The organism is Caballeronia sp. LZ035 (assembly GCF_031451175.1).
In the GTDB taxonomy this organism is placed as follows: Bacteria; Pseudomonadota; Gammaproteobacteria; order Burkholderiales; family Burkholderiaceae; genus Caballeronia.
Genome location: NZ_JARUXS010000001.1, coordinates 156,914 through 214,584 on the forward strand (window position 1 = coordinate 156,914; position 57,671 = coordinate 214,584).

50 protein-coding genes (2 of these 50 running past the window's edge) are annotated in these 57,671 nt (G+C 62.8%); 9 read left to right on the top strand and 41 right to left on the bottom strand.

From position 1 onward, the window contains the following. Positions 1-327, bottom strand: the 5' end (the start) of a protein-coding gene (gene flhF / locus QCE88_RS00775; protein ID WP_309898325.1) for a flagellar biosynthesis protein FlhF. 1,458 nt of this gene lie to the left of the window's left edge; the window shows 327 of its 1,785 coding nt (coding positions 1-327); the start codon lies at positions 325-327; the stop codon falls past the left edge of the window. 323 nt (positions 328-650) lie between these two features. On the opposite strand from flhF, the gene QCE88_RS00780 reads away from it, so the two are divergent. From QCE88_RS00780 to QCE88_RS00790, 3 genes are all read left to right on the top strand, one after another. Beyond that, positions 651-2,375, top strand: coding sequence for a thiamine pyrophosphate-binding protein (locus tag QCE88_RS00780; protein ID WP_309898327.1), 1,725 nt, complete (start codon positions 651-653; stop codon positions 2,373-2,375). Positions 2,376-2,453: 78 nt separating this feature from the next. Further along, positions 2,454-2,717: a PepSY domain-containing protein gene (locus tag QCE88_RS00785; RefSeq protein ID WP_309898329.1), complete on the top strand. Its 264-nt coding sequence runs from the start codon at positions 2,454-2,456 to the stop codon at positions 2,715-2,717. A gap of 17 nt (positions 2,718-2,734) precedes the next feature. Continuing rightward, positions 2,735-3,280, top strand: a complete 546-nt coding sequence (locus tag QCE88_RS00790; protein ID WP_309898331.1) for a cytochrome b/b6 domain-containing protein — start codon at positions 2,735-2,737, stop codon at positions 3,278-3,280. A gap of 51 nt (positions 3,281-3,331) precedes the next feature. On the opposite strand, the gene QCE88_RS00795 is transcribed toward QCE88_RS00790, so the two are convergent. Both QCE88_RS00795 and putA read right to left on the bottom strand, forming a co-directional pair. Continuing rightward, complete coding sequence (locus QCE88_RS00795; RefSeq protein ID WP_309898333.1) at positions 3,332-4,477, bottom strand: branched-chain amino acid ABC transporter substrate-binding protein; 1,146 nt, start codon at positions 4,475-4,477, stop codon at positions 3,332-3,334. Positions 4,478-4,577: 100 nt separating this feature from the next. Next, complete coding sequence (gene putA / locus QCE88_RS00800) at positions 4,578-8,513, bottom strand: trifunctional transcriptional regulator/proline dehydrogenase/L-glutamate gamma-semialdehyde dehydrogenase (protein WP_309898335.1); 3,936 nt, start codon at positions 8,511-8,513, stop codon at positions 4,578-4,580. A gap of 311 nt (positions 8,514-8,824) precedes the next feature. Between putA and QCE88_RS00805 the strand changes: the two genes are divergently transcribed. Beyond that, positions 8,825-8,980 carry a hypothetical protein gene (locus QCE88_RS00805; protein WP_309898344.1) on the top strand — a complete coding sequence of 52 codons (156 nt, stop codon included), beginning with the start codon at positions 8,825-8,827 and terminating at the stop codon, positions 8,978-8,980. A 38-nt stretch (positions 8,981-9,018) separates the two neighbouring features. On the opposite strand, the gene QCE88_RS00810 is transcribed toward QCE88_RS00805, so the two are convergent. Next, positions 9,019-11,259, bottom strand: coding sequence for a primosomal protein N' (locus tag QCE88_RS00810; protein ID WP_309898346.1), 2,241 nt, complete (start codon positions 11,257-11,259; stop codon positions 9,019-9,021). 468 nt (positions 11,260-11,727) lie between these two features. After that, on the bottom strand, positions 11,728-12,825 hold the full coding sequence (hemE, locus tag QCE88_RS00815; protein WP_309898348.1) for a uroporphyrinogen decarboxylase: 1,098 nt from the start codon (positions 12,823-12,825) through the stop codon (positions 11,728-11,730). A 224-nt stretch (positions 12,826-13,049) separates the two neighbouring features. Between hemE and QCE88_RS00820 the strand changes: the two genes are divergently transcribed. Next, the gene (locus tag QCE88_RS00820; RefSeq protein ID WP_309898350.1) at positions 13,050-13,913 is read left to right on the top strand and encodes a transporter substrate-binding domain-containing protein; all 864 of its coding nucleotides are present in this window, start codon (positions 13,050-13,052) and stop codon (positions 13,911-13,913) included. A 4-nt stretch (positions 13,914-13,917) separates the two neighbouring features. On the opposite strand, the gene QCE88_RS00825 is transcribed toward QCE88_RS00820, so the two are convergent. The 27 genes from QCE88_RS00825 to QCE88_RS00955 form a co-directional block, all read right to left on the bottom strand. Further along, positions 13,918-14,865, bottom strand: coding sequence for an alpha/beta hydrolase (locus QCE88_RS00825; protein WP_309898352.1), 948 nt, complete (start codon positions 14,863-14,865; stop codon positions 13,918-13,920). Positions 14,866-15,500: 635 nt separating this feature from the next. Further along, positions 15,501-17,231 carry an AMP-binding protein gene (locus QCE88_RS00830; RefSeq protein ID WP_309898354.1) on the bottom strand — a complete coding sequence of 577 codons (1,731 nt, stop codon included), beginning with the start codon at positions 17,229-17,231 and terminating at the stop codon, positions 15,501-15,503. 312 nt (positions 17,232-17,543) lie between these two features. Beyond that, the gene (locus QCE88_RS00835; protein ID WP_309810880.1) at positions 17,544-17,969 is read right to left on the bottom strand and encodes a F0F1 ATP synthase subunit epsilon; all 426 of its coding nucleotides are present in this window, start codon (positions 17,967-17,969) and stop codon (positions 17,544-17,546) included. A gap of 79 nt (positions 17,970-18,048) precedes the next feature. Then, a complete protein-coding gene (gene atpD / locus QCE88_RS00840; protein ID WP_309898356.1) occupies positions 18,049-19,443 on the bottom strand; it encodes a F0F1 ATP synthase subunit beta in 1,395 nt (464 codons plus the stop codon). Positions 19,444-19,481: 38 nt separating this feature from the next. Beyond that, a complete protein-coding gene (gene atpG / locus QCE88_RS00845; RefSeq protein WP_309898358.1) occupies positions 19,482-20,366 on the bottom strand; it encodes a F0F1 ATP synthase subunit gamma in 885 nt (294 codons plus the stop codon). Positions 20,367-20,430: 64 nt separating this feature from the next. Further along, positions 20,431-21,972, bottom strand: a complete 1,542-nt coding sequence (gene atpA, locus QCE88_RS00850) for a F0F1 ATP synthase subunit alpha (RefSeq protein ID WP_309829633.1) — start codon at positions 21,970-21,972, stop codon at positions 20,431-20,433. Between the two features lie 70 nt (positions 21,973-22,042). Then, complete coding sequence (locus QCE88_RS00855) at positions 22,043-22,585, bottom strand: F0F1 ATP synthase subunit delta (RefSeq protein ID WP_309810895.1); 543 nt, start codon at positions 22,583-22,585, stop codon at positions 22,043-22,045. A gap of 2 nt (positions 22,586-22,587) precedes the next feature. Next, positions 22,588-23,058, bottom strand: a complete 471-nt coding sequence (locus QCE88_RS00860; RefSeq protein WP_309829637.1) for a F0F1 ATP synthase subunit B — start codon at positions 23,056-23,058, stop codon at positions 22,588-22,590. Positions 23,059-23,190: 132 nt separating this feature from the next. After that, entirely contained in the window at positions 23,191-23,460 is a 270-nt protein-coding gene (atpE, locus tag QCE88_RS00865) for a F0F1 ATP synthase subunit C (RefSeq protein WP_007180033.1), read from the bottom strand. 106 nt (positions 23,461-23,566) lie between these two features. Further along, complete coding sequence (gene atpB / locus QCE88_RS00870; protein WP_309898361.1) at positions 23,567-24,418, bottom strand: F0F1 ATP synthase subunit A; 852 nt, start codon at positions 24,416-24,418, stop codon at positions 23,567-23,569. Between the two features lie 176 nt (positions 24,419-24,594). Then, positions 24,595-25,128 carry an ATP synthase subunit I gene (locus QCE88_RS00875; protein ID WP_309898363.1) on the bottom strand — a complete coding sequence of 178 codons (534 nt, stop codon included), beginning with the start codon at positions 25,126-25,128 and terminating at the stop codon, positions 24,595-24,597. Positions 25,129-25,351: 223 nt separating this feature from the next. Further along, entirely contained in the window at positions 25,352-26,488 is a 1,137-nt protein-coding gene (locus QCE88_RS00880; protein WP_309898365.1) for an SLC13 family permease, read from the bottom strand. A gap of 12 nt (positions 26,489-26,500) precedes the next feature. Next, a complete protein-coding gene (locus QCE88_RS00885; protein WP_309898367.1) occupies positions 26,501-27,403 on the bottom strand; it encodes a ParB/RepB/Spo0J family partition protein in 903 nt (300 codons plus the stop codon). A gap of 46 nt (positions 27,404-27,449) precedes the next feature. Next, positions 27,450-28,229: a ParA family protein gene (locus tag QCE88_RS00890; protein ID WP_309898369.1), complete on the bottom strand. Its 780-nt coding sequence runs from the start codon at positions 28,227-28,229 to the stop codon at positions 27,450-27,452. Positions 28,230-28,304: 75 nt separating this feature from the next. Beyond that, positions 28,305-28,970 carry a 16S rRNA (guanine(527)-N(7))-methyltransferase RsmG gene (rsmG, locus tag QCE88_RS00895; protein WP_309898371.1) on the bottom strand — a complete coding sequence of 222 codons (666 nt, stop codon included), beginning with the start codon at positions 28,968-28,970 and terminating at the stop codon, positions 28,305-28,307. Continuing rightward, complete coding sequence (gene mnmG, locus QCE88_RS00900; protein ID WP_309898374.1) at positions 28,967-30,931, bottom strand: tRNA uridine-5-carboxymethylaminomethyl(34) synthesis enzyme MnmG; 1,965 nt, start codon at positions 30,929-30,931, stop codon at positions 28,967-28,969. Before mnmG ends, rsmG begins: the two co-directional genes overlap by 4 nt. A 157-nt stretch (positions 30,932-31,088) precedes the next feature. Next, complete coding sequence (locus QCE88_RS00905) at positions 31,089-31,832, bottom strand: ABC transporter ATP-binding protein (RefSeq protein ID WP_309898376.1); 744 nt, start codon at positions 31,830-31,832, stop codon at positions 31,089-31,091. A gap of 11 nt (positions 31,833-31,843) precedes the next feature. Beyond that, positions 31,844-33,628: a branched-chain amino acid ABC transporter ATP-binding protein/permease gene (locus tag QCE88_RS00910; RefSeq protein ID WP_309898378.1), complete on the bottom strand. Its 1,785-nt coding sequence runs from the start codon at positions 33,626-33,628 to the stop codon at positions 31,844-31,846. A gap of 4 nt (positions 33,629-33,632) precedes the next feature. Beyond that, complete coding sequence (locus tag QCE88_RS00915; RefSeq protein ID WP_309898380.1) at positions 33,633-34,688, bottom strand: branched-chain amino acid ABC transporter permease; 1,056 nt, start codon at positions 34,686-34,688, stop codon at positions 33,633-33,635. A gap of 142 nt (positions 34,689-34,830) precedes the next feature. Further along, complete coding sequence (locus QCE88_RS00920) at positions 34,831-36,003, bottom strand: ABC transporter substrate-binding protein (protein WP_309898383.1); 1,173 nt, start codon at positions 36,001-36,003, stop codon at positions 34,831-34,833. A gap of 324 nt (positions 36,004-36,327) precedes the next feature. Beyond that, on the bottom strand, positions 36,328-37,494 hold the full coding sequence (locus QCE88_RS00925) for an ABC transporter substrate-binding protein (RefSeq protein ID WP_409017994.1): 1,167 nt from the start codon (positions 37,492-37,494) through the stop codon (positions 36,328-36,330). A 504-nt stretch (positions 37,495-37,998) separates the two neighbouring features. Further along, positions 37,999-38,970 (bottom strand): branched-chain amino acid ABC transporter permease, encoded by a 972-nt coding sequence (locus tag QCE88_RS00930; RefSeq protein ID WP_309903299.1) that lies wholly within the window; start codon positions 38,968-38,970, stop codon positions 37,999-38,001. Beyond that, the gene (locus QCE88_RS00935; protein ID WP_309898385.1) at positions 38,970-39,854 is read right to left on the bottom strand and encodes a branched-chain amino acid ABC transporter permease; all 885 of its coding nucleotides are present in this window, start codon (positions 39,852-39,854) and stop codon (positions 38,970-38,972) included. The genes QCE88_RS00930 and QCE88_RS00935 overlap by 1 nt, the downstream gene beginning before the upstream one ends. Before the next feature lie 95 nt (positions 39,855-39,949). Then, positions 39,950-41,170 carry an ABC transporter substrate-binding protein gene (locus QCE88_RS00940; RefSeq protein WP_309898387.1) on the bottom strand — a complete coding sequence of 407 codons (1,221 nt, stop codon included), beginning with the start codon at positions 41,168-41,170 and terminating at the stop codon, positions 39,950-39,952. Positions 41,171-41,251: 81 nt separating this feature from the next. Then, complete coding sequence (locus QCE88_RS00945; RefSeq protein ID WP_309898389.1) at positions 41,252-42,013, bottom strand: ABC transporter ATP-binding protein; 762 nt, start codon at positions 42,011-42,013, stop codon at positions 41,252-41,254. Beyond that, positions 42,010-42,789 (bottom strand): ABC transporter ATP-binding protein, encoded by a 780-nt coding sequence (locus QCE88_RS00950; RefSeq protein ID WP_309810943.1) that lies wholly within the window; start codon positions 42,787-42,789, stop codon positions 42,010-42,012. The genes QCE88_RS00945 and QCE88_RS00950 overlap by 4 nt, the downstream gene beginning before the upstream one ends. Positions 42,790-43,166: 377 nt before the next feature. Next, on the bottom strand, positions 43,167-44,843 hold the full coding sequence (locus QCE88_RS00955) for a GMC family oxidoreductase N-terminal domain-containing protein (RefSeq protein ID WP_309898391.1): 1,677 nt from the start codon (positions 44,841-44,843) through the stop codon (positions 43,167-43,169). Between the two features lie 137 nt (positions 44,844-44,980). Between QCE88_RS00955 and QCE88_RS00960 the strand changes: the two genes are divergently transcribed. Together QCE88_RS00960 and QCE88_RS00965 are read left to right on the top strand one after the other, a co-directional pair. Then, positions 44,981-45,883, top strand: coding sequence for a LysR family transcriptional regulator (locus QCE88_RS00960; RefSeq protein WP_309898393.1), 903 nt, complete (start codon positions 44,981-44,983; stop codon positions 45,881-45,883). A gap of 113 nt (positions 45,884-45,996) precedes the next feature. Continuing rightward, a complete protein-coding gene (locus tag QCE88_RS00965; RefSeq protein ID WP_309898395.1) occupies positions 45,997-46,545 on the top strand; it encodes a class IV adenylate cyclase in 549 nt (182 codons plus the stop codon). Here QCE88_RS00965 and QCE88_RS00970 read toward each other — a convergent pair. Next, a complete protein-coding gene (locus QCE88_RS00970; RefSeq protein ID WP_309829674.1) occupies positions 46,521-47,006 on the bottom strand; it encodes an Lrp/AsnC family transcriptional regulator in 486 nt (161 codons plus the stop codon). The genes QCE88_RS00965 and QCE88_RS00970 overlap by 25 nt on opposite strands. Before the next feature lie 248 nt (positions 47,007-47,254). Beyond that, positions 47,255-47,485 (bottom strand): DUF3717 domain-containing protein, encoded by a 231-nt coding sequence (locus QCE88_RS00975; protein ID WP_309898397.1) that lies wholly within the window; start codon positions 47,483-47,485, stop codon positions 47,255-47,257. 177 nt (positions 47,486-47,662) lie between these two features. On the opposite strand from QCE88_RS00975, the gene QCE88_RS00980 reads away from it, so the two are divergent. Beyond that, positions 47,663-48,349, top strand: coding sequence for a response regulator transcription factor (locus QCE88_RS00980; protein WP_309810954.1), 687 nt, complete (start codon positions 47,663-47,665; stop codon positions 48,347-48,349). Positions 48,350-48,441: 92 nt separating this feature from the next. Then, positions 48,442-49,896 (top strand): sensor histidine kinase N-terminal domain-containing protein, encoded by a 1,455-nt coding sequence (locus QCE88_RS00985; RefSeq protein ID WP_309903302.1) that lies wholly within the window; start codon positions 48,442-48,444, stop codon positions 49,894-49,896. An 83-nt stretch (positions 49,897-49,979) separates the two neighbouring features. Here QCE88_RS00985 and QCE88_RS00990 read toward each other — a convergent pair whose 3' ends face one another. The 7 genes from QCE88_RS00990 to mnmC form a co-directional block, all read right to left on the bottom strand. Continuing rightward, positions 49,980-50,444, bottom strand: a complete 465-nt coding sequence (locus QCE88_RS00990) for an SET domain-containing protein-lysine N-methyltransferase (RefSeq protein ID WP_309898399.1) — start codon at positions 50,442-50,444, stop codon at positions 49,980-49,982. A 182-nt stretch (positions 50,445-50,626) separates the two neighbouring features. Next, on the bottom strand, positions 50,627-51,739 hold the full coding sequence (locus QCE88_RS00995) for an NADH:flavin oxidoreductase/NADH oxidase (RefSeq protein WP_309898401.1): 1,113 nt from the start codon (positions 51,737-51,739) through the stop codon (positions 50,627-50,629). A 91-nt stretch (positions 51,740-51,830) separates the two neighbouring features. Then, positions 51,831-52,562, bottom strand: a complete 732-nt coding sequence (locus QCE88_RS01000; protein ID WP_309898403.1) for a glutamine amidotransferase — start codon at positions 52,560-52,562, stop codon at positions 51,831-51,833. Between the two features lie 150 nt (positions 52,563-52,712). Beyond that, positions 52,713-53,357, bottom strand: a complete 645-nt coding sequence (locus QCE88_RS01005; RefSeq protein ID WP_309903304.1) for a MarR family winged helix-turn-helix transcriptional regulator — start codon at positions 53,355-53,357, stop codon at positions 52,713-52,715. Between the two features lie 796 nt (positions 53,358-54,153). Continuing rightward, positions 54,154-55,266, bottom strand: a complete 1,113-nt coding sequence (locus QCE88_RS01010; RefSeq protein ID WP_309810973.1) for a YbdK family carboxylate-amine ligase — start codon at positions 55,264-55,266, stop codon at positions 54,154-54,156. A 42-nt stretch (positions 55,267-55,308) separates the two neighbouring features. After that, the gene (locus tag QCE88_RS01015) at positions 55,309-56,511 is read right to left on the bottom strand and encodes a cation:proton antiporter (protein WP_309898405.1); all 1,203 of its coding nucleotides are present in this window, start codon (positions 56,509-56,511) and stop codon (positions 55,309-55,311) included. A gap of 786 nt (positions 56,512-57,297) precedes the next feature. Continuing rightward, positions 57,298-57,671: the 3' end of a bifunctional tRNA (5-methylaminomethyl-2-thiouridine)(34)-methyltransferase MnmD/FAD-dependent 5-carboxymethylaminomethyl-2-thiouridine(34) oxidoreductase MnmC gene (mnmC, locus tag QCE88_RS01020; protein WP_309898407.1), read on the bottom strand. 1,468 nt of this gene lie beyond the right edge of the window; the window shows 374 of its 1,842 coding nt (coding positions 1,469-1,842); the start codon falls outside the window, past its right edge; it ends in the stop codon at positions 57,298-57,300.

Below are 57,671 nucleotides of genomic sequence, written 5' to 3' on the forward strand. Positions count from 1 at the left end.
GAAGTCGTCTTCGTCGTCGGCATTTGCGCCGAACACGGAGGAGAACACGTCGCCGTTCACGTAGGGATTCGTGGCTGCCTGCTGTTTCACCGGAATCGCTGCCGCCGCGGCGGCCAGTGCCGCGCGTGACGCGCCGCCCGAACGCACCGCCTGCTCCTTCGCGGCGGGCGAGATCGAAGCGATATCGCTGTCCGCCACCCCGACGATTTCGACCGAACCGTCGTCCAGCGTGCGATTCGACAACACCACGGCATCGGGACCGAGCGTTTCACGAACCTGGCGCAATGCGTCACGGCTGTTCGCGCCGATGAATTTACGAATGTTCAAACTTGCCCCCGATGAGGTGTGATACGGCGATCGTTGCGAGCGAACCGGTCTGCCTGCTTGCCGGTCCCGCTTTTCAGTGAAGCCATTATTGCGAAGTTCCCCTTGGGTCCATCGCTGGATAAAGGGTGGGAAAAAGGGGTATTTCGGCTGATGGACACCTCGGCGCTTCAAGACAGCCCGCCCGCCGCCGGCAAATATTCCCGGACGGCGTGTGGCCGAAGCCGCGCCCGGACGCGTAAGCTGGAGGGCACGTCGCTCACCGTCCGGCTCCTCTCCGGCATCGCACCGAGGCGTTTCCGGACACTTCAAGGAGACTTCATCGCATGACGTCCGCCGCTTCCGCTGCTTCTCCCGCTTCTCCCGCTTCTCCCGCTTCGCCCGAAAGCCAGACGACCGGCGCTCGTCTCGTCGTCGATGCGCTCGTCCATCACGGCGTCGAGCGCGTGTTCTGCGTGCCCGGAGAGAGCTTCCTCGCGGTGCTCGATGCGCTGCACGACGAGACGGCGCAGATCCAGACCATCGTCTGCCGGCACGAGGCCGGCGCGGCGAACATGGCGGAGGCGGTCGGCAAGCTGACGGGACGTCCAGGCGTGGCGATCGTCACGCGCGGGCCGGGCGCGACGCACGCGTCGATCGGCGTACACACCGCGTTTCAGGATTCGACGCCGATGCTGCTGCTCATCGGCCAGTGCGCGCGCGATCACATGGACCGCGAGGCCTTCCAGGAGATCGACTACCGGCGCATGTTCGGGCAGATGGCGAAGTGGGTCGCGCAGGTCGACGACCCGCGCCGCGTGCCGGAATATCTGAGTCACGCGTTTCACGTCGCGACGGCGGGCCGTCCCGGACCGGTCGTGCTCGCGCTGCCGGAAGACATGCTGACGGAGACGCTTGCCGCCATTCCCCCGCTGCCGCGCTACCAGCGCGTGGCGGCCGCGCCCGCGCCGGCCCAGATGGAGCGCCTGCGCGAGTTGCTCGGCAACGCCCGGAAGCCGTTCGTGATCGCGGGCGGCAGCGGCTGGACGGAAGCAGCCACGCAGGACTTCGCGCGCTTCGTCGAGCAATGGCAGTTGCCGGCGGGCTGCGCATTCCGCTATCAGGACACGCTGTCGAACGAGCATCCGAACTACGCCGGCGATGTCGGTCTCGGCATCAACCCGGCGCTCGCCGCGCGCGTGCGCGACGCCGACGTGCTCTTCGTGCTCGGCCCGCGCATGGGCGAATCGACGACGGGCGGTTATGCGCTGCTCGACATCCCGAAGCCGAAACAGACGCTGATCCATGTACATCAGGGCGCGGAGGAACTCGGGCGCGTCTATCACGCGGATTTGCCGATCGTCTCGGGCATGCCGGAAATCGCGGCGATGCTTGCCGCACTGCCGCCGCCGCGTTCCATCGCGTGGGCCGGCGAGGCAGAAGCGGCACACGCCGCGTATCTCGAATGGCGCGAGCCGCGCCCGATGCTCGGCGATGTCCAGCTCGGCGAGATCATGCGCCACCTCGCCCAGACCCTTCCCGCCGACGCCATTCTCACCAACGGCGCCGGCAACTATGCGACGTGGCTGCATCGGCATTATTCGTATCGGCAGTTTCGCTCGCAGGTCGCGCCCACCAGCGGCGCAATGGGCTACGGCGTGCCCGCCGCGATCGCCGCGAAGTCGCTGTATCCGGAGCGCACGGTGATCGCCTTCGCGGGCGACGGCTGCTTCATGATGTCGAGCCACGAGCTGGCGACGGCCATGCAATATGCATTGCCGGTGATTTTCATCGTCGTGAACAACGGCCAGTACGGGACGATCCGCATGCATCAGGAACGGCACTATCCGAACCGCGTGCACGGAACGGGACTGACGAACCCGGACTTCGCCGCCTACGCGCGGGCGTTCGGCGCACACGGCGAATGCGTCGAGACGACCAGCCAGTTCATGCCCGCGTTCGAGCGCGCGCAGCGTTCCGGCCTGCCTGCCGTGATCGAAATCCGCATTCCGGCGGAACAGAGCACGCCCGGCGCGACGCTCGAACACATTCGCCAGCAAGGCAAGCGTTAGCGGACAAACTTTCAGTCTGCTTGCGGTGCGCTCCCGGTGGCGCTAGAGTAGCCCGTCCAAAACCACCGGGAGTAAGTCATGCTGAAGATTCTGGCGTTGTCGTTGGCAATGGGATTGTCGGGTGCGGCGTTCGCGAAGGCGGATTGCACGGCGCATCCAAAAAGCGAATGGATGAAGGAGTCCGACGCGAAGGCGAAGCTCGAGGGCGAAGGCTACAAGATCCGCAAGTTCAAGGTCGATGGCAACTGCTACGAGATCTACGGCCACGACAAGAACGGCAAGAAGGTCGAGATCTATTACGACACGAAGACGCTCGCGGTCGTGAAGTCGGAAGTGGAATAAGCGTCCTGTCTCCGCCCGTGACCAGGCCCACGAAAGTCTGGGACATCTGGGTGCGGCTCACGCACTGGGCCGTCGCGGGCATCGTCCTCTGGAATCTGTTCGGTCCGACCGACTCCACTCACCGGCTGCTCGGATATGGCGCGGCGGGACTGGTTGCCGCACGCTTCGTGTGGGGCTTCATTGGGTCCCGGCACGCGCGCTTCTCGGCTTGGTGGCCCACGCGCACGCATCTCGTCGAGTATCTGCGTTCGCTGGCTGCCGGCCAGCCGATGCACCATCTTTCGCACAATCCGCTCGGCGCGTTGATGGCGCTCACGCTGTGGTGCCTGGTTCTCGCGCTCGCGCTATCCGGCTGGATCATGCGGCTCGACGCCTTCTGGGGCGAAGACTGGCCGCAGGAGATTCACAGTTGGCTCGCGGTCGCGATTGAAGTCTGCGTCTGCGTGCATGTCCTTGCTGCCGTGCTGATGAGTGTGTGGACGCGGGAGAATCTCATCGGGGCGATGCTGACGGGCAACAAGCGGAGCAACAAGCGCGGTCCCGAAAAAGAAAAAGCCCCGTGACCTGAATCACGGGGCTTTCACTCGAAACATCAACCTCAAAAACGGGCGTGCTTACTTCCCGCCCACGCTTTGCAGCGTCGTCCACTTCCCGCCGACAACCTTGTACAGCGTGATGCCGCCGTTCTTCAGATCGCCCTTCGAGTCGTATTGCAGGTGCTTCGCCGTCACGCCCTGCATGTCGGTCTTCGCGAGGAACGGCAGGTACTTGGCCGGATCCGTCGAGTTGGCCGCCTTCATCGCGGTGAACATTGCCATTGCGCCGTCGTAGGCGTACGGCGAGTAGGTCTGCACGTCTTCGTTGAAGCGCTTCTTGTACTTCGCTTCGTAGGCCGCGCCGCCCGGCATTTCGTCCATCGGCAGGCCGGCGAGCGAGGCCACCGTGCCGTCGGCCGCATCGCCCGAGATCTTGATGAAGGTGTCGGTCTTCACCATTTCGCCGGCCATCAGCGGCGCGCGCAGGCCGAGCGTCTTCATTTGCTTGACCATCGGACCGGCTTGCGAATCCGCGCCGCCGTAGTACACGAGGTCCGGATTCATCGACTTGATCTTGGTCAGGATGGCCTTGAAGTCCACGGCCTTGTCGTTCGTGAATTCACGGTCGACGATCGTGCCGCCGGCCGCCTTCGCCGCCTTCTCGAACTGGTCGGCAAGACCTTGGCCATACGCCGTGCGGTCATCGACGATCGCAATCTTCTTGACCTTCAGATTCTTCACCGCGAACTCACCCGCGACCGAACCCTGCTGCGTGTCCGAGGTCATCATGCGGAACGCCGTCTTGAAGCCCTGCGTGGTGTACTCCGGCGCCGTCGCCATGGCGATCTCGGGAATGCCCGCGTTCGCGTAGATGCGCGAAGCCGGGATCGTCGTGCCCGAGTTGAAGTGGCCCAGCATGCCCTTGATGCCGTCGTCCACGAGGCGCTGCGCGACCGTCGTGCCGGTGCGCGGGTCGGCCTGGTCGTCAGCGGATTCCAGCACGATGCGAACCGGCTTGCCGCCGATCACCGGCTTCGTCGCGTTGAAATCTTCCACCGCGAGCGTGATGCCGTTCTGCATGTCCTTGCCGTAGTGCGCCTGGGCGCCCGTCAGCGGACCCGCGTAACCCACCTTCACGTCTTCCGCCGTTTGCGCGGCTGCCGTCCCCGCGAACAGGCCGGCGAGCGTCATGGCTGCCGCCAGCTTGGTCATCGTGTGCTTCATAGCTTCTCCTGGTTCCAGTGTGGATGGCAGCGCGTGCCGGGATCACCGTGCCTGCTGCCGCTTGTTTGAATGTTCCTGATCCGAGCGTCCGAGGGGTAACTCAGCCGATCGTCATCAAATTGGCATTGCCGCCTGCCGCCGCCGTGTTCACGCTCACCGAGCGTTCCGTCAGCAGACGTTCGAGCGCATAGTCTTCGCCGTCGTGGCCCGCGTCGGCGAACGCTCCCGCTGCCACGCCCTGCACCGATACGATCGGTCCCGGGCGCTTAGCAACTTCCTTCACGAGCGACAGCAGTTCATCGCTGTCACCTTCGAACAGCACGGCGTCGAAGTCCTCGGCCGCCTTGCGGACCTGCGCATACGGCTTGAGCGCCGCCGGCAGCGACGCCGCCAGTTGCTCGCCCGCCGATCCGCTGAACAACGCACGATTGCCGGTCGCGAGCACCGCCGCCAACTGCGCGCGCGCGCCGCTCTGGGTCGCCGCCACGCACAGCACCGTGCCGCGCGCGCCGAGCGTGTAGGTATTGCGCTCGCCGGTCGGGCCGGTCAGCACCGCCGTCGCGCCCGCCATCACGTGCTGCAGATAACCGTCGCAACGCGCGGCCGTGTGCGGATCGCGCTCGCCGATCGCCCAGTCGCGCAACGCGGTGAGCGCCGCAGCCGGCGTGTCCTTCGTCGCAGCAGGATCAACGGTCAGCGCGCTTTCCAGCGACTTCGGCAAACCGCCCGGACGCTTGGCCAGCAGGCGTTGCAGATACAGCGCGCCACCCGCCTTCGGACCCGTTCCCGACAGACCTTCGCCACCGAACGGCTGCACGCCCACCACGGCGCCGATCACATTGCGGTTCACGTAGATGTTGCCCACGTGCGCCCGCGAAATGACATGCGCGATGGTTTCGTCGATTCGCGTATGAATGCCGAGCGTCAGGCCATAGCCGGTCGCGCGAATTTGGTCGAGGAGTTTATCAAGGTTCGATCGGCGGTAGCGAACCACATGGAGCACCGGGCCGAACACTTCGCGCTTCAGCTCGTCGATGTTCTCCAGTTCGATCAGCGTCGGCGGCACGAAGGTGCCTTGCGCGCAGTGATCCGGCATCGGCAGCTGCACGACGTTGCGGCCTTTCTCGCGCATCGCGACGACGTGGGCGTCGATGCCGCGCTTCGCGTCCGTGTCGATGACCGGGCCAACGTCCGCCGACAGCCGGTCCGGATTGCCCACCGCCAGTTGATTCATCGCGCCGGTGAGCATTTCGAGCGTGCGGTCGGCGACGTCGTCCTGCAGGCACAGCACGCGCAGCGCCGAACAGCGCTGGCCGGCCGAGTCGAACGACGACTGCAGCACGTCCGCCACGACCTGCTCCGCGAGCGCCGACGAATCGACGATCATCGCGTTCTGTCCGCCGGTCTCGGCGATCAGCGGAATCGGGCGGCCGTCCGGATCGAGGCGCTCGGAGAGCGTCTTGTTGATGAGGCGCGCGACTTCGGTCGAGCCGGTGAACATCACGGCGCGGGTGCGCGGATCGGCGACCAGCGCCGCGCCCACCGTTTCGCCATTGCCCGGCAGCAGTTGCACCGCGCCCGGCGGCACGCCGGCCTCGCGCAGGATGCGCACGGCTTGCGCGGCGATCAGCGGCGTCTGTTCCGCCGGCTTCGCGAGCACCGGATTGCCGGCCGCGAGCGCGGCGGCGACCTGGCCCATGAAGATCGCGAGCGGGAAGTTCCACGGGCTGATACACACGACCGGACCGAGCGGACGATGCGTATCGTTCGAGAACTCGCCACGGATCTGCGCGGCGTAGTAGCGCAGGAAATCGACGGCTTCGCGAATCTCGGCAATCGCGTTCGGCAGCGACTTGCCCGCCTCGCGGATGATGAGGCCCATCAGCGTGTGCATCTGCGCTTCGAGCAGGTCGGCGGCGCGGGTCAGGCAGTCCGCGCGGTCTTCGACCGGCGTCGCCTGCCAGATCGGCGCGGCGGCGACAGCGTTGGCAATGGCCGCGCTCACCTGTTCAGGCGAAGCCTCGACCACGGTGCCGACGAGATCGCGCAGATCCGACGGATTGCGCACGTCGCGGGCGACGCCGTTGGCTGCGTCGTCGGCGGCAGCGCCTTCGAGCATGGGCTGCGCGCGCCACGCATGATTCGCGCTCGCCAGCAGCGCCGACGAAAGCGACGCCAGCCGATGCTCGTTCGACAGATCGAGGCCCATCGAATTGGGACGTTCGTCGCCATACAGATGGCGCGGCAGCGGAATCTTCGCGTGCGGCGCGCCGAGCGGCACGAGCTTCTGTGCTTCGTCGATCGGATCCTGGACGAGATCCTTCACCGGAATCGTTTCGTCGGCGATGCGGTTCACGAACGACGTGTTCGCGCCGTTTTCGAGCAGACGCCGCACGAGATACGCGAGCAGCGTTTCATGCGTGCCGACCGGCGCATACACGCGGCACGGACGGTTGAGCTTGTCGCGGCCGGTGACTTCCTCGTAGAGCGGCTCGCCCATGCCGTGCAGGCACTGGAACTCATACTGGCCGGGATAATAGTTCTGGCCCGCGAGGTGATAGATCGCCGACAGCGTGAATGCGTTGTGCGTCGCGAACTGCGGATAGACCGCGTCGGGCGCCGCCAGCAGCTTCTTCGCGCACGCGAGATATGAGATGTCCGTGTAGATCTTGCGCGTGTAGACCGGATAGCCTTCGAGGCCGTCCACTTGGGCACGCTTGATTTCCGTGTCCCAGTACGCGCCCTTCACAAGGCGGATCATCAGGCGATGGCGGCTGCGGCGGGCGAGATCGATCAGATAGTCGATCACGAACGGGCAGCGCTTCTGATAACCCTGCACCACGAAGCCGATGCCGTTCCAGCCCGCGAGTTCCGGATCGAAACACAGCGCTTCGAGCAGATCCAGCGAGATTTCGAGACGGTCGGCTTCTTCTGCGTCGATGTTCAGGCCGATGTCATAGCGGCGCGCGAGCTGCGCCAGAGAGCGCACGCGCGGCAGCAGCTCGTTCATCGTGCGTTCCTGCTGGGCGCGCGAGTAGCGCGGATGCAGCGCCGAGAGCTTGATCGAGATACCCGGGCCTTCGTAGATGCCACGCCCGCCGGCCGCCTTGCCGATCGCATGAATGGCCTGCTCGTAGGACGCGTAGTAACGCAGCGCGTCTTCCTCGGTCGTCGCGGCTTCGCCGAGCATGTCGTACGAGTAGCGGAAACCGCGTGCTTCGAACTTGCGGCTGTTCGCCAGCGCCTCGGAAATGGTCTCGCCGGTGACGAACTGCTCGCCCATCAGCCGCATCGCCATGTCGACGCCCTTGCGGATCAGCGGCTCGCCGCCTCGGCCGATCAGGCGCGTCAGCGCGGACGACAGACCGGCTTCGCTGTTGGTCGTCACCAGTTTGCCGGTGATCATGAGGCCCCACGTCGCGGCGTTCACGAACAGCGACGGCGCCTGACCCATGTGCGACTTCCAGTCGCCCTTGCTGATCTTGTCGCGGATCAGCGCATCGCGCGTGGCGCGGTCGGGAATGCGCAGCAGCGCTTCCGCAAGACACATCAGCGCGACGCCTTCCTGGCTCGACAGCGAAAATTCGTGAATCAGGCCTTCGACGCCGCCACCCGAACTCTTCGCGCGCAACGCTTCGACGAGCTTCGTCGCGAGTTTTTCGGTATCGGCGGAGACGTTCGCCGGCAGGCGCGCCTGGCCGATCAGGAACGGTACACATTCCGGCTCGGGGCGGCGATACGCGGCGGTGATCGCCGCGCGCAGCACCGATTGCGGCTGCACGTTCTGGGCAAAGTCGAGGAAGGGATGCGGCGCGCCGTCTTCGTCGCTGTCGACGGGCGCGGCGTCGGCCAGTTCCGAAGCGCCGCTCGCACCCGACAACTCGGGCGGCAACTGGCCGTGCTCGATGCGCTCGAGGTAGGCAAAGATCGCCTGCTTGATCAGCCAGTGAGGAGTGCGCTCGAGACGCGTCGCGGCATCCTTGAGCCGGGAACGCAGCAGATCGTCGACTTTAACGCCTAAGGTTGTGCTCGCCATGTTTCCTTCGTTTGCCGGTGGTGCGTACCCGGCGAAAGACTAAAAAGTGGGCGAATCGTACTCCGCTGATATAAAAGGTGCAACCGAATTTCAAAATGGGTTGCACCCATAAATAACCGTTGCGGGTCAAGGGCTTGCGGGGGTCGCTCCAGACTTCTGGCAACAAGCTCGGCTCAGTACTTTCCCTGAAGCAAATAATTTTGGGACAAACCCTAAGCAATGCGCCCGGCCGCGCCGATATAAACACAATGCGCCGCCCACGGCGCGGCATTCGCGGTCAACGATCCGCGACCTCGGGGAGAGTTTCGAGCATGAGCACTTGGATGGTGGTAACCAGCGTTTGGGTGATGTTCGCAGTCTGTGTCGTGCTGTTCGTGCGGGGTGCATCGCCGCACGTGCATCGCTCCGACGATGCCCCGGACAAGGGCCGACGCGCCCGCAACGGCGTTTCCCGCGCGAAGTCCTGAGCTTTTCACGGCGGCGCAACGCCGCTTTCACGCCAGCATCAGACGTCCTGTGGATCGACTTCCACATTCCAGCGCAGCACACCTTTCAGCGAACGCAGCACCGGCTGCCAGGCATGCAGCGCGGCTTGCAGCGCCGCGCGCGAGTTGCTTTCCAGCAGCAATTGCGCGCGATGCACGTTGAACACTTTCACGATGGTCAGCGGCACGGCGTCGTACACCGTGACGCGCTCGGCGCCCGGCAGCGGCGCGAATCCGGCGGCCGCCTGCTCAAGAAAGGCCAGCGCCGCGTCGAGCGTGCGTCCCTCGGCGCGCAGCATCGCCTGATAGACGAATGGCGGCAGGTGCGCGTCACGCCGTTCGGCCAAGGTCGAATTGGCGAATCCCGCATAGTCCTGGCGCGTCAACGCCTGATAGAGCGCATGGCGCGGGTAGCGCGTCTGGATCATCACCTCGCCGGGCAGACCGGCGCGCCCCGCCCGGCCGCTCACCTGCGTCAATTGGGCAAACAGACGTTCACTGGCGCGGAAATCGTGTGAGAACAGCGCAAGGTCGGCATTGAGCACGCCGACGAGCGTCACGCGCCGGAAGTCGTGCCCCTTCGCAATCATCTGCGTGCCGACCAGAATGTCGACTTCCCCGGCATGGACATCGGAGAACAGCGCCTGCGCGCTGCCCTTGCGGCGCGTGCTGTCGGCATCGATGCGCAGCACGCGCGCGCCCGGCACCACGCTCGCGAGCGTCTCCTCGACGCGCTGCGTGCCGCGGCCCATCGGCGCGATGTCGATGTTGCCGCAATCCGGACACGACTTCGGAATGCGCGACTCCCATCCGCAGTGGTGACAGCGCAGCGCCCGCTCCGGCTTGTGCAGCACGGCATACGCGCTGCAACGCGGGCAGCCCGCGACCCAGCCGCAGGCGTCGCATGACAGGATCGGCGCATAACCCCGCCGGTTCAGGAACACGAGACTCTGTTCGCCCCGCTCGACACGCGTCTTCAACGCGGCAATCAACGGCCCCGACAGTCCATCGACCGACGCACGGCCGCGGCGCCGCTCCTCTTCCAGGTCGATAAGCCTGACGCCCGGCAGCACGGCCTCGGCGACGGCCCGTCGTGTCAGCGTCAGCCGCGTGTACCGGCCCTGCTCCGTCTGCCACCAGGTTTCGAGCGACGGCGTCGCGGAGCCCAGCACGACCGCGATGTCGAGTTGCTTGGCGCGATAGATAGCGAGATCGCGTGCGGAATAGCGCAGGCCTTCCTGCTGCTTGTAAGCGGGGTCGTGCTCCTCGTCGACGACGATCATCGCCAGGTGCGGCATCGATGCCAGGATGGCGAGGCGCGTGCCGAGCACGATCCGCGCGTGCCCCGTGTGAGCGGCCAGCCAGTTGCGCGCGCGCTCGCCTTCAGCAAGGCCGCTGTGCATCGTGACGATGGCCCCGTCCGCGAGGCCCGCGAAGCGCGTGCGGAAGGCGGCCTCGAACTGCGGCGTCAGGTTGATTTCAGGCACCAGGACAAGCGCCTGCGCGTCGGGGCGGGCGGCGAATAACTGCGCCAGCGCCTGTAGATACACCTCGGTCTTGCCACTTCCCGTCACGCCGTGCAGCAGAAACGGGGCAAAACCCTGCGCGGCCGAGATGGCATCGACGGCTGTGCGTTGTTCGTCGGTCAGCACCGGAAGGGGGGCGTTGCCGGTCGGCGTGACGTGAATCGGCGACTCCGGGACGCGCTCGTCCACTCGCTCGATCCAGCCGCGAGCCAGCCATTCTTCCAGCGTCGCGCCCGCCTTGGGGTGCAGCGCGCGGGCATCGCTCATGCCCAGGAAAGGCTGGTCGGCGAGCGTTTGCGCCAGACGACGCAGCGCGCTGGCGCGGGCGGGCAAGGCATCGGGCAAGGCGGCGCGGCCTTCGGCCAGCAAGCGGTAACGCGCCTCGACGGCGAACAGGCGACTCCACCTCGACGCATCGCGCAGCGCCTGCGGCAGCGCCGGCAGCGCGACTTCCCCAAGACCGCGCTGATAGTAGTCCGCGGCAAATTCAGTGAGCGCGATCCAGGACGCCGACAATGGCGGGCACGATTCGCAGATCGCGCTGACGCTGCGCAACTTGCCTGCGGGGACATCGGTGGTGGAGGTGACCTCGCAGATCAGTCCCACCACTTCGCGCCGGCCAAACGGCACCCGCACCAGCGTTCCCGCCATTGGCGCCTCGGCCAGCGCATAGCGATAGTCGAACAACACCGGCATCGGCTGATCCACGGCGACGCGCACGAAGAGGTCGCCCATTATCCACAGCTCCGGCCGTGTGGGCGTGGAACGGGTGCATGGATTGCCCGGCTGAAGTTAAAGTAAAACATCAGAATCGTTGGTAAACCGCAGATTAGTTTTGGATTTCCGATGCTTTCCACAGCCTTGTGGATAACTTTGTTGAGAACTGCCGGCGGTCACGCCGCAAACCCCGTCACGAAACCCTTATGTGCGCTGGCCCACATTTCGGGCAAAGCAGTCTAAAACTCTTATCATTCATGGACTTAAAGCACATATAGAGATGCCGTATCAGCTGTTTCAGGCCATAGGTCTGATGGCGCGCCGCAGCGAACGAAATGTGTATAAGTTCAGTCTTGACATCGCCGGACCCCGCCTGAGGCGGGCGATTGCGACAAAAAGCTACACCCGCTGACGATTCCAGGCGGAATCGCCACATTGCAGCGCAACATGCGTGCGTAACACGGGCTTTCGGACACATCACTGGAACTAGCGAGTAGCCTGTCCAGCCCGAATGGCGCGGCTGTGCCGATGCACCTCGTCAACCAGCTCCGCGACGTGCTCCGGCGGCGTGAACTGCGAAATACCATGGCCCAGATTGAAAACGTGGCCCGGATGGTTGCCGAAACTGTCGAGCACGGCGCGTGCTTCGGTGCGGATCGCGGCGGGCGGTGCGAACAGCACGTTCGGATCGATGTTTCCCTGCAGCGCGACGCGCGCGCCCACTTTCTCGCGCGCACGGCCGAGGTTCACGGTCCAGTCGAGTCCGACGGCATCGACGCCCGTTGCCGCGATCTCCTCCAGCCACAGGCCGCCGCCCTTGGTGAAGGTGATGACCGGGACGCGCGCGCCGTCGTGCTCGCGCTTCAGTCCCGCGACGATCTTCGCAATGTAATCGAGCGAGAAGCGCTGATAGGCGCCATCCGCGAGCGCGCCGCCCCATGTGTCGAAGATCATCACGGCTTGTGCGCCCGCTTCGATCTGCGCATTCAGGTACGCGACCACGGCCTGCGCGTTGATGTCGAGGATGCGGTGCATCAGGTCCGGCCGCGCATAGGCCAGCGACTTGACCGTGCGATGGTCGTCCGAACCGCCGCCTTCCACCATGTAGCACGCCAGCGTCCACGGACTGCCCGAAAAGCCGATCAGCGGGACCTTCTGGCGGCCCTGCGAATCAGTAAGCGCGCGCCGGATCTGGCTGACGGCGTCGGTGACGTAGCGCAGCGTGCTGTCGATGTCCGGCACCGCGAGGCGCTTCACGTCGTCTTCCGTGCGCACGGTCCGCTCGAAACGCGGGCCCTCGCCCTGCACGAAGTTCAGCCCGAGACCCATCGCGTCAGGCACGGTCAGGATGTCGGAAAAGAGAATGGCGGCGTCCAGCGGAAAGCGCTCGAGCGGCTGGAGCGTGACTTCGGTCGCGTAATCGGGGTTCTTTGCGAGCCCGAGGAAACTGCCGGCGCGCGTCCGTGTGGCGTTGTACTCGGGCAGGTAGCGGCCTGCCTGACGCATCAGCCAGATCGGGGTGTAGTCGGTGGGCTGACGCAGCAGCGCGCGCAGGAAGGTGTCGTTCAGGAGAGTGTGTGCCACGTCGCTCGGTGCTCGATGCTGAAGGCGAAGAATCATTCATTCTACCGGACGGCCCGAGCGTTGCCGTTGACGGATCCGGACCATTCGGCGAGTCTCACACGGCGGCGGTGCGGGTCGGCCTATGCCATTCGGCCGACTGTCGGCGCGCCGAACGGCTCGCTATGATCGCTGGACGGTCATCACAATTCACAACCACTCAGAAGCAAAGACAACCGGGAGAATCAATGAAACGCACGTCTGTCCGTCTTGCCGCAGCCGCATGTGCCGTTGGCGCCGTCACGCTGTCGTTCGCGTTCGCGGGCGCCGCGCAGGCTCAGACCGTCCAGGCGGGCGCCGTGTCGGGCGCACAGCCCGCAGCGGCGTCCGCGCCTGTCGCCGCCGCGCCGGCCACACGCCTCGACAGCATTCTCGCGCGCCATACGCTGCGCGTCTGCACTACGGGCGACTACAAGCCGTATTCGTTCCTGCGGCCGGACGGACAGTTCGAAGGCATCGACATCGATCTGGCAGAGAGCCTCGCCAAGTCGCTCGGCGCCAAGGTGGAATACGTGAAGACGTCGTGGTCGAACCTGATGAACGACTTCATCGCCCAGTGCGACATCGCCGTGGGCGGCGTCTCAACCACACTCGAGCGCCAGAAGCGCGCGTTCTTCACCGCGCCGTACATGGAAGACGGCAAGACGCCCATCGTCCGCTGCGGCGATGTCGACAAGTACCAGACGGTTGCGCAGATCGATCAGCCGGGCGTGCGCACCATCGTCAATCCGGGCGGCACGAACGAGCGCTTTGCCAAACAGTATTTCCCGCACTCGCAGCTGATCGAGTATCCGGACAACGTGACCATCTTCAAGCAGATCCTCGATGGCAAAGCAGACGTCATGGTCACGGACGCGTCCGAGACGCTGCTCCAGCAGAAGCTCAATCCGGGCTTGTGCTCGGTGCATCCGGACAAGCCGTTCCAGTTCGGAGAGAAGGCGTATCTGCTGCCGCGCGGCGACGTGGTGTTCCAGCAGTACGTCGACCAGTGGCTGCATCTCGCCCGTTCGTCGGGCGAGTATCAGGCTGTATATGACAAGTGGCTGAAGTAAAGGCTCAGCGCCCCGCCCGCAGCAGCTCGCCGGTGCGCACGCCGATCTTGCGCAACCAGGCGAGCGCCGCCTCGGAGTGCGAATGCAGGCGGGCGAATCCGTGCGTCATGTCGTGCGCGTCGATCATCTCGGCGCGGCCGCCATTGGCTTCGAGAAAGCTCTTGAGGGCGTAGGCATCGTCGTAGAGCGGGTCGTAGGCCGCCGCAACGATCAGCGCCGGAGCGGGCGAGCGCTCGTACGGCTCGGCGAGCGGGAAGGCGCGTGCGTCGTCGGAATCGGGCGTGCCGGCCGCGAAGAACCGGGCCCAGTACCACTTCATCTCTTCATTGGTGAGGCCTGGACCGTTCGCGTTGGCGATGCTGCTCGGGCTGTCGAACTGTTGCCGCATGACCGGATAGAGGAGCAACTGCAAGTCGACGATTCCCGCCACCTGCTGGTTTGCGCCGCGCGCCGCGACCACCGCCAGGTGCGCGCCGGCGCTGTCGCCGCCCACGGCGAGCCGGTCAGTCGCAAAGCCGAGGCGCGAGCGGTGCTCGGCGAGCCAGATCAGCGCGTCGAACGCGTCGGCGCACGGCGCGGGGAATGGAAACTCGGGCGCCAGCCGGTAATCAACGCTTGCCACCGCGCATTGGGCATCCCGCGCGAGCCGCGCGACGAGGCCGTGGTGCGTCTCCAGGTCGCCGACCACCCAGCCGCCGCCATGAAAATACACCAGGAGCGGCAAGGGGCCCGCGATGTCGGCCGGTTGGTAGATGCGCGCGTTGACGGTGCGGCCCTCGAGGGGGATCTCGATGTCCACGGTCGTGACAGCTGCATCGCCCGGGACGGCGTACGCGCTTGCAATTTTGCTGAACCGGTCTCGCACTGCTTGCGCGTCGTCGTCCAGTGCAGGAAGCGGAAACGCCTGGGCAACGTTTTGGTAGTAGCGCAGCAGAGCCGCATCGATGGTCATGCTTGTCTCCAGATGATTGTTTGGAAAAGACGCCCGCACACGGGTTTTGCGCTCCGTTTACATGCGTCCGCGCGTTCGATTTTCTCGGACGATTAGAATAATCGCACTAGGCCTTAAGTCGGCATTTTTTCATTCGAACCATCCGATGAAGTGAGCGTTTCGAAGATCGGGCAATATATCCACGCGAAACCCACTAATTGCGCGCGAAAATTTCCTGAAAGCCTTACGGGACGGGGGTTACAACCTGAAACACTTTGTTACGGCGACGCGGATTCAATTCGCCCACAATCTGTTCAAACGGTTTCAACACGGATGTATTGGGGCGTGCGAGATAAAAGCTGCGCGTTTCCGGTGGTCGGCAATCGCCGAAGCTCACTTTTGGGGCATCTCTGCTGGGATCGTTCTTCGAGTTTCGTACTCGAAACATCTCACCTTTGGTCTCCTCGCGCTAACCCCGTAGCGTGTGGTTTTTAGCGGGCTCCAGGCCCGCTTTTTTTTTGCCTGAACAAACGTTTGCGCCGTTTGAGTGCTTCAATCGCGCCAGCCGCATCGACGTTTGGTCCAAAGACAGAAGGGAGCGCACTGCGCTCCCTTCTCGTTTCTGACGGTGTCTCCTGGCCGAATTGTCCACGTCGTCAGGCGGTTCGGCTCTCCGAAAGCTTCAGTTCGTCGACCATGCGGGCCCGCATGACAAACTTTTGTACCTTGCCGGTTACGGTCATCGGCAGGTCATCGACGAAACGAATGTAACGCGGCACCTTGTAATGCGCGATCTGGCCCGCGCAAAAATCCCGTATTTCTTCCTCGCTCAAATGCTCGCCCGGACGCGCGACGATCCATGCGCACACTTCCTCTCCATACTTCTGGTCGGGAACACCAAAAACCTGGACCGACTGCACCTTTGGATGGCGAAACAGGAATTCTTCGATCTCACGCGGATAGATGTTCTCGCCGCCTCGAATCAACATGTCTTTCAGGCGGCCGACGATGTTGCAATAGCCCTCGGCGTCGAGCGTGGCGAGGTCGCCGGTATGCATCCAGCCATCGACTACGGTTTCGCGTGTCTTCGCTTCGTCGCCCCAGTAGCCTTTCATCACCGAGTAGCCGCGCGTGCAGAGCTCGCCCGTTTCGCCGACCGGCACGATCTCGCCCACCGGATCAACGATCTTCACTTCAAGATGCGGCTGGACGCGTCCGACGGTCGTCGTGCGCTTGTCGAGCGGATCCGTGGTCGAACTCTGGAAAGACACCGGGCTCGTCTCGGTCATACCGTAGGCGATGGTGATCTCGCTCAGATGCATCTTCGACACGACCCGCTTCATGGTCTCGATCGGGCACGGCGAGCCGGCCATGATTCCGGTGCGCAGGCGGCTGAGATCGAACGTACCGAAATCCGGGTGATCCAGTTCGGCAATGAACATGGTCGGCACGCCGTGCAGCGCCGTGCATTGCTCTTCGTGGACGGCGGCGAGCGTCGCGCGGGGATCGAAGGCCTCGCCGGGAAAGACCATCGCGCAGCCCGTCGAGACGCATGCAAGCACCGCCAGCACCATGCCGAAGCAGTGGTACAGCGGCACTGGAATGCACAGTGAGTCTTGCTCCGTCAGCCGCATGGCCATCGCGATGTAGCGCGCGTTGTTGACGATGTTGCGATGTGTGAGCGTCGCGCCCTTCGGGTTGCCAGTCGTGCCGCTCGTGAACTGGACATTGATCGGATCGTCGGAATGGAACGCCGCTTCCAGCGCGTCGAGCTTCGCCCGGTCGAGTTGCTCGCGGCCGCGGCGCATCACGTCGGCGAAGTTGAGCATGCCGGGACTGCTCGCGTCGCCCATGCGAATCACCGCGCGCAAGTCGGGCAACTTGTCGGCGCGCAGTGCGTTGGGCTCGGCATGGGCGAGTTCAGGCGCGAGCGACTCGAGCATCTCCAGGTATTTCGACGACTTGAACTGCTCGGCGGCGATGATGGCCTTGCAGCTGACCTTGTTCAGCGCGTATTCCAGTTCGGCCAGCCGGTACGCCGGATTAATATTCACCAGCACGGCACACATGCGAGCCGTGGCGAACTGCGTCAACAGCCATTCGGCCCGGTTCGGCGACCAGATTCCCACCCGATCGCCCGCCTCGACGCCCAGCGCCAGCAGTCCGCTTGCGAGCGCATCAATCTCGTCGGCGAACTGACGCCACGTCCAGCGGATGCCCTGCTCGCGAAACACCACAGCGGGGCGATCCGGAAAACGGCGCACGGTGTCGAGCAGGAAGCGCGACACGGTTGCTTCGCTCAAGGGGATATCGGTTGCACCGCGCACGTAGGACACGCCGTCGCGCGGTTCGACCTGCGCACCCGCCTGCGTCTGTTCAGTCGCCATCGATCACTCTCCGCCTGGATAGTTCGCCGCCCTCTGCTGGACGTAGTGTGGCTTGCCGCTGTAAGGGCCGATGAAAGCCATTGTGCATGGCGATCTTGCCGACAGACATTGAGTGTTTCCCCGCAATGCGGCGCGAAGATACCTCGCGCGTTGCCGGGAACGTCGATGAATCAAGGGTCTATGGAACAGCGGGCCAGACCTCGCACATCCGATATGCAGAAATGGCCCAACACGCAGCCCGAATCGAGCATAAAAAAGGCAGCCCGAAGGCTGCCTCTTGTCGCTGCTGAGCACGCAAAAGCGTGTTGCGTGTCAGTGCTTCGCGTGTACCTTGCGCAGACGCTGAATCGCCGCGAGCTGCGCTGTCGCGTACGCCAGTTCCGCTTGCGCGGTGGCGTATTCGAGTTCGGACTTGTTGTCCTGCATTGCTTCTTCGGCGCGCTTCTTCGCCTGCTCTGCCTTCGCTTCGTCGAGATCGGCGCCGCGAATGGCGGTATCGGCGAGTACGGTCACGATGCCCGGCTGGATTTCGAGAATCCCGCCTGCAACGAACACGAACTCTTCCGAACCGTCCTCCGCCTCAATGCGCACCGCGCCCGGCCGAATGCGCGTGATGAGCGGCGTGTGGCCCGGCAGAATGCCGAGTTCACCCGCTTCGCCCGGCAGCGCGACGAACTTCGCCTGGCCCGAGAAGATCTGCTCTTCCGCGCTGACGACGTCTACCTTGATGGTTGCCATATGTGTCGACTCCTGTCGGTCTGTGTATTTCGTGGACGCCGCTGCACAGCATTGGCGTCCGCCTGAAATAACCCGACCTTTACTGGATCTTCTTGGCCTTTTCGAAGGCTTCGTCGATCGTGCCGACCATGTAGAACGCCTGTTCCGGCAGATGATCGCATTCGCCTTCGACGATCATCTTGAAGCCGCGAATGGTTTCCTTCAGCGGCACGTACTTGCCCGGCGAGCCCGTGAACACTTCAGCGACGTGGAACGGCTGCGACAGGAAACGCTGGATCTTCCGCGCACGCGCGACCGACAGCTTGTCTTCCGGCGACAGTTCGTCCATGCCCAGAATCGCGATAATGTCGCGCAGTTCCTTGTAGCGCTGCAGCGTTTGCTGCACGCCGCGCGTGATCGAGTAGTGCTCTTCGCCGATCACGTTCGGGTCGATCTGACGCGAGGTCGAATCGAGCGGGTCCACGGCCGGATAGATACCCAGCGAAGCGATGTCACGCGACAACACGACGGTTGCGTCCAAGTGGCCGAAGGTCGTAGCCGGCGACGGGTCGGTCAAGTCATCCGCAGGGACGTACACGGCCTGAACCGACGTAATCGAGCCGGTCTTGGTCGACGTAATACGCTCTTGCAGCTTGCCCATTTCTTCAGCCAGCGTCGGCTGATAGCCCACTGCCGACGGCATACGGCCGAGCAGTGCCGACACTTCCGTGCCTGCCAGCGTGAAACGGTAGATGTTGTCGACGAAGAACAGCACGTCGAGGCCTTCGTCACGGAAGTGCTCGGCCATCGTCAGGCCGGTCAGCGCGACGCGCAGACGGTTGCCCGGCGGCTCGTTCATCTGGCCGTAGACCAGCGCGACCTTGTCGAGAACGTTCGAGTCCTTCATTTCGTGATAGAAGTCGTTCCCTTCGCGGGTACGCTCACCCACACCGGCGAACACGGAGTAACCGCCGTGTTCCTTCGCGATGTTGTTGATGAGTTCCATCATGTTCACGGTCTTGCCCACACCGGCGCCACCGAACAGACCCACCTTGCCGCCCTTCGCGAACGGGCAGATCAGGTCAATAACCTTGATGCCGGTTTCGAGCAGTTCCGTGGACGGCGACAGTTCGTCGAACGCCGGCGCCTTCTGGTGGATCGAACGCGTGGTTTCCGCGGTGATCGGACCGGCTTCGTCGATCGGACGGCCGAGCACGTCCATGATGCGGCCCAGCGTCGGCTTGCCAACCGGCACGCTGATCGGCTTGCCCGTGTTCTTGACCATCGTGCCGCGGCGCAAACCGTCGGAAGCACCCAGACAGATGGTGCGAACCACGCCGTCGCCCAGCTGCTGCTGGACTTCGAGCGTCAGTTCGGTGCCTTCCAGAATGAGCGCGTCGTAGATCTTCGGCATCTCTGCACGCGGAAACTCCACGTCGATAACGGCGCCGATGCACTGTACGATCTTGCCTTCTACCAAAGCAGTGGTACTCATCGCATTTCCTTTAGATACTGTGTTCTTTCACGCGGCCATCAGACCGCTGCGGCGCCGCCGACGATTTCCGACAATTCTTTCGTAATCGCGGCCTGGCGGCTCTTGTTGTAGACGAGCTGCAGTTCGTTGATCACGGTCTTCGCGTTGTCGGACGCGGCCTTCATCGCGACCATGCGCGCGGACTGCTCCGACGCCATGTTTTCCGCGACAGCCTGATAAACCAGCGCCTCGACGTAGCGCACGAGGAGCTCGTCCACCACGGTCTGTGCGTCCGGTTCGTAGATGTAGTCCCACGAAGTCTTCGGCGTAACGCCGTCTTCATCCTTCGCGTGGAGGTCATCCACCGACAACGGCAGCAACTGCTCGATCACCGCTTCCTGCTTCATCGTGTTGACGAAGCGCGTGTACGCCAGGTACACCGCGTTGATCTTGCCTTCCGAATACAAGTCGAGCTGCACCTTGATCGCGCCGATCAGCTTTTCCAGATGCGGCGTGTCGCCCAGTTGCGTGACTTGCGACACGACCTGCGCCTTCAGCCGGTTCAGGAAGCCCAGACCCTTGCCGCCGATCGCCGACGCTTCGATCTTCACACCGCTCTGATCGAGTTCCTTGATCTTGTTCAACGACATGCGCAGCACGTTCGTATTCATGCCGCCGCACAGACCCTTGTCGGTGGTGACGAGGATCAGGCCGGCGGTCTTCGCACCCTTGTTCTCCACCATGAACGGATGGCGATACTCGGGGTTGGCCTTGCTCATGTGCGAGGCGATTGCGCGGACCTTGTCGGCATACGGACGGGCGGAACGCATGCGTTCCTGGGCGCGGCGCATCTTCGATGCGGCGACCATTTCCATCGCTTTGGTGATCTTGCGCGTGTTTTGCACGCTCTTGATCTTGCCGCGAATTTCCTTCATTCCAGCCATTGCTTACTCCCTGATCGAAGCGGCGCGATGTTGTTCAACATCGCGCGTTGCCTCTCTATCCCGATCAATAAGCGCCCGACTTCTTGAAGTCCTTCAGCGCAGCATGCAGTGCGCCTTCGTCGTCCTTCGCCAAGTCCTTGTTGTCTTCAATGCGCTTGATCAGATCGCCGTGGCTGGTCTTCAGGAATTCGCGCATGCCCTTTTCGAAAGGCAGCACTTGCGAAACTTCCAGGTCGTCCAGGTAGCCATTGTTCGCCGCGAACAGCGACACAGCCAGTTCCCACACTTGCAGCGGCTGATACTGCGGCTGCTTCAGCAGTTCCGTCACGCGGCGGCCGCGCTCCAGCTGCTTGCGGGTGGCTTCGTCGAGGTCCGATGCGAACTGCGCGAACGCGGCCAGTTCACGATACTGCGCCAGGTCGGTACGGATACCGCCCGACAGCTTCTTCACGACCTTCGTCTGAGCCGCACCGCCAACGCGCGACACCGACACGCCCGCATTGATCGCAGGGCGGATACCGGCGTTGAACAGGTCGGTTTCCAGGAAGATCTGGCCGTCGGTAATCGAGATCACGTTCGTCGGAACGAATGCGGTCACGTCGCCGGCTTGCGTTTCGATGACCGGCAGTGCCGTCAGCGAACCGCTCTTGCCCTTTACTTCGCCGTTGGTGAACTTCTCGACGTACTCTTCCGAGACGCGAGCCGCACGCTCGAGCAGACGCGAGTGCAGATAGAACACGTCACCCGGATACGCTTCGCGGCCCGGCGGGCGGCGCAGCAGCAGCGAGATCTGGCGATACGCCCAAGCTTGCTTGGTCAAATCGTCATAAACGATCAGGGCGTCTTGACCGCGGTCGCGGAAGTATTCGCCCATCGTGCAGCCGGCGTACGGCGCGAGGTATTGCATCGCGGCCGATTCCGAAGCCGAAGCCGCCACGACGATGGTGTATTCCATCGCGCCGGTTTCTTCGAGCTTGCGCACCACGTTCATGATCGACGAAGCCTTCTGGCCGATCGCGACGTAGATACAGAACAGGTCCTTGCCCTTCTGGTTGATGATCGCGTCGACGGCCACGGCGGTCTTGCCGCACTGACGGTCGCCGATGATCAGCTCACGCTGGCCGCGGCCGATCGGCACCATCGCGTCGATCGACTTGAGGCCCGTCTGCACCGGCTGCGACACCGACTTACGCCAGATCACGCCCGGCGCGATCTTTTCGATGGCGTCGGTCGTCTTCGCGTTGATCGGGCCTTTGCCGTCGATCGGGTTGCCGAGCGCGTCGACCACGCGGCCGATCATTTCCGGACCCACCGGCACTTCGAGAATGCGGCCCGTCGTCTTGACGATGTCGCCTTCCGAAATGTGCTCGTACTCGCCGAGAATAACGGCGCCGACCGAGTCACGTTCGAGGTTCAGCGCGAGGCCGAAAGTGTTGCCCGGAAATTCGAGCATTTCGCCCTGCATCACGTCCGACAGGCCGTGGATGCGCACGATACCGTCGGTCACGGAGATCACGGTGCCCTGGTTGCGAACATCCGCGCTCGCTTCAAGGCCCTGGATCCGGCTCTTGATCAGCTCGCTGATCTCAGAGGGATTGAGTTGCATTATTCGCTCCTGATAGTCAATTCTGTTGCATGCCCGTCAGAGACACGGTGATCGCGGGTTTCCTGAAAACTCACGCGGTCAGAGCCGTCTGCATGCGGGCGAGGCGCGCGCGGACCGAGGTATCGAGCACTTCGTCGCCAACCGTCACGCGAACGCCGCCGATCAGCGACTGATCCACCGTGACAACCGGCTTCAGCTTGCGCTGAAACTTGCGTTCGAGACTGGCGACGAGGTCGTTCAATTGTTCGCCTTCGAGGGGGAACGCGCTCACGATCAGCGCGTCGGCCGCACCTTCGCGGGCGTTCTTCAGCTCGTCGAACTGGACGGCGATTTCCGGCAGCAGCGGCAGGCGATGATTCTCGACCAGCATGCCGACGAAATTCTTCGCTTGAGCGTTGCCCTGAGCCAGCGGCGACTTCACGGCGGCGAGCAGCAGATCGATGATTTGCTGACGGTTCACCTTCGGGCTCGACGCGACCGATTCCACTTCGGGCAGACGCGCAACCTGTGCCAGCTCCTCGACGAAGGTGGACCAGCCCGCGAGATCGCCGGTTTCGGCCACGCGGAACAGCGCTTCTGCGTAAGGACGAGCGATGGTTGCAAGTTCGGCCATGATCAGAGCTCGGTTTTGAGTTGATTCAGCAGAGCGGCGTGAGCGTTCTGATCGACTTCGCGCTTCAGAATCTGCTCGGCGCCCTTGACGGCCAGCGCGGCGACTTCCGCACGCAGTGTTTCGCGTGCCTTGACGACTTGCTGGTCGGCGTCAGCCTTGGCTTGCGCGACGATGCGCGCCGCTTCGGCCTGAGCGTTTGCCTTGATTTCTTCTGCGACGGCGGCAGCACGCTTCTCGGCGTCAGCGATGCGCTGCTGGCCGTCGTTGCGTGCTTGCGCGAGTTCCTGGTCGACGCGCTTGTGCGCTGCTTCGAGTTCCGCTTTGCCCTTGTCGGCGGCGGCGAGGCCGTCGGCAATCTTTTTCGAGCGCTCGTCGAGGGCGTTGATCAACGGCGGCCACACGAACTTCATCGTGAACCACGCGAGGATCAGAAACACGACCATTTGCGCAAACAGGGTTGCGTTGAGATTCACGGTGTTTCCTTAAACGTTGCTTGATCGGAGGGAATACGGTTAAAAGGCGCTCATCGGCTTGTTGAGCTCGATCAGCGCCTCACCCGTTCCGTTCTGGCGTCTAGACAGGTCAGACGCACACTTCCGAGAACCTCAGCCTGCGAGCTTCGAGAGCAGCGGATTCGCGAACGCAAACAGCATTGCCACACCAACGCCGATCAGGAACGCCGCGTCGATCAGACCAGCCAGCAGGAACATCTTGGTCTGCAGCGGGTTCATCAGTTCCGGCTGGCGGGCGCACGCCTCAATGTACTTGCCGCCCATCAGGCCGATACCGATACAGGCGCCGATTGCACCCAGGCCGATGATGATGCCGATACCGATGGCGGTCAGACCCTGGATGTTGGCGATGAAAGCTTGCATGATCACTCCTTTGATTAAAGACTTTGGAACTGGATTTATAAAAATTGAAACTTGCGAAACCTAAACCTGAAAGCTTCCGGAACGTGCTGCTGCCGGGTTACGCAACTTAGTGCGAGTCATGCGCCTGGCCGATATACACCAGCGTCAGCATCATGAAAATGAACGCCTGCAACAGCACGATCAGAATGTGGAAGATTGCCCAGACCGTGCCCGCGACCACGTGGCCGATGAAGCCGAGCAACGACAGATCCGGACCGAACGACCACATGCTGCCCAGCAGGGCGATCAGCAGGAACAGCAGCTCGCCGGCGTACATGTTGCCGAACAGCCGCATGCCGAGCGAAACCGTCTTGGCGACGAACTCGATGATGTTCAGCGCGAGATTCGGAATCCACAGCAGCGGATGCGCGCCGAACGGAGCCGACAGCAGTTCGTGAACGAAGCCGCCTGCGCCCTTGATCTTGAAGTTGTAGTAGATCATCAGCACGAACACGCCGAGCGCGATGCCGAGGGTGCCGTTGAGGTCGGCCGTCGGCACGATGCGGTGGTGCGGCAGGACATGCTCGAGACCCAGCCAGCCGATCAGCCGGCCCGGCAGATCCACGGGGATGAAGTCGAGGGAGTTCATCAGGGCGACCCAGACGAACACGGTCAGCGCGAGCGGAGCGATGAAGCGGCGGCTGCCGTGGATCATCGACTTCGACTGGTCTTCGACCATCTCGACCAGCATCTCGATGGCGCACTGGAAACGGCCGGGAACGCCGGACGTCGCCTTGCGTGCCGCCAGTCCGAGAATGACGATGGTGAGGACACCGCATACGATCGACCAGAACAGCGTGTCGAGATTCCAGACGTGGATGTCGAAGATCGACGTCTGCGTATGCGTGGAAAGATTCTGCAAGTGGTGCGCAATGTACTCGGACGGATCCAGAGCGTGCGTTCCTTCGCTAGCTGCCATATCGTTAAAGCCACCCAAATTGTCAAAAATCTTTCGCCGCCTGCCGCTGCCGAGACGCCGCTTCGCGTCGCGTCTCCGGGCGGGAGGCCGGAGTGCGGAAACTGTTCCGCACCTGTTCATTCATGATGCTACTTGCAATCGGTGCTGCGGGCGCTTACCTGGGACGTCATGAAATGTCACCGCAGCGCCATGGCAACCCAGTAAGTCTTCAGAGCGATGATGTAGGTGACGAGCAACGGCAACCACAACGCGTTCTTGTACCCGTACGCGACAGCCACGAACATAGCAATCGTCGCTCCCATCTTGAGCGCCTCGCCGATCATCCAGCTCATAATCGTCTCCGCGCCGCTCTTTGCTTTCAGGCGCGCGGCGAACAAGGCACTCGGCGCCCAGCAGATCGCTCCTCCCAGGAAGGCTGACAGCGCAGCATCGCCCGGCGGCTTGTAGAACAGCCACCACAGCAGCGTCGCACCCAGGGACAAAACCATTTGCGCCGCCACGACCCGAAACGGCGTGACACGCGATGGACGACTCACTTCCGGGCCAAACAGCTTCTCTGCCTGATCCCGCGTGAGCGGAACGATATTGTTATCTTGCGCCTCGGCGTCCCACGACTCGCTCGACGTACTGTGCGGCTGATTTCCGGGGACGTGCGCAGCTTCGGTTGCATGCGCGTCCGGCGCTCGATTTTGCTCTCGCACCGTCTTCAAACCTTCAACCAAAAGTCCGGGGAAATCACCCTGCGCTTTCGCGGCGCTTTCGAGGTGGCCTAGCTGATAAATCCGGGCGATTGTAAGCGATTGTTGTCACGGATTCAATAGTTTAGGTGTGTCAAAAGGCAGTGAAAAAGCAGGCCGAAAACGTTCTCGAAAACGAGACTTTCCTTGCAATTGCAAGCAGATTCTCAAGTATTGGCAGAGGGCTCATCGGACGTTAAACGAGCGCCCATCCGATGACCATCGCCACGATCCAGAACGGGATGGATACGATATGAAACGGCGTCCACATGCCCTTCTCATTCGACAGTCTGACGGCAATGAGATTGGCCAGGGAACCGATCGCGATACCGAAGCCACCCACGCTCACGCCGTAGGTCAGCGCACGCCAGTCCTTCGAGAATTCAGCGAGCACGATGGCGGCCGGCACGTTGCTGATGCCCTGCGACAGCACGGCGCCCGCCGCGTACGCCCTGACGGGCGTGTCGATGCCAAGATGCGCGATGGCTTGGTGAATGACGGGCATCGCAGCGGCACTGCGCAACACGATGAACATCAGCACGAAGATGAGCAGCAGCAACCAGTCGATCCTGAAGACGACCTCACGACGCCAGAGCAGGAACCCGGCGGCAAGAACAGCGAGCGCGGGTCCGACATGATGGGCATCGGCGAGAAAGACGAACGCGGCGAACGCCACCGCACTGATCACGCACAGCACGCGATCCACCCGATGCTCGTCCACGTCGCTGGACAAGTCGAGCGCCTGGCCGCGAAACATCGCGAAGGTCACGATGGCCAGCAGCGCCATCAGCGCGGCGCACAGCGGCAGCATGGTCCACACGAACGCGCCGAATGCGACACCGCTCGTCTGCCAGAGAAAGAGATTTTGCGGATTGCCGAGTGGCGTGAGAATCGAGCCCGCATTCACCGCGAGCGCGATCACGATGACCAGCCGTTTGATCGGCAGCGGAGCAAGCTTGTGCAGCGACAGCGCGAGCGGCACGACCGCGAACAGCGCGACGTCGTTGGTGAGCACGGTGGACAGTGCCGCCGCGAGGGCAACCAGCAGCAGCGCGAGCGTGCGCTCGCCGTGGATGTGATGCACCAGCCGATGCGCTGCCCACATCAGGAATCCTGATAGTTCGATGGCCTTCGTCAGGATCAGAAGGCCCGCAAGCGTCAGGACCGTTTGCCAGTCGACGAGACCCGGCAACGACGGCCACGGCCGCGGCTGCACGACCTGCAGCACGGCCAGCGCGAAAACCAGAATGGCGAGGACCGGCTCCTTCGAGACGGTCCTCCAGATGCGTCCGATCCAGTCTAGCCGCGTACGTTTGACGTTGACCTCGGACACAATGCGCGTCCGTCAGGCAGTCGGCGTCGACGATTCGATGCTGCCGCGCAGCTTGCTCAGGATGCCTTCGAGCGAATCGAGCGTGCCGAAGTCGATCGTGACCTTGCCGCGCCCTCTTCCACCAACCTTGATCTTCACGTTGGCGGACAACAAATCGGACAGTTCTTCTTCCAGCCGGCGCGTATCGCGGCCGCCATCGTTCGCCACACGCGCTTTGGTCGTCGGCGCTTCCTTGGTCGTCGCCGCGACGAGACGTTCGGTTTCACGCACCGACAAGCGGCGATTCACCACATGGTTGGCCAGCTGGATCTGCGTGGCGGCGTCCACGGCCAACAGCGCGCGGGCGTGACCCATGTCGAGATCGCCGGCGAGGAGCATCGTCTGGACGGGCGTCGCGAGATTCAACAGGCGCAACAGGTTGGATACAGCGCTGCGGGAACGTCCGACCGACTCTGCCGCCTGTTCGTGCGTGAAGCTGAATTCATCGAGCAGGCGCTGGATGCCCTGCGCCTCTTCCAGCGGATTCAGGTCTTCGCGCTGGATGTTCTCGATCAGCGCCATCGCGGCCGCGGCCTGATCTGGCACGTTTTTCACGAGGACCGGTACTTCGTCGAGTCCGGCCAGACGCGCTGCGCGGAAGCGTCGTTCGCCCGCGATGATTTCGTAGCGGTTGTCGCCTACCGAGCGCACGAGAATGGGTTGCATCAGCCCCTGAGCACGGATGCTCGCTGCCAGCTCCTGGAGCGCGCCTTCGTCCATGCGCGTTCGCGGCTGGTATTTGCCGGCCTGCAGCTTGTCCAGCGCCAGCACCGAGGGCGTGCCTTCGCCGCGCACGGCTTCGGTGATGTCGACACTGCCGCCGAGCAATGCATCCAGGCCCCGGCCCAACCCCTTCTTCTTCATCACAGCGCTCATTTCGGTTCCTCCGTCGGCGTTCGCTGCCGCATCGAATGGGTGTTGCTCAGTTCACGTTAAGCGCGCGCACGCGCTCGATCATTTCCGTGCCGAACTGGATATACGCCTGGGCGCCGCGCGACGACTTGTCGAACACGACACCCGGCAGCCCGTAACTCGGCGCCTCGGCAAGACGCACGTTGCGCGGGATGACGACATCGAACAGCTTGCTGCCGAAGTGCTCCTTCAACTGGTCCGACACCTGTTGTTGCAGCGTGATCCGCGGGTCGAACATCACGCGCAGCAGGCCGATCACCGTCAACTCGCGGTTGAGATTGGCGTGAACCTGCTTGATGGTATTCACCAGGTCGGACAGTCCTTCCAGCGCGAAATACTCGCACTGCATCGGAATGACGACCCCATGCGCTGCACACAACGCGTTGAGCGTCAGCAGTGACAGTGCCGGGGGGCAATCGATCAGGACAAAGTCATAGTCATCGACTACCTCGGCAATCGCGGTGCGCAGTATGCGTTCGCGATTTTCCATGTCGACCAGTTCGACCTCCGCACCCGCCAGTTCCCGGTTGGCCGGCACCACGTCGTAGTTCACAGCATCGGGCCGCACGCGGGCGTCACGGACGGCCACGCCATCGACGAGCACTTCATACACGGTGTTTTCACAGGCCGCCTTGTTGATGCCGCTGCCCATTGTCGCGTTGCCCTGCGGATCGAGATCGATCAGCAGCACGCGTTGTCCGAGCCCGCCGAGGCTCGCTGCGAGATTGACCGCTGTCGTGGTCTTTCCAACGCCGCCCTTCTGATTTGCGACGCAGAAGATTTTTGCCATCGTTTAGTGTCCTCGTTATTCCGCTGTCAGAAGATCAGCGTGCCTGGATGGCGGATCGAACGGTGCGGCGAACCGTCATTCTGCTGCGACGGCAATTTCAATGAGATGTCGCTCGGCGTCGAGCATCGGTACCCTCAGACGCTCCATGCCGAGCACCGTTGCGCCCGCCGGAAGACGGGCGACTTCGGCATCGGGCCTGACACCTTTCATCGCGAGAATGCGCCCATCGACTTCGACCAGATGACGCGAAAGTGTAACGAAATCGGAGAGCTCTGCGAATGCGCGAGACACGATTACATCGAATTTTTCTGCTACTTCGACACCAGGGCGCAGCGCCTCGACTCGGCCCGTTACAACAGACAGATTGTCGAGGCTCAACTGGGCCTTGACCTGCGACTGAAAGGCACTCTTCTTGTGAACGATGTCGTTCAATGTCACACGCACGTCGGGCAGCGTAATCGCGAGCACGACACCCGGCAATCCGCCACCCGAGCCGACATCCAGCACCGTTGACGGACGGCGGGCAGATACTGCCGGGACGATGGCGAGCGAATCCAGGATGTGCTGGATCATCATCTGCTCTGGATCGCGGATGGCCGTGAGGTTGTAGACGGCATTCCACTTGCCCAGCAGCGCGACATAATCAAGCAGCTTCTGTTTTTGCTCAGGAGAAAGCGAGAGAGAGAGTTCGGCGGCGCCGTTGTCCAGCGTCGCCGCAAGCGAAGGTGCGCGTCCCGTCATTGAGCCGCCGTCGGGTTGCCTGTCGAGGATGCCTCTCCCGCCGAGCTCCGGCCGCGACGACCTGCGCCGCGCTTGAGATGAACCATCAGCAGCGAAATCGCCGCCGGCGTGATCCCCGAGATGCGCGATGCCTGCCCGATGGTTTCCGGCCGATGCTGCGTGAGCTTCTGACGCGCTTCAAACGACAATCCGCGGACTTCGTTGTAATCGAGCGCATCGGGCAGACGGGTATTTTCCTGTGCGCCGTTGCGCAGGATTTCGTCTGCTTGACGCTCGATATAGCCTTGATACTTCACGCCGATCTCGATCTGTTCCTTGATCTGCGCCAACAGCACTGGATCGTCCGAGAGTTCGGCTTCCGGCCCGCAATCGCCAGCAAGGAGCGCGCAGATGCCGTCATAGGAAACTTCCGGACGGCGCAAAAGGTCTGCGAGACTATATTCATGGTCGATCGGCTTACCGAGTAGTGCTATCGCCTCTTCCGCCGGCAGCGTTTTCGGATTAACCCACGTCACACGCAGTCGCTGTGTTTCACGTGAAACAGCATCACGCTTTCGACTGAAGGCATCCCAGCGCGCGTCATCCACCACGCCCAATTCTCTTCCGACCTCTGTCAAACGCATGTCAGCGTTGTCTTCACGCAGCGAAAGCCGATACTCCGCGCGGCTGGTGAACATCCGGTACGGCTCAGACACGCCACGCGTGACAAGATCATCGACTAAAACGCCGAGATAAGCCTGATCGCGTCGCGCCGACCACGCTTCTTTCCCTTGCACTTGCCGACCGGCGTTAATGCCAGCCAACAATCCCTGAGCCGCCGCCTCTTCGTATCCCGTCGTACCGTTGATCTGCCCAGCAAAGAAGAGGCCGTTGATCGCCTTGGTTTCAAGCGACGCCTTCAAACCACGAGGGTCGAAATAGTCATATTCGATCGCATAGCCCGGTCGAAGAATATGCGCATGCTCGAGGCCACGCATCGATCGGACGAGTTCGAGTTGAACGTCGAATGGAAGACTGGTCGAGATTCCGTTCGGATAAAACTCGTTTGTCGTAAGACCTTCCGGCTCCAGAAAAATCTGATGCGCGTCCTTGGATGCAAACCGGTGAATCTTGTCCTCGATCGACGGACAATAACGCGGTCCCACGCCCTCGATAACGCCGGTGTACATCGGCGATCGATCAAGGCCCGAGCGGATGATGTCATGCGTCTGTGCGTTGGTATGCGTCACCCAGCACGGCACTTGGCGGGGATGCTGCTCGACACGCCCGAGGAACGAGAAAACGGGAATCGGGTCGAGATCGCCGGGTTGTTCCTCCAACTGCGAGAAATCAATGGTGCGACCGTCGATTCGCGGAGGCGTACCGGTCTTAAGCCTGCCCTGCGGAAGCTTCAGCTCTTTAAGACGGGCAGAAAGCGAAACCGCTGCAGGATCACCCGCCCGACCGCCCACGTAGTTATTCAAACCCACGTGGATCTTCCCGTCGAGAAAGGTGCCCGCTGTGAGAACGACGGCACGTGAACGGAACCGTAGTCCCACCTGCGTCACCGCACCGACTACGCGATCGCCCTCCACCATCAGATCTTCTACCGCTTGCTGGAATAGCCACAGATTTGGCTGATTTTCCAGGCGATGACGTATCGCTTGCTTATAGAGCAGTCGATCAGCCTGTGCCCGCGTTGCGCGCACAGCGGGGCCTTTCGAAGAATTGAGGATGCGGAACTGGATGCCCGATTCGTCCGTCGCGGCCGCCATCGCGCCGCCGAGGGCGTCGACTTCCTTGACGAGATGGCCCTTGCCAATACCGCCGATGGACGGATTGCAGCTCATCTGCCCGAGCGTCTCGATATTGTGGGTCAGAAGAACGGTCTTGCAGCCCATGCGAGCGGAAGCGAGTGCCGCCTCAGTGCCCGCATGACCGCCGCCGACGACGATCACGTCAAATTCTGTGGGATAAAGCATTGGGGTCTCGTGTGCGAACGACACGATCCTGAAGAGAGAATAGCCTTGAATTATAACGGTTTCTTTTCTTCGTCGACTTCGCTACGCTTCCGCCGGGCGAAAAAAAGGCGTGTTTCACGTGAAACACGCCTTCGGAAACTAGGACAAATCGGGAAAACTAGGCCATCTTTTTGGATAGTCCGAGATAGGTTTCGATCACCTGCGGGTCATGCTGCAGGTCACTAGCTCTGCCTTCCATAGCGAACTCACCGGTTTCCAAAACGTAGCCATAGTCAGAGATCTGCAGCGCTGCACGTGCATTCTGCTCGATCAGCAGCGTAGCGACGCCGCTCTCGCGCAATGCGCTGATGATGTGAAAAATCTCTTTCACGATCAAAGGAGCGAGCCCGAGACTCGGCTCGTCGAGCATCAGCAATTGCGGCTTACCCATCAACGCCCGCCCCACTGCCAGCATCTGTCGCTCCCCACCCGACAGTGTGCCCGCCGCCTGCTTCCGTCGCTCCTTGAGACGCGGAAACAAGCGATAGACCTCATCGATCTGATCCAGGAAATTTCGATCGCCCGCACGCTTGCGCCGGTACGCGCCGAGAATCAGATTGTCTTCAACGGCCATCGTCGAAAACAGCTCGCGTTTCTCCGGCACAAGACACATTCCTCGCGACACCCGCCGCTCGATGGCCAGAGCCGACACCTCTTCGCCCAAATAACGCACTGAACCTTTGGCATGCCCAGAAGATGGCAACGCACCCATGATTGCATTCAGCAGCGTCGACTTACCAGCGCCGTTCGGACCGATCACGGACACGATCTGCCCCGCGCCGACGGTGAGCTTACCGTCGTGCAGCGCTTCCACCTTGCCATATCGAACCGACAACCCGTCCACCTGCAGAATTGGATTCATAACCTGCGACATCATTCCACCCCACCCAGATACGCTTCCAGCACCGCAGGATCCTTCTGCACGTCCACCGGTAACCCTTCTGCGATTTTCGTGCCGAACTCCATCACCACGAGTCGATCCGTGAGATTCATCACAAAATCCATATCGTGCTCGACGAGAAGAACACTCATCCCTTCTGCCCGCAGTTTGCGAAGCAGTTCGGCCAGTTGCTGCTTTTCCTGATAGCGCAAACCAGCAGCAGGCTCGTCGAGCAATAACAAAGTCGGATCACAACACAGCGCACGCGCGATTTCCAGGATCCGTTGCTGGCCGAGCGCCAGACTTCCTGCCTCGCTGTAGATATGCTTCTCCAGCCCGACGCGTCGGATCTGCTTGGCCGCTTCCGCCATCAGCCGGGCTTCCTCCGCCGCATTCAAGCGGACGATGCTTCGCCACACGCCCGTATTGCCCCGCAAATGCGCGCCGATCGCCACGTTTTCGAGCACCGTCATCCCGGGCAGCATCTTGACGTGCTGAAACGTCCGCCCGATGCCTCGCTTGACGATATCCCGCGACGTGAGCTTTTCAATGCGCTCGCCATGGAAGCTGATCGCGCCACTGGTTGCCTGCAACACGCCGGTGACGAGGTTGAACGTCGTCGATTTTCCCGCACCATTCGGACCGATCAGACCGATGATCTCGCCGGCCTTGACTTCGAAGCTCACGTCGTTGACCGCAACCAGCCCGCCAAATTGCTTGCGCGCCCTCTCCACGACCAGCAATCGTTCACCCGTCGCCGGTTTGCTGCGCTGCGGCAAAGCCTCTCCATGTTCCGGAACGTGTGCGCTGGGTCCGCGCGGGAAAAGACGAGCGACGAACGGCCATACGCCCTGCCGCGCGTACTGAAGCAGCAGCACCATCACAACGCCGAACACGATGATCTCGAAATTGCCGTTCGCGCCGATCAGCCTGGGCAACCAGGTTTGCAGATAGTCCTGCAGAACGGTGAGGGTTGTCGCGCCGAGAATCGCACCCCAGACATGCGAGACCCCGCCCACTACCGCCATGAACAGGAATTCGATGCCGTGGTTCAGGCCGAACGGCGTCGGATTGACGGCGCGCTGCAAATGGGCATACAGGAAGCCGGAAATGGCCGCCAGGACTGCCGCATAGACGAAGATGGTGACCCGCATCCACGCCGTGTTCACGCCCATTGCTTCGGCCATGGTGCCGCCGCCGCGCAGCGCACGAATGGCCCGCCCCGGCCGGCTATTCAGAAGGTTCTGAACCGAAATCACGGCAAGCAGCACGACCACCCAGATCAGGTAGTAGATACTCCTGCCGGATTCGAGCTGCCATCCGAAGACGTTCAGGACGGGAATGCCGTTGATGCCATCGTACTTGCCGAGCAATTCCATGTTGCCGAACAGATAGAACAGCGAAAGGCCCCAGGCAATCGTGCCGAGCGGCAGGAAATGGCCCGAGAGACGCATGGTGATCAGCCCGAGCAACAGTGCGATAAAGGCCGTCAGCACGACGCCCGCAATCAGCGCGAGCCACGGCGAGACGCCGTATTGCGTGGTCAGAAAGGCCGTTGCATAGGCGCCGACGCCCACGAACGCGGCTTGCCCGAAGCTCGTCATGCCGCCGATGCCCGTCAGCAGCACGAGCCCGATCGCGACAATCGAGTAGAGCCCGATGTAGTTCAGCAACGTGATCCAGTATTCCGGCACGGCGACGGGCCCGGGCAGCACCGGCAGCGAGAAGACCACCAGCAGGAACACCCAGAAGAATCGATATCGTTTCAGGAATTTCATGCGCTTACTCCTCGTCCTCATCCGTGTGCGGCGTTGCCAGGCTCCGCCACAGCAGCACCGGAATGATCAGGGTGAAGACGATCACTTCCTTATAGGCACTCGCCCAGAACGACGAATACGATTCGAGCAGCCCCACGAGCAGCGAACCGGCCGCCGCGAGCGGATAACTCACCAGACCGCCGACGATGGCCCCCACGAAGCCCTTCAGGCCGATCAGGAAGCCCGAGTCGTAGTAGATCGTCGTGATGGGCGCGACCAGCACGCCGCACAGCGCGCCGAGGCCGGCAGCGAGCGTGAACGCGAGGCGCCCGGCCTGCGTCGTGCCGATGCCGACCAGGCGCGCGCCCAGACGATTCACCGACGTCGCGCGGAGCGCCTTGCCGGAAATCGAGCGATCGAAGTAGAAGTAAAGCGCGACGATCAGCACCACTGCCGTGCCGACCACCCACAGGCTTTGCCCGGAGATCGACACGCCGCCGAGATCGAAGTTGGCATCGGAGAAGGCTGTCGTGCGCGAACCTTCCGCGCCGAACATCACGAGCCCGAGTCCCACCATCGCGAAATGCACGGCTACGGCGACGATCAGCAGCAACAGCGTGCTCGCCTCCGCGATCGGCTCATACGCGAGGCGGTAGACGAACGGTCCCATCGGCACGACGATCAGAAGCGTCAGAGCGATCTGCGCGATCATCGGCAATGTCTGGGGAGCGACCGCCTGGGTCAGCGCCCACACCGCCACCGGAAACAACAGATACTTGCCCGCCAGCACGGCCAACAAGCGTCCGATCTGGTGATATCGCGCAGGATGACGCACGATGCCGGCCACTTCGGCGAGGAAGCAGCCCACGCCCATCGCGATAAGGAGATAGCAGGTCGCCGGCAGCTTCTGCGTTTGCAGGGCCGCGAGCGTCAGCGCGCCGTACGCGACGAACTCGCCCTGTGGAATGAAAATGACACGCGTGACGGAGAACACGAGCACCAGCGCCAACGCCAGCAACGCGTAGATCGCGCCTGTGGTGATCCCGTCCTGCGCGAGAATCGCCGCAATCGATAAGTCCATACTTCCTCTTCAAAGCTTCTCGTGAAACAGGCGCACCGGAAGGGCGGCCTTGCATGCTCGAAGCGGCGCGCCGTTGCCGGTGCGCCGCTCCGTCATCTCAAAATTAAGACACACGAACGCGCGGTGATGCGCGTCGTGCGACTCAGTCGTTCAGCAACTTCCACTTCCCGTCGACGATCTGCACCATCACGCGCGCGCGGTCGTCGAAGCCGTTGTGATCGGTCGGGGTCGTGTTCATGATGCCGTGCGCGACCGGCAGGTCCTTCAGGTTTTCCAGCGCGGCGCGCAGCGCCTCGCGGAATTCCGGCGTGCCCGGCTGGCCTTTCTTGAGCGCCTCGGGAATGGCGCGCTGAAGCATCTGGCCGGCATCCCATGCATGACCGCCGAAGGTCGACAGCGAGCCCGCGCCATAGGCCTTCTCATACGCTTCCTTGTACGCGGCCGAGGACTTCTTCACCGGGTTGCTCGCCGGCAGTTGCTCGGTCACGAGCACCGGACCCGCGGGCAGGATCTCGCCCTCGCAATCCTTGCCGCACACGCGCAGGAAGTCGTTGTTGGCCACGCCATGCGTCTGATAGACCTTGCCCTTGTAGCCGCGCTCCTTCAACGCCTTGGCCGGCAGCGCCGACGGCGTGCCCGCGCCCGCGATCAGCACCGCATCCGGGTTCGCGCCCATCGTCTTCAAGACTTGGCCGGTCACCGACGTGTCCGTGCGGTTATACCGTTCGTTCGCGACGATCTTCAGCTTGTGCGCGGCCGCGGCCGTGTTGAAGACGTTGTACCAGCCGTCGCCGTAAGCATCCGCGAAGCCGATGAAGCCCACCGTCTTCACGCCATGTTTCTCCATGTAGCTCGCGATGGCATCGGCCATCAAGGCATCGTTCTGCGGCGTCTTGAAGACCCAGGCCTTCTTGGCGTCCATCGGCGCGATGATCGCGGCCGACGCGGCCATCGAGATCATCGGCGTCTTGCCGGACGCGGCGGGGTCGATCATCGCGAGCGAGTTCGGCGTGACCGTCGAGCCGACGATTGCATCCACATGATCCTCGTCGATCAACTTGCGCGTGTTCTGCACGGCGCGGCTCGTGTCCGAGCCATCGTCGAGCACGATCCACTCGACCGACTTGCCGCCGATTTCCTTCGGCAACAGCGCGACGGTATTTTTCTCGGGAATCCCAAGCGATGCCGCCGGGCCCGTTGCCGAGAGCGTCACGCCGATCTTCACCTGGGCATATGCCGCACCCGTACCGAGCAGCGCGCCGCCCGCAAGCGCGAGCGCCATGCTCGTCCTGATCCATGCCTTCTTCGTTTTCATTGCTGTCTCCAAACGCGACGTGCTCGTTTTGCCAACACGCACCCCAGCGGTGCGCTGCTGCGAGTTGTTATCGATGCCGCCTCTTACGGGCCAATCGAGCCAGGCCATGCAAAGGGCCGCCCCAATCTATTTACCGCCATACTGCATGCCAAGGCTGGTTTTCCCTGACCGTTGCGCGGCGTGTTGCCAGACTGCCCGTGAGCATTCTGCGAGGCTGTGCGCCCTCTTCTTTTCGCCGCGTCCTGCCCACTGCACCACACAGAAAAAAAGGCGCGTTCTGCTTCGACGCGCCTTGGTTTCCGAATCAGTTCACATACGATTCCGTCAGTTGCCCGAGAGCTTCCACTTGCCGCCGATGATCTCCACCATCACGCGGGCGCGTTGGTCGAGTCCGGAGTGATCGTTCGCGCTCATGTTGAAGATGCCGTGCGAGGCAGGCAGATTCTTCGTCTCTTCGATCGCCGCGCGCAGCGCTTCACGGAATGCCGGCGTGCCCGGCTGACCCTTCTTCAGCGCGAGCGGAATGGCGTGCTGGAGAATGAGCCCGGCGTCCCATGCATGACCGCCGAAGGTCGACACCGAACCCGCGCCATACGCGCCTTCATAGGCCTTCTTGTAGGTCAGCGCGGCCTGCTTCACCGGATTGCTGTCCGACAATTGCTCCGCGACCAGCAGCGGACCCGCCGGCAGGAACGTGCCTTCGCAATCCTTGCCGCACACGCGCAGGAAGTCGTTGTTCGCGACGCCGTGCGTCTGATAGAGCTTGCCCTTGTAGCCGCGCTCCTTGAGGGTCTTCTGCGGCAGCGCGGCCGGCGTGCCGGCGCCGGCGATCAGCACCGCATCCGGATTCTGCGACATCATCTTGAGCACCTGGCCCGTGACCGATGCATCGTTGCGTGCGAAGCGCTCGTTCGCGACGACCTTGATCTTCGCGAGGTCGGCGGCCTTCGAGAATTCCTTGAACCAGCTTTCGCCATAGGCGTCGCTGAAGCCGATGAACGCCACCGTCTTCACGCCATGATTCGACATGTGCTGTGCGATGGCGGTCGCCATCAGAATGTCGTTCTGCGGCGTCTTGAAGACCCACGCCTTCTTGGCATCCATCGGCTCGACGATGCTCGCGGCGGCGGCCATCGAGATCATCGGCGTTTGCGTTTCAGCGGCGATGTCGATCATCGCGAGCGAATTGGGCACCACGGTCGAGCCGACCAATGCATCGACATGATCTTCGCTCGTCAGCTTGCGCGCGTTCTTGACGGCCTGGGTGGAGTCCGTGGCGTCATCGAGCACGATGTACTGCATCTTCTGGCCGGCGACTTCCTTCGGCAGCAAGGCGATGGTGTTCTTTTCCGGAATGCCGAGCGATGCGGCCGGACCGGTCGCGGAGACCGTCACGCCCACTTTCACGTCCGCCCAAACCTGATTGCTGAATACCGCCGATAACCCGACAACGGCCATTGCGACCGCGTTGATGCGTGAAGCCAACTTCATTGATATGCGCCCCGTCATTCGTGTTTCTTCGTGATGAACTGCTCGCGAAAATGCCTTTGAATTGCGCTCGCCGCGAATTACCGACCAGCGGGTCGGGAAATGCAGTTTAGCGAGGCATGCGCTGCGCAGCAAGCGTTTTGAAGGCTCTCCCGTGCGGCTTTTCGCATTGTTTTTCAAGGCCTTGCGCAAGCATCTCGCGCAAGCCGGGAAGCCTCAGGGAAAACCCCGTTTAAAAATCGCCCGGCGAATTTAATCACATAATCGACGGGCAATAAAAAAAGCGCTGTTGGACTCATCCAACAGCGCTTTTCGGTCGGGCACTTAGTGCCTCATGTCTCCTCGTTCTCCACCTCAAAAATCTGGGTGCAACAGAACTAGACCGAATGTTAAAGAACGCAACAGTGCGCGACAACCTAGCATTTACCCTAGTGGTGCATGCAAGCACCTCAAAGGGGCGTATTTCTTGCAACACAACGCATGCGTCAAACCGCGAATCTGCGGGTTTCAGCCTTGCAGCGGACGGACTCGCGCGACGATTTCCCCGACAATGCCGCGCCGGAACGCCAGCACGCACGCAATGAAGATGACGCCAGTGACGATCGTCACGGACTCGCCGAGCGAGTTGAACCATGTCATGCCGGTGAGCCGTGCAAGACCGCCGCCGATGTCGCCGAGCCGGTCCTCCAGCGCGACGATGATCGCGGCGCCGAGCAGCGGCCCGAACATCGTGCTCATGCCGCCGACGAGCGTCATCAGCACGACCAGGCCGGACATGGTCCAGTAGGCGTCGCCGAGCGTCTCGAAGCCGAGCACGAGCGTCTTGGTGGCGCCCGCCAGCCCCGCGAGCCCCGCCGAGAGCACGAATGCCAGCAGCTTGTAGCGCGCCGTATCGTAGCCGAGCGACACCGCGCGCGGCTCGTTCTCCTTGATCGCGATCAGCACCTCGCCAAACGGCGAATGCACGATGCGCACGATCAGCGCGAATGCGAGCAGCATCACGACGAGCACGACGTAGTAGAGCGTGATGTCGCTGCCGAGGTCGATCATGTTGAACAGCTTGCCGCGCGGCACGCCCTGCAAGCCGTCTTCGCCGTGCGTGAACGGCGCTTGCAGGAACACGAAGTACACCATCTGCGCGAGCGCGAGCGTGACCATCGCGAAGTAGATGCCCTGGCGGCGGATCGCCAGCAGGCCGGCGACGAGCCCGAGCAATGTGGCCGCCGCCGTGCCCGCGATCACGCCGAGCTCGGGCGTCAGGCCGATGGTCTGGATTGCATAACCGGCGACGTAACCGGCGGTCGCGAGAAACATCGCGTGGCCGAACGAGAGCAAACCGGTATAGCCGATCAGCAGGTTGAAGGCCGCCGCGAACAGCGCGAAACACAGCACCTTCATCATGAAGAGCGGATACACACCGACGAACGGCGCCACGATCAGGCCGATCAGCAACAGGCCGTAGAGCGCTTTTCTCTGCATCATTTTTCCTTGCCGAAGAGTCCTGCCGGGCGAATCATCAACACGATCGCCATGATGACGAAGACGACCGTCGCGGACGCTTCCGGATAGAACACACGCGTCAGGCCCTCGATCACGCCGAGCAGCAGGCCAGTGAGGATCGAGCCCATGATCGACCCCATGCCGCCGATCACGACCACCGCGAACACGGTGATGATCATTGACTGGCCCATCAGCGGCGACACCTGGATCACCGGCGCGGCCAGCACCCCGGCGAAGGCTGCGAGCGCCACGCCGAAGCCGTAGGTCAGCGTGATCATCAGCGGCACGTTGACGCCGAACGCCTCGACCAGCTTCGGGTTTTCCGTGCCCGCGCGCAGATAGGCGCCCAGGCGCGTCTTCTCGATCACGAACCAGGTCGCGAAGCACACCGCCAGCGACGCCACCACGACCCACGCGCGATAGTTCGGCAGGAACATGAAGCCGAGGTTGGTCGCGCCGGACAACAGCGACGGCACGTCGTAAGGCTGGCCCGACGAGCCATAGATGGAGCGGAACACGCCCTCGACCACGAGCGTCAGCCCGAAGGTGAGCAACAGCCCGTAGAGATGGTCGAGCTTGTAGAGCCAGCGCAGCATCGAGCGCTCGATGACCATGCCGAACAGTCCGACGACGAGCGGCGCGAGCACGAGCATCGCCCAGTAGGGGATGTTGAAATACGAGTAGCCCATCCACGCCAGCATCGCGCCCAGCATGAACAGCGCGCCGTGCGCGAAGTTGATGACGTTGAGCAAGCCGAAGATCACCGCGAGACCCAGGCTCAGGATCGCGTAGAACGAGCCGTTCACCAGCCCGAGCAGGAGCTGGCTCAGCATTGCGGCGAGTGGAATGCCAAAAATTTCCATTGAACCTGCCGTCAGAAACGTGTTGACGCGGTTGCGGCGGCGGAAGTCCTCACCGGACGCCCGCCGCGCGAACGCGCTGAATCACTGCCGAATGCTTACTTCCAGAGCTTGCAGCGCGACTCCGCCTTCGTGCCGAATGCCTGGTCGCCCGGAATCGTGGCGGTGATCTTGTAGTAATCCCACGGTTCCTTCGATTCCGACGGCTTCTTCACTTCCATCAGGTACATGTCGTGGATCATCGCGCCGTCTTCGCGAACGTAACCCTTCGCGTAGAAGTCGTCGATCTTCATCTTCTTGAGCTGTTCCATGACCTTGTCGCTGTCGGTCGTGCCCGCCGCCTGCACGGCCTTCAGATAGCTCGTGGTCGCCGAATAGTCCGCCGCCTGCAGGCTGCCCGGCATCTTCTTCATCTTGTCGAAATAGCGCTTGGCCCAGGCGCGTGTCTTGTCGTCCTTGTTCCAGTACCAGCTGTCCGTCGCCACCAGACCCTGCGTGGTTTCGAGGCCCAGCGAATGGATGTCGGAGAGGAAGATCAGCAGCGCGGCGATCTTCATCGACTTCGTGACGCCGAATTCCTTCGCCGCCTTGATCGCATTGACCGTGTCGCCGCCCGCGTTCGCGAGGCCGAGCACCTGCGCCTTAGAACCCTGCGCCTGCAACAGGAACGACGAGAAGTCCGACGCCGACAGCGGATGACGCACTTCGCCCAGCACCTGGCCGCCGTTCGCCTTCACCACGTCCGCGGTGTTCTTCTCGAGTGCCTTGCCGAACGCGTAGTCGGCCGTCAGGAAGTACCACGTCTTGCCGCCCTGCTTGGTCACCGCGGAACCGGTGCCTTTGGCGAGCGCCATCGTGTCGTAGGCGTAGTGAACCGTGTAGGGCGAGCATTGCTCGTTGGTCAGGTTGTCCGCGCCCGCGCCGATGTTGATGTACGGAATCTTCTTCTCGGCCGTGACCTGTGCGCTGGAGAGCGCCGTCGCCGAATTCGTGCCGCCGATGATCGCGTTCACGCCGTCGCGGTCGATCCATTCACGCACGCGCGATGCCGCGATATCCGCCTTGTTCTGATGGTCCGCATACACCAGTTCGATCGGCTTGCCGTTCACCTTGCCGCCGAAGTCCGCAATCGCCATGCGGATCGCTTCGAGGCCGCCCTGTCCGTCGATGTCCGCATAGAGGCCCGACATGTCGGTGACGAAGCCGATCTTCACGGTGTTGCTGTCGGCGGCGTAGGCACTGCTGCTCATCACCGCCACACTCGCCGCCGCAGCCGCAAAGCACAACGTAGAGAGGCGCGCGAGGGTCTTCTTTTTCATTCCAGTCTCCATGAGTTTTTGATTTGATGCGGTGTTACTGGTGTTGCCCTTTCCATTTCGGCGCGGCACGCCGGCGCTCGATCACACGCCGAGCAGTTCGTGCAGCACCGGCATCTTCGCTTCGAGTTCCCCCGCGCCGAAATGCTCGACGATATTGCCGTGCTCCATCACGTAGAAGCGGTCCGCGAGCGGCGCCGCGAAACGAAAATTCTGTTCGACCATGACGATGGTGTAGCCGCGCGACTTGAGCATCAGGATCATGCGCGCGAGTGTCTGCACGATGACCGGCGCGAGGCCTTCCGAGATTTCATCGAGCAGCAGCAGGTTCGCGCCGGTGCGCAGGATGCGCGCGACGGCCAGCATCTGCTGTTCGCCGCCCGAAAGACGCGTGCCCTGGCTAGCGCGGCGTTCCTTCAGGTTGGGGAACATCGAATAGAGTTCGTCGAGCGACATCGCGTCCTTCGGGTCGCCGATCAGCGGCGGCAACAGCAGGTTCTCTTCGCAGGACAAACTCGAAAATATGCCGCGCTCCTCCGGACAATAGCCGACCCCGTAATGCGCGATCTTGTGGGTAGGCAGGCCGATGGTTTCGTGTCCGCTCACGCGGATCGAACCCGTGCGCCGCCCCGTCAAACCCATGATGGCCCGGAACGTGGTGGTGCGGCCTGCGCCATTGCGGCCGAGCAGCGTGACCACTTCGCCGCGGTTCACCTTGAGGTCCACGCCGTGCAGGATGTGCGACTCGCCGTACCACGCCTGCAGGCCCGAGATTTCCAGCGCCGGCACGTTGCTGGCCCCGCCGTTCGCGTTCAGCGAGCGGCGTTCCTCCACGATCGTACTCATGCATGCGCTCCGGTGAGCGCCGCATCGGCGCTGCCCATGTAGGCTTCCATCACGAGCGGATTCTTCGATACTTCCGCGTAGCTGCCTTCGGCGAGCACTTCACCCTGCTTCAGCACGGTGATGGTGTCGGAGATGCCCGCGATCACGTTCATGTTGTGCTCGACCATCAGGATGGTGCGGCCCGCCGACACCTTCTTGATCAGCGCGGTCACGCGGTCGACGTCTTCGTGGCCCATGCCCTGGGTCGGTTCGTCGAGCAGCATGAGTTCCGGCTCCATCGACAGCGTGGTGGCGATCTCCAGTGCGCGCTTGCGGCCATAGGACAGCTCGACGGTCTTCGTGTCGGCGAAATCGGTGAGGCCGACTTGGGTGAGCAAGTCCATGGCGCGGTCATTGAGCTGGTCGAGCGAGCGTTCGCTGCGCCAGAAATGAAACGACGTGCCCAGCTGCCGCTGCAAGCCGATGCGCACGTTCTGCAGCACCGAGAGATGCGGAAACACCGCCGAGATCTGGAACGAACGAATGACGCCGCGCCGTGCGATATGCGCGGGACGCTCACGCGTGATGTCGACGCCGTTGAAAACGATCTGACCCGCAGTGGGATCGAGAAACTTCGTGAGGAGGTTAAAGCAGGTGGTCTTGCCCGCGCCGTTCGGTCCGATCAGCGCGTGGATCGAACCCCGGCGCACGCGCAGGTTCACGTCATTCACGGCCGTGAAGCCTTTGAACTCCTTGGTGAGCCCTCGCGTTTCCAGAATGGTGTCGCCGAGAATCATGTCCCCTTCCATGCGAAGTGAAGCGCTAGACAGCGGGTGGGTCTGCGCCTTGTTTTTCTGATCCGCGCGCACCGGACGGTGTCTCCATTCCGGTACTGCTTCGCTTCGTACAGCGCTGTTGCGTCCGCACAAAGTGCGCACGAGTGTTCTCGAGCATCACTTGATCCGGGGCCATTGTCGCGCCAATGATGCAGCGCAATCATTGGGATTTGCACTAACTAACGAATGGCTTGGAAACCGCGCTGCGTGCACGCTTCGAGGGCATGCGAAGGGTTCTTTATTTCGACGTGCGCGAGCGCGCCGGATGCATCGCGTGCGATGTCATCCGTGCGCCATGCCGCTGTCATCTCAACATGTGAAGTGCGTTGTTCGCATCATCATGCGAGGGCGGTGGCGATCGCTTCCTCGGTGGCGAGACCGCGACGGTCCTCGCGAATCATCTCGCTCGCACGCTCGGCGATCATCAGCGTCGGCGAGTTCGTATTGCCCGAGGTGATGGTGGGCATGACGGAGGCATCGACCACCCGCAGGCCGCGCACGCCGATCACGCGCAGGCGGCTGTCCACGACCGCGGCGGGATCGTTGTCGGTGCCCATGCGGCACGTGCCGACCGGATGGAAGATCGTGGTTCCGACCTGCCCCGCCGCTTCGATCAGTTCTTCCTGTGTCTGGAACTGGATGCCCGGCAGAATCTCCTGCGGCGCATAGGGCGCGAGCGCGGGCGCGGCGGCGATGCGCCGCGTGAGCCGCAAGGCGTTGGCGGCGACTTCGCGGTCACGATCCGTCGACAGATAATTCGGCGCGATCAACGGCGCCGCATGCGCATCCGGCGACTCGATATGCACGCTGCCGCGCGAGGTCGGCCGCAGATTGCACACTGAGGCCGTGAACGCGTTGAACGCATGCAGCGGCTCGCCGAAACGTTCGAGCGACAGCGGCTGAACGTGATATTCGAGGTCGGGACGCCTGATGGACGCATCGTCGGGATTGGACTTGGCAAACGCGCCGAGCTGCGAGGGCGCCATCGACATGGGGCCGCTACGCATGAACGCATACTGCATGCCGATGAACAGCTTGCCCCACCAGTGAGCCGACAAGGTGTTGAGCGTACGCACGCCGGTGACCTTGTAGGCCATGCGCAATTGCAGATGATCCTGCAGGTTTTCACCGACGCCGCGCAGGTCCTTCACCACGTCGATGCCGAGCCGTTGCAGACGCGCGCCATTGCCGATGCCCGACAGTTCGAGAATCTGCGGCGAGTTCACGGCGCCTGCGCTCAGCACGACCTCGCAGCGCGCACGCGCAAGGTAATCGACATCGCCGCCACGATACTCGACGCCGACGCAGCGCGCGCCTTCGAACACGAGCCGTTGCGTATGCGCGCCGGTGATCGTCGTGAGATTGGGACGCTTCATGGCTTCGCGCAGGAAGGCCTTGGCCGCGTTCCAGCGGATGCCGCCGCGCTGGTTCACATCGAAGTAGCCGACGCCCGTGTTGTCTCCGCGATTGAAATCCTCCGTGCCGGGAATGCCGGTTTGCTGCGCGGCTTGCGAGAAGGTTTCGAGAATCTTCCACTTGAGACGCTGTTTCTCGACGCGCCATTCACCGCCCGATCCATGCCATTGATTCGCGCCGCCATGATGATCCTCGCTGCGCATGAAGACCGGCAGGACCGAGTCCCATGACCAGTTCGGATCGCCGCTGATGTGCGCCCAATCGTCATAGTCCTCGCGCTGGCCGCGCATGTAGATCATGCCGTTGATCGACGAGCAGCCGCCGAGCACGCGACCGCGCGGATACGACAGCGCACGTCCGTTGAGTCCGGCTTCGGCCTGGGTTTTGTAGAGCCAGTCCGTGCGCGGATTGCCGATGCAATACAGATAACCGACCGGGATGTGGATCCAGTGGTAATCGTCCTTGCCGCCGGCTTCGAGCAGCAGCACCTTGACGTCCGGATCTTCCGTGAGGCGATTCGCCAGCACGCATCCGGCCGTGCCCGCGCCTACGATGATGTAGTCGAATTCGCCTTCGAGCCTGCGTGCGTCCTGTTTCATTGCTGTCTCCGTTATCGTCTTTCGTTGTTTCGTTGTTTCGTTGCGCAATGCGGCTGACTATGAGCGTACTGCCGGTCGCGGGTTCGAATCCAATCAGATATGTTCAACTGCGATATAAGAAGCGTTAATATCAGCGGATGGACTACACCCTGCTGCGCGCCTTTCTCACCGTCGCTCGCGAAGGCAACCTGACGCGCGCTGCGGCGCACCTGCATGTCACGCAGCCAGCCGTCAGCCTGCAAATCAAGAACTTGCAGGAGATGCTCGGCGTCGTGCTGTTCTCGCGCACGTCGCATGGCCTGCTGCTGACGCGCGACGGCGAAGCGCTGCTGCCGCATGCCGAGCGCGCGCTCGCCGCCGCCGCCGACGTACGCCGCGCCGCCGCCGCGTTGCGTCACGAAGTCAGCGGCACCCTGCGTATCGGTTCGATCCTGGATCCCGAGTTCCTGCGCCTGGGCGGCTTCCTGCGTCAGCTGGTCGAGACGCATCCGCGCATCGAGACCTCGCTGCGGCATGGCATGTCGGGCTGGGTGCTGGAACGCGTGCGCGCGCGCGATTTCGACGTCGGCTATTACATCGGCGATCCGGCCAGCGACGGCACACGCGACAGCGACCGCTTCCACGTCGTGCGGCTCACGCCTTTCGTGTATCGCGTGCTGGCGCCGGCGGGCTGGCACAACCGCGTGAACAAGGGCAAGCGCAGCTGGGCCGCGCTCGCGAAGCTGCCGTGGATCTGGACGCCGGCCGAATCCGCGCACAACCGCCTGCTGTCGCGCCTGTTCCGCGAAGCGGGCGCGATGCCGACGGTAGTCGCCGAAGTGGACCAGGAGCCATCGATGCTCGATCTCGTCAAATCGGGCATCGGGCTGTCGCTGGTGCGCGACTCGATCGCGCTCGGCGAGGCGCATGCGCACGCATTGACCATCGTCGAAGGCGTCTCCGTGCCGACACAGTTGTCGTTCATCGTGCTCGCCGAGCGTTGCGAAGAACCGGCCATCGCGGCGGCGCTGCGGCTGATCGACGCGCAGTGGGCCGTGTGACGACCAGGCCGGAGTGCATGCGCGAAACTTGCCCAAGGTTTCAAGCGGTCTTCATCGAATCTTTGCTAGGCTGAGCCTTCGCTTATCCATCCATTTGTGTTCGAGGAGTCTTCATGGCACGCAACATCGAAATCAAGGCGCGCGCGCATCAGTTCGAGCAATTGCGCGAGCGCGCGGCCGCGCTCGCCACCGACGCGCCGCTTGTGTTTCGCCAGCAGGACTTCTTCTACGACGTACCCACCGGACGTCTCAAGCTGCGCCAGTTCGACGACGGCACGCCATCGGAACTCATCTTCTATCAGCGCGACGACCGTGACGGTCCGAAGGTGTCGTACTACTCACGCAGCCCGGTGACGAATCCCGAAGCCATGCACGCCCTGCTGGCCCAGGCGCTGACGACGCGCGGCATCGTTTCGAAGGAGCGCCACGTGTATCTCGTCGGGCGCACGCGGATTCACCTGGACCGCGTGGATGGCCTTGGCGATTTCATCGAGCTGGAAGTGCTGCTGGGCCAGGACGACGACGAAGCCGGCGGCGAGGAGGAAGCGCACGCGATGTTCGCGCAGCTCGGCGTAGGCGAAGCGGATCTGGTGCCGCTCGCTTATGTGGATCTGCTGAATCCAGCTCAGGATCCAGTTCAGGAAGCGTCGGCGGCCAGATGAGCCAGCGGTAACGGACCATTGCGCTTGAACGTCGTCAACACGATGTTCGAGCGCACGCTGTCCACGCCCGGTACCCGCATCAGCTTCTTCATCACGAAACCTGACAGCGCGTTCAGGTCCGGCGCGACGATGCGCAGCAGGTAATCAGCATCGCCGACCGTGGCATGGCATTCGAGCACTTCGGGCAGCAGGTCGATCTGCTGCTGGAATTCCTCGATCACCGAATCGCCATGATGCTTGAGCTTCAGGCTCGTGAAGGCCGTCACGCCGAGCCCGAGTTTCTCGGGCCGCAGCATCACCCGATAGCCCTCGATCACCCCCACCGCTTCCAGTCTCTGCAAACGCCGTCCGATCTGCGACGGCGACAGCGGCACCTGTTCGCCCAGTTGTTGATGCGTGGCCCGTCCAAAGCGTTGCAGGACGTCCAGCAGGGCGAGGTCGAAGTGGTCGAGATCGAGCATGAGGCGAATGTGCGCGTAAGCGAGAGCGAATGCGACTTTATCGCATTAACGCGGCACGGCTCTCTTAACCCTTGCGGCGGAGGGCCGTTTCATGCACACGAATCCGACCCTTACAGTGAAAACAAGGTAACGTGCATGTTACGAACCATGACAGCATCGAAAGGCGGAACAATGCGGCAAAACGCTCGATTTTTTGGCCGCTGGAAGCTTAAATGAAGAAATCCGAAAGCGAAGCGGCGTCCAAGCTTTCAGTCGCGCATGCCATTGTTGAAGCGCACGTAAGCTTCCCACGCGGCGCGGGCGTCTTCGTCCAGCTGTTCGGAAGGCAGACTTGACCGACGCTGTACAATCAGCAGCGCATAAGGCCTGGACAGAGCGCTTGCCTCCTTGCAGAGAGCGAGTTCATCGCCGCTCGACGGCGAGCGACCGCGCCAGTAGTTGATCGCGGCTTCGAGTTCGTTGATCGGGATGAGAGCCATGTCCGGGCAGAAAGACATTCGATGTACGGCCGCTCGCGGCTCAAAGTAAGGTCGCGCAACGCCGCATGAGATGTGAGTTTTAACCGGCTCGAGCCTGCCGCCGCGTCATGCATGCCAGAACATGCCATCGATCGCCCCCGCCGGCCTGAGCTCAACCCATTGTACTTGAGCGACTCCATGCGAATCCTTCTGATCGAAGACGACCGCCCCATCGCGCGCGGCATCCAAAGCAGCCTCGAACAATCCGGCTTCACGGTCGACATGGTCCACGACGGCATCTTCGCCGAACAAGCCCTCGCGCAAAACCGCCACGAACTCGTCATTCTCGACCTGGGCCTGCCCGGTATCGACGGCATGACGCTGCTCGCGCGTTTCCGCCAGAGCAACCGCCACACGCCGGTCATCATCCTCACCGCGCGCGACGAACTGCATGACCGCGTGCAAGGCCTCAACAGCGGCGCCGACGACTACATGCTGAAGCCCTTCGAGCCGCAGGAACTCGAGGCGCGCATCCGCGCCGTAATGCGCCGCAGCGGTCCGCACGGCGACGTGCCGCGTCCCGAAGTCTCGCTGGGCGGCCTGCGCCTGTCGGGCGTCGATCGCCGCATCTTCAACGACGAGCGTCCGCTCGAACTGTCGCCGCGCGAATTCGCCGTGCTCGAAATGCTGTTGCTGCGCCATGGCCGCGTCGTCAGCAAGGCGCAGTTGCAGGATCACCTGACGCACTTCGGCGGCGATCTCGGCGATACGGCCATCGAAGTCTACGTGCATCGCGTGCGCAAGAAGCTGGAGAACACCCGCGTCGAGATCGTGACGGTGCGCGGCTTCGGCTATCTGCTCCAGGAAATCCGTCAGGCAGCCTGACGGCCGCGTCGGCTGCCGCGAAGCAGACTGCCTTGCGATTTCCCACCCGGCGCGCGGGCGACCAGCGTTTCGCCCGCGAAGACTGGCTCGATCTGGCGCGATCGAAAGCCCCCGAGACCCCGACGCCGCCGAGCCTGCGGCGCACGTTGCTGCGCCGCCTCGCCGCGCCGCTGTCCCTGCTCGCGCTGATGAGCGGTCTGATGGCGTACTGGCTCGCCTGGCAATACACGCAGCACGTGGTGGACCGCTCCCTCGCGGATCTGGCCACCGCCATCTCCAAGCAGATCCAGCTCGCGGGCGTCGATGCGCCCGTCACCGTGCCGCCGCTCGCGCAGGCCATGTTCTCCGATCCGGTCGAGCAGCTCATCTACCGCATCAGTACCGGCGACGAGGAAATCGCCGGCGAGCGCGACTTGCCGCTCACGGGCAGCAACGTCCGGCGCATTCATTATGCGTATGTCTTCGAAACGCACTTCCAGGGCGTGAGCGTGCGCGCGGCGCAAGTGCGCGTGCCGCAGCCGACCGGCAATCCGATCGTCGTGGAAGTGGCGCAGCGCGTGGGATCGCGCTATCGCATTGCGGTGGAATTCCTGATCGCGATCATGATGCCGCTCGCGCTGCTGCTGCTCGCCGGCTGGGTGATCGTGTGGCGTGTTGTGAACCAGCAATTGAACCCGCTGACCGACCTCGCCGACGCGCTCAACCAGCAGACTCACATCTCGCTCGAGCCCGTCGACGAAACCTACGTGCCGGGCGAGATCCGTCCGCTCACCAGCGCGATGAACGCGTTGCTCGTGCGCCTGCAAACGGCACTCGATGCGCAACGCAAGTTCATCGCCGATGCCGCGCATCAGTTGCGCACGCCGCTGACGGCGGTGAAGCTGCACGCGGAACAGGCGCTCAGTTCGCGCGATCCCGCCAAGGCGGTGGAAGCGGTCAAGGAACTGCGCGCATCGGCTGACCGGGCGGTGCGGCTGTCGAATCAATTGCTTTCGCTGGCGCGGGCGGAACCGGGCGAGCAGGCCGCGCGCTTCACCGATTTCGATTTCGCCGCGCTCGCCTTCGAAACCGGCGCGGAATGGGTACCGCGTGCGCTGGCATCGAACGTCGATCTCGGCTTCCAGCGCCTCGACGATCCCGAGAACGAGCATGCGCTGATCGTGCGCGGCAACATCGTGCTGTCGCGCGAGGTGATTGCGAATCTGATCGACAACGCCCTCAAGTACATTCCGCCGTTTCGCGCAGAGGGCGCGCGCATCACGCTGACGGTGACCGAATGGCACGACGACAACCAGCGCGCCTTCGCTGAAGTCGTGGTGGAAGACAATGGGCCCGGCGTGCCGTCCGACCAGCAAGCCGACCTCTTCAAACGCTTCTTCCGTGGCGATGGCCAGAACGTCGAGGGCGGCGCCGGTCTTGGCCTGGCGATCGTGCATGACATCGTCGCGCTGCACGGCGGCTCGGTGCACTACGAAGATGCGCCGGAAGGCGGCGCGCGCTTCATCATCCGCATTCCGCTCAAGCAAGAGCCCGTAGCGCAGGCGTAAAAAGAGCCACGGTGCAGTTCGAACACCGTGGCTCTTTCTCGAACATAAGCATTGGCGCCCGACTCGCGCCATGCCGAAGCCGGCTACTTTTTCTTCTTTTCCTTCTTCACGGCAAGCATGGTGCCGCGGCATTTCTTCGCGCCGCAACGGCACTCGTATTCCTTCTTGAGCTTCTTCGTGATGCGGCCGTCGATCACGAGGCCGTAGTCGTAATTCAACTCTTCTTCCGCCTCGATATCACGCAGCGCGTGAATGAAGACGCGCCCTTCGATTTCCTCGGCTTCGCAGTTCGGCGCGCACGAATGGTTGATGTACTTCGCGCTGTTGCCTTCGATCTTGCCGTCGATCACGCGACCGTCGTCGAGAGCGAAATAGAAGGTGTGATTGGGCTCGTCGGGATTGTGCGGATGGCGTCGCAGTGCTTCCTTCCACGAGATGTGCTCGCCCTTATATTCCATCACCTTCTCGCCCGCGGCGATCGGCTTCACAGCAAACACGCCCTTGCCGTGCACGCCGGAGCGGCGAACGGTGACCCTGCGTGAACTCATCGACTGAATCCTTGAATGACGCTTCGCTCCCGCGCGCTCGGGATGAACATCGGGGATAAAAAAAACGCGGTGGCCTTCGAGGCGCCGCGTTAGCTTGGTTGAACGCTCACGTGTCCAACACACCGGTATCCTACACTCCCGGCGCGCGAATGCTCAACCGTCTCGATGAGGCTCGATACTTTTCAACGTTGTCCGATCGTGATCTCGCCGAACAGGTTCTTCTGGTCGCGCGGCTGCGAGCGCCAGTATTGCGGCGGCGCCGTGACGGCCGCGCCAAGTTCGGCCGCGGCATGCCACGGCCAGCGCGGATCGTAGAGCATGCCGCGCGCAATCGCGACGAAGTCCGCTTGACCGGCGGCCACGATCTTCTCCGCGTCCTTCGCCTCGGTGATGAGGCCGACCGCGATGGTATTCACGCCCGTCGCTTCCTTCACGGCCTGCGCGAACGGCACCTGATAACCGGTGGCAAGCGGGATCTTCTGCAATGGCGATACCCCGCCCGACGAGACATCGATCCAGTCGACGCCGCGCTTCTGCAACTCCGCTGCAAATGCAATCGTGTCCTCGATGCCCCATCCGCCGTCGACCCAATCGGTCGCGGACACGCGCACGCCGATCGGCTTGTCGGCGGGAAACGCGGCGCGCACCGCGTCGAAGATTTCAAGCGGATAACGCATGCGGTTTTCGCGCGAGCCGCCGTATTCGTCGGTGCGCTGATTGGCGAGCGGCGAGAGGAACTGATGCAGCAGATAACCGTGCGCGCAATGCACCTCGATCCCGTCGATGCCGAGCCGCGCCGCGCGTCGCGCCGACGCCGCGAAGGCTTCCTTCACGCGCATGAGACCGGCGGTGTCGAGCGCGAGCGGCGGCGTTTCCTCGGGCTTGTGCGGAAGCGCCGACGGCGCATGGGTCATCCAGCCGCCCTCCGCAACCGGGATCAGCTGGCCGCCGTCCCAGGGCGCGTGACTCGACGCCTTGCGGCCCGCATGCGCCAGCTGCATCGTCACGGCGATGGTCGAATACTGGCGGATCGCGGCGAGCACCGGACGCAACGCGGCTTCGGTCACGTCGTCCCACAGGCCGAGATCGCCGGGCGTGATACGGCCGTCGGGCTCGACCGCCGTGGCTTCGATAAACAGCATCGCCGCGCCGGACAGCGCGAGCTGACCCAGGTGGATCATGTGCCACGCCGTGGCTTCGCCGCGCTCGGCCGAGTACTGGCACATCGGCGAAACCATGATGCGATTGGGAAGCTGCAGGCTGCGTAACGTCGCGGGTGTGAACAACGCGCTCATGTCGTGGGCTCGGAGGGAGAAGGTGCGGTCGAGAATAGCATCGCGTTTTCAACGCTGCACGACGCCCCACGGATCCTTGCGTCACGCTCAATCAAGCGTGTGGCGTGTCCTTGCGGGCGAAACGGTCGAGCCATTCGCCGAACATCGCGCGCGCGGCACGTTCGAGAGCGGGTCCGTGTTGCGCGGTGTCCTCGCGCAGCACAGTGACGGTCGTGCCGCTGCGCGCGACATCGCCCGGATAGGCAACCAGCCAGCTTTCGAAGCGGTCGGCCAGGACTTCGGGATGGCACTGCAACGCAAGCACATGTTCGCCCCACGCGAAGGCCTGATGCGCGCACTGCGGAGTCGATGCGAGCAGCGTGGCGCCGTCGGGAAGATCGAAGGTGTCGCCGTGCCAGTGAAACACGGGAACGGGCGCGCCCTCGGCTTCGAGATGGCGCAGCGCGGAGGCACGCCCCGCGTCGGTCAGCGTGAGCGGCGACCAGCCCAGTTCGGTGGAACCGGAGGGATAGACGCGTGCACCGAGCGCCCGGGCAATCAGTTGCGAACCGAGACAGATGCCGATGGTCGGCAAACCCGCCGCAATGCGCTTGTCGAGCATCGCGAGCAAAGGAGCGAGATGGGGATACGCGGCGTCCTCATAGGCGCCGATCGGCCCGCCGAGCACGACGAGCAGGGAAGGATCGAGCGGATTGGGCGCATCGATGCGACCGCGTCCGACATCCAGATAACGCACGAGATGACCGCGATCGCCCAGTACGAGTTCGAGGCTGCCCAGATCTTCGAAATAGACGTGGCGAATCGCCAGGACTTCATCTTTCATCGGCGGCTTCCGTATCGGGCTGTGCGTGGCTCGGGGCAAGGGTTGACGAGCCGCGCCTCGCGGGGAGGCGCGACGCGCACAGTCTAACCGACTCGCCGCGGCCGCACAGCGTTACTGCCGCCGGATGAATCACCCCGCCCGGGGCCCGTATCAGGCCAGCTGGGCGAAGACCTTCCAGCTCTTCTTCTGCGTCGCGAGATCAGCTTCTTCGTAGACCGAGCAGTCAAGACGCAGATCGGTGTCCGCCATGTCGATCTGCAACAGCGCGCAATGATGCGGCGCCTTCTTCGGATTCTTGCTGGCCTGGAAGTGCGAGCAGGACAGGCACATACGGTGCGCCGGCATCTGCTGCAGCGACTCGAGCTGACGGATGGTCTTCAGCAACGTGCGATAGAACGCCACCTGCTCGTCCTCGCGCAGCGTGCCAACTGCCTTCGCCAGGAAGTCCGGCCATTGCACCGCCTTCTTCGCGGCCGTGCGGCCACGTGCGGTCAGGCGAACTGCCAGCGCCCGGCCGTCATCGAGCGCGCGGCGCTTCTCGACCAGCCCCTTGCCTTCGAGCGTGCTCACCGCATCGCTCGTCGTGGCGGCCGTCAATGCCGTTTCGCGTGCGATCTCGCCGAGGCGCATCGGCCCCCTGCGCTGCATCAGCAAAACGAGAATTTCACCCTGGGTCGGCGTCAGCCCCGCGCCTTCCGCCCATTCCCAAGCCTGGCTGCGCATCGCCGTGCTCAGCCGTAGCAGACCGTGGGTCACCCGCCCCGTTGCCTGCTCTCCGTATACGCCTTCATTCATAGTCTTTCGCTTGTTGTTCCGCTTATGTGTTTTGACGGCATGTTCGCGCAAGCAGCACGAACACCGTTCCCGAAACGCTTCCGCAGAAACCGACTTGAAACCCCTTGCGGAACACGCTCGTTCCCGGTCCCCGCCGTCTCAAAATTCAGGCGTGCCAAGCCTCACGGCGACACCTGAATGGGGACATTGCTACCCTCTTGTTTATGCGCCCTCTTATGTACTGCTTCGCGGCGCTACGTATTCGCCGACTATAACGCCCCGCCGGCAAAGTCGCCATTCTAAGCGACATGGAACAAACGTACACCTTAATTGTCCGTGCGGGACTGTGGATAACTCGAGAAAATCGCCTTGCTTACTTTTGGTCAACCCGTTTTGGTCAACCCGTTTTGGTCAACCCGTTTTGATCAACTCGTTGGTCAACTCATGGACGACTCGTTTTGATTAACGCTATACGAGTCGTAAGTCGCCTTCACGTCACTGAAAGTTCCGCTCGAGCCCGCCCGGGCGCCTGAGCATGCCGTACCGAAGGCATGGCCTGGCTTCCTGGTCCACGCACGCACACGACGTGCAAGCATTGCGGCGGTAGTCGGTTTCTTTGAGGCAAACCTTGCAAACGGAAGTTTGAACCTGCTTCAAACGATGGCATGAGACAGTTATTCCCGATTCCTGCTCACGTCCTTGTTTCATAAAGCGCAAAAGAAAAAGGCTGCATGCAGTTTCAAGCAGCAGCCTTTCCGTTTTATTGAATGCCGATTACCAGCGCAGCGTCATGCCAAGCAGCATGGTACGCGTCGCGTCATTGCCGCCACTGCAAGCATTGCTGCCTGACGGCTTCGTGCAGCGATTTCTCCTTGTCGAACACGCTGCGCAGCCAGGTGGCGTCGTTCATGCCGCGCGCGATGTCGGCGACCTGTGCGAGTGCCGCTTGCGAACCGAGCGCTTCGGCGTGCGGTGCGAGCACGTCGAGCGTTGCCAGGATGTCCTCGCCGATGGTCCTGCGTTCACCCGTCTGCGGATGGATGCAGGTGCCCTCCAGTCCGAAGCGGCACGCCTCGAAGCGATTGAAGGTGTAGACGAGGTAGTCGTCCTCATGAGGCGTGAGCGGCTTGTCCAGCAGCAGATAGCGCGACAGCGTCTGGATATAGCACGCGATCGCGGCCGCCCGGTCCACTGACAGCGGCGTGTCCATCACGCGGACTTCAATCGTGCCGAAACCCGGCTTCGGCCGGATGTCCCAGTAGAAGTCCTTCATGCTGTTGACGACGCCGGTGTGCACCATCTTCGAGAAATACTCTTCGAAGCTGTCCCAGGTCAGCACGAACGGCGCGCGGCCCGACAGCGGGAACGCAAACACCGAGTTCAGGCGTGCCGAATGAAAGCCGGTATCGACGCCCTGGATATACGGCGACGAAGCCGACAGCGCGATGAAATGCGGAATGTAGCGCGACATCGAATGCAGCAGGAACAGCGCGCTGTTCGGATCGGGGCAGCCGATATGCACATGCTGGCCGAACACCGTGAACTGCTTCGCGAGGTAGCCGTACAGCTCGGAGATGTACTGGAAGCGCGGTGCGTCGTAGATTTGCCGGTCGCTCCACTGCTGGAACGCGTGCGTGCCGCCACCCGCCAGCCCCACGTTCAGCTGGTCCGCCGCCGCGACGAGCGTGTCGCGGATCGTGCGCAGATCGGTGACGGCCTGTTCGTGCGTCGTGCAGATGCCGGTCGACAGCTCGATCATGCTTTCGGTGATTTCGGGCGTGATGTTGCCCGGAATCTTCTCGTCCTTGATGAGACGCATGAGGTCCGACGCCGCGCGGGTCAGATCGTAGTCGTGCGTATTGACGACCTGGATCTCAAGCTCGACGCCGAACGTAAAGGGTTCGGAGTTGATGAAGGGTTCGAGTGCCATGGCGCCTCTGAAAAAATCGATACTTGAGCGGGGCGGACGCGCTTATTCGCGCCGCTCGCCAACCGCCGACAGGCTGCGGTACACCACGAACGGCGACACGATCTGCAGCACGACGATGGAGCACATGACGATCGCGCGCAGCGTGGGATCGTAGTGAGGATAGAGCACGTACATGTCGTCGACGAGCAGGTACGCGAGCGCGGACATCGGCGACAGCGCGACGCCCAGCGCCGCACCCTGCTTCCAGTTCAGCCCGCTCGGCTTGGCGAAGATCAGCACGCCGGCGAGCTTGCCGATGAAGCGTGCGACGATCAGCCCCAGCGCCGCCACGCCGCCCAAGGCGATGTCGCGCCAGTGGAACGATGTCAGCGTGAGCGCGAACAAGATGACGGTAAGCAGCCACCCGGCGGAACCGAAGTGCGACGGCCAGAGTTGCGGGCGTTCGTCGGCGTTCTTCACGATGATGCCGGCCGCGAGCAGCGCAAGGATGGTCGACAGCTTGAAGATGTGCGCGACCGCGATCGCCAGCAGCACGAGCCCGAACAGTGCGACGAACGAATGCTCGTCGTTGGTGGGCAGCCGCCGGACCAGCAGGTTGCAGGCGCGCGCGAGCAGGAACGCCAGCACCAGCGAGCCGATCAGCAGATACAGCGGCTGCAGGATGGTCGCGAGCGTATTGCCGTAGATCTCCTGATGCAGCACGCCGGCCGCGAGCTTCTCGACGATCACCGCATACATGCTGTTGAGCGCGGTCAGCGTGAGCAGCCGCTGCGTGACCTGACCTTCCGAACGCAGCTCCATCTTCAACTGGATGACCATCGCGGGCGAGGTGGCCATGGCGATGGCGGCGACGACGACCGAGGGCATCGTCGGAACGTTGAGCAGGGTCAGCGCGATCAGCACGAGGCCGAACGTCAGTGTGGATTCGGCGATGCTCGACAGAATCAGATACGGATTGCGGCGGATCCAGCGCAGGTCGAGGCGGCCGCCGAGTTCGAACAGCAGCAGGCCGAGCGCGACATCCAGCAGCGGCCGCGACAGGCCGGCCGCGCTCGAGTCGATCACGCCGAGACCGGCATTCCCTGCAATCAATCCGATCACCGCGTAGCCGGTGATGCGCGGCAGGCGCCAGGCGCGCCACAGCAGTTCACCGGCCAGGCCCGCGGTGACGAGCGCGAGACCGGCCCAGAGAATGGCGTCGGGTTCGAGCGGCCACGCGGGCAGAAATGAAAACGCCGAGTTCATCGTATTGGCTTCTCCTTCGTTGCTGCTATCTGTTGCTGCTGGCTGAATGTGCGCGTTCGTCACGTGACATCGCCTGAGGGCGCCACGCTCGCAGGCGGCGCGTCCGCTCCGTTGCGCGGACGTCAGTTCATTCAGGCGAAACGAAATACGAACGAACACGGTGTCACGGTCTGGCCGTGCACGAGTCAGACGACGTGTCCGGCGTGAGGCTGCATGTCGCGTGCCGATTCAGTGAAACACCGAGCCTACATGCGGCAATCGAACGATGGCCGGCCGGACACAGAAAACGACGACGCGGCTTCGTTGATCAGATTCTTGGCGCGCGGTCATCGTTCCGTTGAAAGCGCTCGCCGCATGCACGGCGCGACGCAGGAAGAAGCGCGATTGTGCCATACCTGGATGCCCCTGACCGAAAGTCCAAGCTCATGATTCCTTTGAGGTAAAAGCGACTGCCAGCGCCTGGAGCGGATTGGCAATGCTGACCGGCTGCATGGAACGGCAGAGTGAAATGGTCCGTCTGGTCGCTGCCCGATGGCTCCGCCTTCAGGTGTTTACAGGTTTACTGTATATACAAGTAGTAGTAGTTAACAAGCGCTGCCGCGCACTGTGGATAACCGGAATTTTGTCTTTCCAATCAGCGCATTGGGAGAAGCACAAGGGCACCGTAAACATGTTCGTCCACGGCGGTTAACCTGGAACAACTTTGGGTGCGTAAACCGTAGTCTTCAGGTTGTCCCGTTTACGTGCACAGCGAGTTCACATGTGTTTCACCGGCAATCCGCCGCGTTATCCACAGACCGGCGGGGACAACTCGTCGGGGCCGATCTCGCCATGGCGCAACGCCCGCAGCAGGAAGCGGGCGGGATCGACGGCCTCCGCGAGGTCGCGTTCGATGGGCCAGGGCTCGCCTTCGATCTGCGCCGCCACCAGTTCGGCGGCGAGCGCCGCCCAGATCAACCCGCGCGAGCCGAACGCGAACGCGCCATACAAACCTGGCATGCGCGGCAGGTCGAGCGGCCAGGCGCCGGACAAGCGCCGCGCGTCGCGGCGGGCGGCGGCTTCATCGGCGAGCTGGCCGATCATCGGCATGCGATCGCTGGTCACGCAACGGAACGCAACGCGCCCGCCGTGGACCGTGTTCGCGGTGAATGGCAAGCCAG

What these genes read in the sequence shown, in the direction of transcription:
- QCE88_RS00780 (WP_309898327.1), top strand. Translation starts at nt 651, where the DNA reads ATGACGTCCGCCGCTTCCGCTGCTTCTCCCGCTTCTCCCGCTTCTCCC.
- QCE88_RS00785 (WP_309898329.1), top strand. Translation starts at nt 2,454, where the DNA reads ATGCTGAAGATTCTGGCGTTGTCGTTGGCAATGGGATTGTCGGGTGCG.
- QCE88_RS00795 (WP_309898333.1), bottom strand. Translation starts at nt 4,477, where the DNA reads ATGAAGCACACGATGACCAAGCTGGCGGCAGCCATGACGCTCGCCGGC.
- putA (WP_309898335.1), bottom strand. Translation starts at nt 8,513, where the DNA reads ATGGCGAGCACAACCTTAGGCGTTAAAGTCGACGATCTGCTGCGTTCC.
- QCE88_RS00805 (WP_309898344.1), top strand. Translation starts at nt 8,825, where the DNA reads ATGAGCACTTGGATGGTGGTAACCAGCGTTTGGGTGATGTTCGCAGTC.
- QCE88_RS00810 (WP_309898346.1), bottom strand. Translation starts at nt 11,259, where the DNA reads ATGGGCGACCTCTTCGTGCGCGTCGCCGTGGATCAGCCGATGCCGGTG.
- QCE88_RS00820 (WP_309898350.1), top strand. Translation starts at nt 13,050, where the DNA reads ATGAAACGCACGTCTGTCCGTCTTGCCGCAGCCGCATGTGCCGTTGGC.
- QCE88_RS00825 (WP_309898352.1), bottom strand. Translation starts at nt 14,865, where the DNA reads ATGACCATCGATGCGGCTCTGCTGCGCTACTACCAAAACGTTGCCCAG.
- QCE88_RS00830 (WP_309898354.1), bottom strand. Translation starts at nt 17,231, where the DNA reads ATGGCGACTGAACAGACGCAGGCGGGTGCGCAGGTCGAACCGCGCGAC.
- QCE88_RS00835 (WP_309810880.1), bottom strand. Translation starts at nt 17,969, where the DNA reads ATGGCAACCATCAAGGTAGACGTCGTCAGCGCGGAAGAGCAGATCTTC.
- atpD (WP_309898356.1), bottom strand. Translation starts at nt 19,443, where the DNA reads ATGAGTACCACTGCTTTGGTAGAAGGCAAGATCGTACAGTGCATCGGC.
- atpG (WP_309898358.1), bottom strand. Translation starts at nt 20,366, where the DNA reads ATGGCTGGAATGAAGGAAATTCGCGGCAAGATCAAGAGCGTGCAAAAC.
- atpA (WP_309829633.1), bottom strand. Translation starts at nt 21,972, where the DNA reads ATGCAACTCAATCCCTCTGAGATCAGCGAGCTGATCAAGAGCCGGATC.
- QCE88_RS00855 (WP_309810895.1), bottom strand. Translation starts at nt 22,585, where the DNA reads ATGGCCGAACTTGCAACCATCGCTCGTCCTTACGCAGAAGCGCTGTTC.
- atpE (WP_007180033.1), bottom strand. Translation starts at nt 23,460, where the DNA reads ATGCAAGCTTTCATCGCCAACATCCAGGGTCTGACCGCCATCGGTATC.
- atpB (WP_309898361.1), bottom strand. Translation starts at nt 24,418, where the DNA reads ATGGCAGCTAGCGAAGGAACGCACGCTCTGGATCCGTCCGAGTACATT.
- QCE88_RS00885 (WP_309898367.1), bottom strand. Translation starts at nt 27,403, where the DNA reads ATGAGCGCTGTGATGAAGAAGAAGGGGTTGGGCCGGGGCCTGGATGCA.
- QCE88_RS00890 (WP_309898369.1), bottom strand. Translation starts at nt 28,229, where the DNA reads ATGGCAAAAATCTTCTGCGTCGCAAATCAGAAGGGCGGCGTTGGAAAG.
- rsmG (WP_309898371.1), bottom strand. Translation starts at nt 28,970, where the DNA reads ATGACGGGACGCGCACCTTCGCTTGCGGCGACGCTGGACAACGGCGCC.
- mnmG (WP_309898374.1), bottom strand. Translation starts at nt 30,931, where the DNA reads ATGCTTTATCCCACAGAATTTGACGTGATCGTCGTCGGCGGCGGTCAT.
- QCE88_RS00905 (WP_309898376.1), bottom strand. Translation starts at nt 31,832, where the DNA reads ATGAATCCAATTCTGCAGGTGGACGGGTTGTCGGTTCGATATGGCAAG.
- QCE88_RS00910 (WP_309898378.1), bottom strand. Translation starts at nt 33,628, where the DNA reads ATGAAATTCCTGAAACGATATCGATTCTTCTGGGTGTTCCTGCTGGTG.
- QCE88_RS00915 (WP_309898380.1), bottom strand. Translation starts at nt 34,688, where the DNA reads ATGGACTTATCGATTGCGGCGATTCTCGCGCAGGACGGGATCACCACA.
- QCE88_RS00920 (WP_309898383.1), bottom strand. Translation starts at nt 36,003, where the DNA reads ATGAAAACGAAGAAGGCATGGATCAGGACGAGCATGGCGCTCGCGCTT.
- QCE88_RS00925 (WP_409017994.1), bottom strand. Translation starts at nt 37,494, where the DNA reads ATGAAGTTGGCTTCACGCATCAACGCGGTCGCAATGGCCGTTGTCGGG.
- QCE88_RS00930 (WP_309903299.1), bottom strand. Translation starts at nt 38,970, where the DNA reads ATGCAGAGAAAAGCGCTCTACGGCCTGTTGCTGATCGGCCTGATCGTG.
- QCE88_RS00935 (WP_309898385.1), bottom strand. Translation starts at nt 39,854, where the DNA reads ATGGAAATTTTTGGCATTCCACTCGCCGCAATGCTGAGCCAGCTCCTG.
- QCE88_RS00940 (WP_309898387.1), bottom strand. Translation starts at nt 41,170, where the DNA reads ATGAAAAAGAAGACCCTCGCGCGCCTCTCTACGTTGTGCTTTGCGGCT.
- QCE88_RS00945 (WP_309898389.1), bottom strand. Translation starts at nt 42,013, where the DNA reads ATGAGTACGATCGTGGAGGAACGCCGCTCGCTGAACGCGAACGGCGGG.
- QCE88_RS00950 (WP_309810943.1), bottom strand. Translation starts at nt 42,789, where the DNA reads ATGATTCTCGGCGACACCATTCTGGAAACGCGAGGGCTCACCAAGGAG.
- QCE88_RS00955 (WP_309898391.1), bottom strand. Translation starts at nt 44,843, where the DNA reads ATGAAACAGGACGCACGCAGGCTCGAAGGCGAATTCGACTACATCATC.
- QCE88_RS00960 (WP_309898393.1), top strand. Translation starts at nt 44,981, where the DNA reads ATGGACTACACCCTGCTGCGCGCCTTTCTCACCGTCGCTCGCGAAGGC.
- QCE88_RS00965 (WP_309898395.1), top strand. Translation starts at nt 45,997, where the DNA reads ATGGCACGCAACATCGAAATCAAGGCGCGCGCGCATCAGTTCGAGCAA.
- QCE88_RS00970 (WP_309829674.1), bottom strand. Translation starts at nt 47,006, where the DNA reads ATGCTCGATCTCGACCACTTCGACCTCGCCCTGCTGGACGTCCTGCAA.
- QCE88_RS00975 (WP_309898397.1), bottom strand. Translation starts at nt 47,485, where the DNA reads ATGGCTCTCATCCCGATCAACGAACTCGAAGCCGCGATCAACTACTGG.
- QCE88_RS00980 (WP_309810954.1), top strand. Translation starts at nt 47,663, where the DNA reads ATGCGAATCCTTCTGATCGAAGACGACCGCCCCATCGCGCGCGGCATC.
- QCE88_RS00990 (WP_309898399.1), bottom strand. Translation starts at nt 50,444, where the DNA reads ATGAGTTCACGCAGGGTCACCGTTCGCCGCTCCGGCGTGCACGGCAAG.
- QCE88_RS00995 (WP_309898401.1), bottom strand. Translation starts at nt 51,739, where the DNA reads ATGAGCGCGTTGTTCACACCCGCGACGTTACGCAGCCTGCAGCTTCCC.
- QCE88_RS01000 (WP_309898403.1), bottom strand. Translation starts at nt 52,562, where the DNA reads ATGAAAGATGAAGTCCTGGCGATTCGCCACGTCTATTTCGAAGATCTG.
- QCE88_RS01005 (WP_309903304.1), bottom strand. Translation starts at nt 53,357, where the DNA reads ATGAATGAAGGCGTATACGGAGAGCAGGCAACGGGGCGGGTGACCCAC.
- QCE88_RS01010 (WP_309810973.1), bottom strand. Translation starts at nt 55,266, where the DNA reads ATGGCACTCGAACCCTTCATCAACTCCGAACCCTTTACGTTCGGCGTC.
- QCE88_RS01015 (WP_309898405.1), bottom strand. Translation starts at nt 56,511, where the DNA reads ATGAACTCGGCGTTTTCATTTCTGCCCGCGTGGCCGCTCGAACCCGAC.